The following is a 56,704-nucleotide window of genomic DNA, read 5'->3' on the forward strand; positions in this document are numbered from 1 at the left end:
GGGCCTTGCCGGCGATCGCCGTCGTGCTCTCGCCTGGCGGTCTCACCCACTTCGTCGTCGTCTGGTCGTGCTTCGCCGGCCTGGTCCAGATCATGGATCCCGCCGTCGGCCGGCGCTTCGTCCCGCGCGAGCAGCTGCGGCGCGAGCTGTTCGTCCACCGCATGCCGGTCCCCGAAGACGATCTGCGCGAGTGGCTCGGCAGCGACGAGTTCACCGGCGCCCTGCGGGTCCGCGCCCGCGAGCTGAAGCTCGCCCGCATCCGCGTCGACGCCTGGGTCGCCGCCGGCCTCGGCGACCCAGGCATCCTCGGCCTCGCCCGCCTCGACGCCGCTATCCGCCTCACCGAGTCGCTCGCCCGCGCCGGCGCCGTCGCTCGCGGCGGTGAGGCCGGGCGGTTCGTCGCCGGCCTGCTCGCCGCCAGCGAGGGCCTGGACGGCGACGCCCTGTATGCCGTCCTGCCCGAGCAGTGCTTCACCGCCGTGCCCGGGCCCGAGGAGGGCAGCGCCCTGCTGCGCGGCGCCGTGCTCGTGCGGGTCCGCGGCGTGCGGCCCGACGCCCCGGCGCTGCACCCCGGCGACCTGTCCCAAAGTACACTCTCGCCCGACCTCCTCGCCGCCCTCACCGAGCCGCAGATCTCCCCGCTGCGCCAGCTGTTCGCCCTGGTCCGCGCCGACGGCCTCGCGCTCCCGGCCGTGCTCGGGCTCGGCCTCGTCACCGCCGCCGCCGTGGTCGTCGGCGAGGCGCTGGTGCTGCGCGCCCTGCTCGACATAGGCGATCGCATCGGCGTCGGCGAGCAGCGGCTCGGCGCCGCCGCGGCCGTGCTCGCCTTCTTCGTCGCCGTGCTCGCGCTCGAGCTGCCGCTCGCCGTCGGCGTGCGCCGGGTCGGCCGCCGCCTCGGCGCCCGCCTGCGGATCGCCTTCCTGACCCAGATCCCGCGCCTCGGCGATCGTTACCTCGCCAGCCGCCCGATCTCCGACATGGCCGAGAGATGTCACAGAGGACATGTCCTTCGGCACATGCCCGACGTCGCCGCTCGCCTGGTCCGCGGCGGCTGCGAGCTGCTGTTCACCGCCCTCGCGCTGATCTGGCTCGACCCCGGCGGCGCCCCGTGGATCGTCCTCACCGCCGCCCTCGTGCTCGGCTTGCCGCTGGCCCTGCAGCCGCTCATGACCGAGCGCGACCTCAAGGTCCGCAGCCACGGCGGCGCGCTCGGCCGGTTCTACCTCGACGCCCTGCTCGGCCTCACCGCGATCCGCACCCACGCCGCCGAGCGCTCGCTGCTGCGCGAGCACGAGGCCTTGCTGGTCGAGTGGGCGCGCGCCCAGCGGGGCCTGTTCCGCGTCCAGGTCATCGCGGTCGGCCTCAGCGCCGGGCTCGGCATGATCCTCGCCGCGGTCCTGTGGAGCACCTACGTCGCCCGTCACCCCGAGCCGGCCGGCGCGCTGCTGCTGCTCTACTGGGCCCTGTCGTTGCCGGCGATCGGCGATCAGATCGCGGCCGCGGCGTTCGAGATCCCCGCCCTGCGCGCCGCCGCCCTGCGCCTGCTCGAGCCGCTGCACACCGCCGCCGACGTCCCCGAGCCGGCGGCGCGCGCCGAGCCGTGGCCCGGCAGCGGCGGCGTCACCTGTTCTTTCGAGCGGGTCACCGCGGTCGCCGGCGGTCACCCGATCTTGCACGCGCTCGACCTGCAGATCGCGGCCGGCGAGCACGTGGCGGTGGTCGGCGCCTCGGGGGCCGGCAAGTCGAGCCTGCTCGGCCTGCTGCTCGGCTGGCACAAGCCCGCGAGCGGCCGCCTCGCGATCGACGGCGTGTCCCTCGACGAGCCGGCCGTGGCCGCGCTGCGCCGCGTCACCGCGTGGGTCGACCCGGCCGTGCAGCTGTGGAACGACACCCTGCTGCACAACCTGCGCTACGGCGACGACGCCGGGCATCATCGCCTGCCGCAAGCGCTCGCGCTCGCCGACCTCGGCCCCGTGCTCGAGCGCTTGCCTGACGGCCTGCAGTCGATCCTGGGTGAGGGCGGCGGCCTCGTCTCCGGCGGCGAGGGCCAGCGCGTCCGCCTCGGCCGCGCGCTCCTGCGCGACGCGCCGCGCCTGGTCCTGCTCGACGAGCCGTTCCGCGGCCTCGACCGCCACGCCCGCGCCGCTCTGCTTACCGCCGCCCGCGCGCACTGGCGCGGCAGCACCCTGCTGTGCGTCACCCACGACATCGAAGCGGCGCTCGGCTTCGATCGGGTGCTGGTGATCGACGGCGGCCGCCTGGTCGAGGACGGCGCCCCGCGCGACCTGTCCTCCCGGACAGATTCGAAATTCGCCGCCCTGCTGCAAGCCGAGGCCGAGCTGCGCGCCGAGGGCTGGAGCGACCCCCGCTGGCGGCGGCTCCGCATGGACGCCGGCCAGCTGAACGCCGGCGCGGAGGCCCCGGTTTGACCCGCGTGCTAGACGTGCTCGCCTTCGCCTGGCCGCTGGGGCGCGCGGGCGAGGCCCTCACCGCTCTCGCCGCGCAGGCTGGCCTGCAGCCGGACCTGCGCGAGCTCGGCACACCGGCCACGGCCGTGCTCGCCGACCCTGACGACGCCGCCATCGAGCGCTGGCTCGCCGGCGCCGCCGCGGGCCTCGGGCTCGAGGCCGAGGCCGTCGACACCGACATCGCCGGCGTCGACGACCTGCTCGCCGCCTGCGCCCCCGCGCTCCTGCGGATCGGCCCTGAAGCTCGCCATCTCCTGCTCATCTTGCGCGGCAGTCGCCGCCACCTCCTCGTGATCGCCCCCGATCTCCGCCCGCGTCGTCTCGCCACCGCCGCCGTGCGCCGCCTCGTCTGCGAGCCCGTGCTCGCCCCCCTGCGCGGCCGCACCGAGGCCCTCGTCGATCGCACCGGCCTCACCCGTGGCCCGCGTCGCGACCGCGCCGTCGATGCATTGCTGCGCGAGCGCCTCGGCGGCCTGCGGGTCGGTCGCGCCTTTGTCCTCCGCCCCTCGCCCGCCGCCCCGCTGCTCCGCTTGCTGCGCGCCGAGGGCCTCGTCCGCAGCGCCCTCGCCCTCGCCGGCCTGCACGCCGCCGAGCTCGCGGTGATGATCGCCGCCTGGGCGCTGATCGGCGGCCTCGTGTTCGCCGGCCGCACCGACACCGGCTGGTCGCAGGCGTGGCTGCTGTTGCTGCTGACCGTCGTGCCATGTCGCATGGGACAGGCGGCGATCGTCGGCGACATCTTGCAGCGGGCCGGCGCCCTCCTGAAGCGGCGCCTGCTCGTCGGCGCCCTCGCCCTGCCCGGCGACCTCACCCGGCGCGAGGGCGCGGGCCTGCTGCTCGGTCGCGTGCTCGAGACCGCCGCCGTCGAGTCACTCGGCCTGCGCGGCGGCCTGGTCTCGCTGGTCGCCGCGCTCGAGTTCGCGGCCGCCGTACCGATCCTCGCGCTCGGCCCCGCGCCCGCGCTGCACCTCGCGCTGCTGGCCGCCTGGACCCTCGTCAGCGTCATCCTCGTTCGCCGCACCGGCCAGCACCTCGCCGCCTGGACCGAAGCGCGCGGCGAGCTCACCCACCACCTCGTCGAGGCCATGGTCGGCCACCGCACCCGCCTCGCTCAAGAAGCGCCCGAGCGCTGGCACGACGCCGACGACGCTCGCCTCGTGCGCGTGCTCGCCCACGAGGCCCGGCTCAACCGCAGCGAGTCGCTGCTGGTCGCCCTGCTCCCGCGCGGCTGGCTGGTGCTCGGCCTGGCCGCGCTGCTGCCCGCGTTCGTCACCGGCTCGGCCCCGCCCGCCACCATCGCCGCCGCGATCGGCGGGGTGCTGCTGGCCCAGCGCGGGCTCGCCACCTTCGTCGTCGGCGCCACCGCCCTGCTCGGCTGCGGCGTCGCCGTGCGCCAGGCCCTGCCGATGCTGCGCGCCGCCGAGTCGGCCGACGACGGCGCGCACGGCCTCATGCTCGCCGCGCCGCCCGTGCCCGCGGGCCAGCCGATCCTCGTCGCTCGCGGCCTCGGCTTCCGCTACCCCGGGCGCGAGCGGCCGGTCCTGCGCGACGTCGACCTGACGATCGCCGCCGGTGATCGCCTCCTGCTCGAGGGCGGCTCCGGCGGCGGCAAGTCGACCCTCGGCGCGGTGGTGGCCGGCCTGCGCGAACCCACCGGCGGCCTCGTCCTGCTCGCCGGCCTCGATCGCCCCACCCTCGGCCTGGTCGGCTGGCGCCGCCGCGTCGCCGCCGCCCCGCAGTTCCACGAGAACCACGTCGTCACCGCCCCGCTCGCCTTCAACCTGCTGATGGGCCGCGGCTGGCCGCCGACCCAACCTCAGCTCGCCGAGGCCGAGGCCGTCTGCCGCGAGCTCGGCCTCGGCGACCTGCTCGAGCGCATGCCCAGCGGCCTGCAGCAGATGGTCGGAGAGACAGGCTGGCAGCTGTCGCACGGCGAGCGCAGCCGCCTCTTCATCGCCCGCGCGCTGCTGCAGGACGTCGACCTCCTGGTCCTCGACGAGAGCTTCGCCGCCCTCGACCCCGCGACCCTGCAGCAGGCCCTCCGCTGCGTGCTCACCCGCGCCCGCGCGGTCCTGGTGATCGCCCACCCGTGAGGCTGTCCCTCAGGACATCCCGTCGCAACTTCACCCGGCTCGCTCCTCGAGCTCTATCTAAAAATAAAATGTCCGAAAGGACAGCCGGCACGTCCGGCGTGATCGCCCCGGCGTCACCGCGTGCGCAGCTCGCCGCAGCGCGACCTTGCCTGCGACCACCGGCTTTGTCGCAGCCGGCCGCTCAGGCCTGCTCTTCGTCGCGGTGCGGCAGCCACGACGGCCGGACCTGGGCCCACATCACCTGCGCCACCAGCCCCAGCTTGTTGCTCGCCAGCATCGCCGCCCCGGTCACCTGGCGCAGGCGGTCGCGGGCCGGCAGCGCCCGCGCGTGGCGGGGCACCAGGCTCGTCTCGAGCGCGTGGCGGGCCGTCTTGAGGTACTCCGTCAGGAACACCGAAGGCCGGCCCTCCGCGCACGAGAGCAGCGCCATCGACCGCACCCGCGACTCGTGGCTCGCCTCCCAGTAGTCGAACAGCGCCCGCTGGATCGCCCGCGCCCCGTCGTTGCCGCCGCGGAACACCTCGTAAATCGCGTCGGCCAGCGCCTGCCGCGTCGGCACGTAGCGGTCGTGGATCGCCCGGTAGCGGCGCACCGCCGCGTCGTCCAGCCACGCCTCGTGCAGCGACGCCCCGGCCCGCAGGCTCGCCTGCTCGCCGAGCACCTCCGCGTCGCGCAGGCCCATCGTCATCCCGCTGGCCGTGATCGGGTGCGAACAACCGGCCGCGTCGCCGACCAGCACCAGCCCTGGCGAGCTCGCGCGCGGGGCCGGCAGGTTGACCGTCGGCGCCATCTCGAACGGCCCCTTGTGCGTGCTGATCGCGTGGGCCAGCTGCTCGCCGAGCGCCGTCGGCAGATAGGGGATGAACGTCTCGAGCAGGAACTCCGCCAGCTTGGCGCCCTTGGCCGGCAGCTGCGCCGGCAGGTCGAGCGTCACCCGGTACGTCAGACCCTCCGCGTCGCGGTGGATCGGGTAGACCAGCACCGGCCCCCACGCGCCGAGCACGATGTTGCCCCACGTCGCCGCCGACACCGCCGCGTCGCGCAGCTCGAGCCCCGCCGTGAAGCCGATCGTCTGCCGGTCGTCGGGCACGCCGGCGAGGCGCCGGACCTGGCTCGCCTTGCCGTCGGCGCCGACCACCAGGTCGGCGCGCACCTCGACCTCTTCGCCGTCGGGCCCGCTGAGCACCGCCCCGAGCACGCGCTCGCCGAACCCGCGGACCAGCGACTTGATCGTCCAGCCCTCGTGCAGGTCGACCTGCGGCCGGCGCGTGATCACCTGCCGCATCACCTTGACCAGCGTCTTGTGGTGGACCGCGAGCCCCTGCGGCCGCTGCCCGGCCACGTCGGCGTACGGCAGCTCGACGTAGCGGCCCTCGGCCCGCTCGCGCACCGTGAAGCCATCGACGTCGACCGCGCCGGCCGCCTTGAGCGGGCCGTAGAAGCCGAGGTCCTCGAGCACCTGGGCCCCGCGCGGGTGGATGAACTCGCCGGCGAACCGCGGCGCCGAGCCCTTGTGGCGGTCGATCACCAGGATCTTGCGCCGCCGGCCCTTGTCGGCCAGCGCCAGCGCCTGGGCCACCGCGCAGCCGGCCATGCCCGCGCCGATGATCACGACGTCGTAGCGCGCCCCCGGCCTCGCTCCCGCTTCGCTCTTGTCTGGCTGCATGGTCATGTCCTTTTGCGCATGTCCTAAGGGTCAGATGATCAGAGGTTGCCGCCGAGGGCCACGAACTGGTCGAGGGCCAGCGCCGCCTCGCGCACGCCGGCGGTCGGGTCGTGGCACACCGGCGACAGCCCGAAGCCCTCCGCCCACGCCCCGCCGAGGTCCTCCTTGTCGGCCTCGATCGCCTGCACCAGCTCGCGCACCGCCCGCTGCGTCTGCACGCACGCCGCCCCCTCGAGCGCCATCAGGGCCTGGGCCGCCAGCGCCGTCAGCACCGGCGCGCCGAAGCTGCCGTCCTCGCGCTGGCGCCCGCGGAGCTGGCGCTCGACCGTCTGCCGCAGCGGGTGCGTCGGCGGGCACAGGGCCGCCGCGCACAGGCCGACCTCGGCCAGCGTCGCCACGTCGATGTAGTCGGAGGCCCGCGAGGACACGTCGGCTGTCCGCGAGGACAGGTCCATCGTCACCCGCCGCCACAGGAACTCGAGCCCGCGGGCGACCCGGTCGTCGTCGGCCTGGAACCCGAGCCGGGCCAGCTGGCGCAGCGCCGCCGCCGTCACGCGCACGCGCGTCGGCCCGTGCGGATCACCGGCCGACAGCAGCGCCACGTCGCGGATCGGGAACCGGGCCATGAACACGTCGGACTCGCCGCGCTCGAACCGGCAGAACCCGCCGTCGAGCTCCTGCATCGCCATCAGCACCTCGACCGCGCGCCGGGCCGCCGCGCGGATCCGCGTCTGCAGCGGCGACGACTTCGGCACCGCCGCCAGCGCCTCGAGCACCGCGCAGGTCGACAGCGTGTCGACGTAGCGGTCGGCCCCGGGCTCGTACGGCCAGCCGCCGGCCGGCGCGTTGACCCGCAGCTGCCACTCGCCGGGCGCCGTGATCTCCTGGTCCAAGAGCCAGGTCAGCATCGCCTCCGCGTCGGCGTCGCCGGCGGCCAGCGCCACCCGCACCAGCCGCGCCGTCGTCACCAGCGGCTCGCTCACCTGCCCCTGGGTCAGGTGGACCGTCTCCCCGCTGGCCCCGCCGGCGAAACGGGTGCGCCCCCGCGCGCGCCGGAGGTAGTCGAGGCCCTCGCGGATCCGCGGATCGTCGAAGCTGGCCCCGAGCACTCGCAGCGCCATCAGGCTCATGAGCGTCGGCTGGGCCGAGAACCACCCGCCGTGGCGCTGCTGCGCGTCGACCAGCCAGCGCTGCACCCGGGCCAGCGCCGTCGTCAGCACCGGCCCGCGCGGCAGCTTGCGGATCACCTTGACCGCCTGGTCGAAGGTCTGCAGCAGATCTCCCGCCAGCCCCGGCTGCGTCAGTCGCGGCAGGATCGGCTCGCCGTCGGGCCGCGTGAGCAGCAGCGCCCGCGGGTCCGGCAGGTGCACCCGCGCCGGCGCGCGCGAAAGCAGCAGGTACGGCGTCATCACCCCGCGGCCCCACGGGGACACCCGGCTCGGCGACAGGATCGTCCACGCCGGCAGCAGCCACAATTCGGCCGGGAACGTCGGCACCCAGCTCCACGGGATCGCGTCGGCCATCGCCAGCCACATGCGCACCGCCGCGTTGGCGCGCTGGGCCCCGCCGAGCTCGTGGACCACCCGGCGCGCCCGCACCAGGTGCTCGGCCGAGGGGTCGTCGCCCGCCTCGACCAGCGCCCACCAGCCGAACACGGTCAGCGACAGGTCGGGCCCCCCGCCCGGCAGGTGCCAGGCGCCCGAGGGCTGCTGGTCGGCGCGGATCCACCGGGCCAGGCCGGCGGCTTCCTCGGGCGAGAGGTCGTGGAACAGGCGATCGGCCAGCAACACCTCGCACGCGAGGCTGATGTCGGGCACACCCAGGGACCAGTGCAGCTCGCTCCCGGCGCGCCCGCTCACCGCCGCCCGCTGCCGCCAAACGGCTGCGCGTGCGAAGACTCGGGCTTGCGCCACTGCCAGCCGCTCGTGGAGCGTCGATTTCGCCGCCGGAGCCGTCATGAGGCGGCGCCGACGCTAGCACGCGGGCCCCAGCCACCTGGTGATGCCCGTCACAGGCAAACCGCCGCGCCGACGCCATCCACGCGCCTGCGCAGCCGGCGCCAAGCTCGTTTGCAGCCCGTCCGCGCGGCCCGCGGCGAACCTGCTTGCGACCCGGCGCTCGGGTTTGCAACACTGGCGGCGATGTCCCGCCTCTCGCTCACCGCCGTTCTCGGCCTCTGCACCACCAGCGCTCTCTTCCTGTCCGCCTGCAAGGAGGAAGCAGCGGAGGAGTTCGGCTTCACCTGCGTGGAGCTGATCCAGGCCCAGAACCAGGAGGAGAACCCCTTCCTCGGCACCGCCCAGATCAAGGTCACCCTCAAGTACGAGCAGTGCCTGATCGACTACTACACCAAGACCAACACCGACCAGGCGATGAACGGCAAGGACGGCGAGGCCGTGTTCGGCGAGTGGGCCGATCGCCTGTGCAGCGAGAGCGTGTCCGACTCGCTGGTCGCCTGCGAGGTCGAGAGCTTCGCGCAGACGCTGCAGCCGTCCGAGAACAACCCGATCTTCCAGATGACGGTGACCTACCGCGTCACCGACCCGAGCAAGGTCAACAGCCGCACGCTGCTGTGGGGCCCCGGCCCGGTCCAGGCCTACGCCGACTGCTCCGGCGCCCTCAAGCCGTTCGTCAAGCTGACCTTGCCCTCCGACGTCATCGGCATCGACAAGGACGGCAAGACCATCTGGAACGCCCAGTCGTGGAGCAACCCCCGCGGCATCATGCAGCGCAACACCGCCGGCTGCATCCAGGCCTCGATCGCCCGCCAGTGAGCCGCCGGCCATGACGCTCCGGCGCGTGGCCCTCACGGCCGCCCTGGCGTGCAACCCTCCGGCGAGCAGCGACCCGGCCCCCGTGGCCCCGGTCGAAGCCGCCCCGCCGGAGCCCACCTGCGAGGAACCCCCGCCCGGCACTCTCGCCTGGCTCGCCGAGCTCGCGGCCCCGGCCGCCGAAGCCCGGCGAGCCGTCGCGCCGCCTCGCGCCCCGACGCCCGACGATCCGCGCCCCGACGTCCCGCCGGGAAGCAGCGAGTCGACTGCGCGAAGCAGCGAGTCGACAACGCGAAGCGCCGAGTCCACTGCGCGCAGCGCCGAGTCCACTGCGCGAAGCAGCGAGCCCCGCAACGATTCCCCGACCCGCAATGATTCGCCGGCCCGCGGATCATCCCCCGGCCGCAACCCCGGTGAGCCCACGGTCGGCGAGCCGCCTGCCCGATCGGTCATGCCCGATCGGACATGTCCCTGGGTACTTTTTAAAACCGACGAGGGCCCGCTCGCCGTGCGCCCGCTCGGCCGCGGCGAGGCTGCCCCGCCGCACGTGCGCGCCCCCGTGCCCGTCGTCCCGCCGGCAGCTTGCCGCCCGTGTCGCTGGTCCGGCGTCGTCACCCCGGTCGGCCCGATCCTCCTCGCCGTGCGCCCCTCCGCCGACAGCGAGCTCGCCGCCGAGGCGTGGATCGGCGCCGGCATGCCGCCCTCGCCGCGCGTCGATGTCGAGCCCGCCCCTCTCGTGTTCGCCCCGCTGTGGTTCGGCCAACCTGGCTTTGGGGACAGCACCCTCCAGGGTCCCGCGTGGGCCCTCGCCCCGCGCCTGTGCGGCCGCGAGCTGGTCCTGCTGCCCACCCCGCGCCTCCCCGGCGCCGGCGCCGAGGAGCCCCCGCCCGCCCTCGTCCGCGCCGCTGGCGTCTACGCCGCCGCCGGCAGCGAGCTCCTGCGCCAGGACGTACCTATCCCTTCGGACATGTCCAATTGCACAGCCATCCCGCTCGAGCTGCCCTGAGCCGCGTCTGACCGGGCGAACCAGCACCCTGCGACCGCGATCTCGTTCGTGGCGCCGGACCCGACGACATCGCCGAGTCGGCCGATGAGCGAGGCCGTTCCCGCGCGGAGTTGTTTCCGCGCGGAAACAGTGCCCTCGGCGCCAATAAACACTCGGGTACGCGTTCATTCGATCGCCGCAATCGATTCGTCGCTCGCGCGAGAATCGAGCCCCGATCGGCACAGGCTGGGCTCGAATCCAGATCGCTCGTCCGATGACTCCTGGGCGGGTTTCGTTCGGGAGGCCCGCACGAGGTCCTCGACGTGCTCGACGCCGCAGTCGACACCTCCGCCCGGGTATGTCCATACGCTGCTACCCCTGCGTCCGAATTTTGACAGATGTCGGCGCCTCTCCGTAAGTTGTCATCCAATACCCTCGAGGCTCAGCCATGCTCGAAATCGTATCTTTCGATCCGCCGATGAGGGTTCAATTCACGGCGGTATCGGGCCCTCTCCAGGCGTTCGCCGCCCAGTACCTGAGCCCGCAGCACCGGCTCGCGCTTCGACGCATTGTCGAATCCAGCGAGGTCATCACCGTCACCTCCGATGACTTCTTGCGCCTGATCGAGCTCGTCACCTACCCGTCCATCCCACGCAGGATGGACTTTCCTCTCGACGAGCGCGGAAACAATCGCGCGCTGACGATCATCGAGACGAACCTGTCGCTCAACCCCTTCTTCACCGAGGCGTACGCGCTCGACGAATTGGACAAGGTCGTCGCCTACGCGCTCAAGGCCGGGATCTTGGAGCCGAGTTTTCTGTCTCTGAAGCTCACTTTCCACGACGTCCCGGGGAGATCCACGAGTGGCTGGACCAACGCGCGGAGCTTCATCGGGGACGAGCTTTATCCGCGGCTCGCCAAGAAATACTACAAGAGCGACCGATTGCTCGCCAAGGTCTATACACGCTCTGTCGAGGCCCCCCAGCACTACCTCCATTACCGCAGGAGGTTCCTCGAGCCCAGCGGTTCGAACGAGCCGACCCGCCGCGGGCGGCGGGAGATCACCCCGCTCGTCGTGCCGTCCATGAACCAGTTCGGGATCCTGTCGCCGAGCACGGAGCTGGCGCGCGGCTCTCCCGACTTCACCGTCCCCACGGGCCTCGTACGGCGCATGCCTGGCAAGCTGATGTTCCTCCCGCCGTCCGAGGACGACGAGGGGCTGCAGAACTGGGCCGAGCGGAAGCGCCGCAAGTTCGGCTTCCCCTTCGTCGCCGGGCCGTCGGGCAGCATGGCTTACGACCTTGCGGTCTATCACTACTACCTCGAGCACGCCCGGGGCCTGCGCGTGAGCGACAGCGAATTCAGCGACAAGATGCTGAGGTTCGGGGTCTCCCGCGCGATCGCGTACGTCAAATACGGGCACCATAGCTTCTACGAGTCGCTCGTCCCGCTCATGGATCTGATCGGAGGCGCCGCGTTCACGGACCCCGATGCGCTCTATCGATTCATCGTTCCCTACGTCGAGATGGGCCAGCGAAGCGGCAGGACCTACAGCCGCAGCCTCGTGCGATTGAAGGTCGCGCCGCACGTGGTGCACTGGGACTCCTATCTCTACGACTGGTACGACTGGCGCAGCTACAAGCCGGGCAACTACAAGCCGTGGACGATCACGAAGGGGCCGCTCGGGCTGAATGGAGGGGCGATCGCGCCGGGACGGTACATCTACGTCGTCCTCGCCACGGACCGCACCGTCCGCTACCTGCCGACAGAAGCCCATACCCACGAGCAGTACCGGTCGCACTCGCAGCTCGCCGGCGGGCTCAGTGTGTACGCCGCGGGCTATTTCGAGGTGGGCCTGGGCGACAAGCTCGTCGAGATCGACAACAGCTCCGGACACTACAAGCCCGATGCGGCCACGATCCCTTATGCGGTCATGCTCATGGAGAAGCTGGGCTTCGACATCGAGGGCGTCAACGTGAGGGCTCACGTGATGAACGCCGCCGATATCAAGCTCTTCGCCTGGGCGCTCCAGCAGGCGAAGACGACCTTTCGCATCTCGATCGGCTGGGTCAAGTACGTCACGAGATTGAACAAGGGCCGCACGAGAAGCTTTCCGACACCGCCGTCGAATCTCCTCCAGTACATGCCGTACTGACGCGAAAGCCGTGGCGACCGCCTGGCAAAGCGCCCGAGTTCTGGCGTCTACAGGCGACGCTCCGCGAAGCGCCCCCCCTCGAACTTCGGACCTCAAGACCCCCACGCCCCACAAACGCCGTAAACCCGATCGCACATGCCCCTGAGGACAGATCGCGCCCCGCCACTCTCGAGGAGCCCGCGTATACTCCGAGCATGAAGTATCGCTTGCACTTGTGTTTCGCGCTCTCGCTCGCCTGCAGCCCCAAGTCCGCCGAAGAATCCACCGACACCCAGAGCACCACCGGCGGCACCATCGGCACCAGCGGCGACGGCCCCGTCACCATGGGTCACAGCCAGACCTCTGCCAACCCCAGCGAGCCCGTCACCACCAGCCTCGGTCAGACCGTCACCACCTTCCCGACCACCGAGGCCACCACCGTCTCCCCGACCACCGAGGGCAGCGCCACCGACGGCGATCCCAGCGACACCTTCCCGACCTCTGCCACCACTGACGTCATCTCGACCTCCTCCACCCCCGACTTCACCACCACCGGCTCCCCCTGCATCGACCCGCTCGACCAGCCACAGAGCGCACCCTGCAACGACGCCAGCGGCTGCGGCTGTCAGACCGGCCGGTGCTTCGTCGTCCCCGCTCTCGGCGGCTTCTGCGGCGAGTGCCTCGTCGACGCCGACTGCCCCGAGGGCGGCTGCACCGTGCCCAACCCTGTCGTCGGCGTCGGCGCCCTTTGCAACACGGGCAAGGCCGGCGACGGCTGCCAGAGCGACACCGTCTGCTTCGACGCCCCCGCCAACGACTGCGGCGTCGTCCTCGAGGTCCCCGGCATCATCAAGGTCGCCACCTGCGGCGAGTGCGAGGCCGACGTCGACTGCCCGGCCCAGGCCCCTCACTGCACCCCGGACTACGACATCGCCGGCTTCACCGGCCAGAAGAAATGCAAGGCCCCCGACTCGGTCCCCCTCGACAGCGGCTGCGACCACGACGGCTCGGGCGACCTCGCCTGCGCCTCCGGCTTCTGCGGCGAGGCCACGATCATGAACCTCCTCTTCCTCGGCATCTGCGGCCAGTGCAACAGCGACGCCGACTGCCCCATCGGCCAGCAGTGCAGCGAGCCCGCCGTCGACCTCGACATGGGCCTGCTGTTCGGCTCGGTGTGCCTGTGAGCCTCGCGCGAGCGCGCCCCTCGCCGACCCGCGCTATCCTGCAGGCATGACCCGCGACGACCCCGAAACGCCGTCCTCGACCGGACCCAGCGCTCGGCGCCCGCTCGAGCCCTCGCCCGCCGGCGACGACCTCGGCGCCCTGTCCCAGCAGCGGCCGCTCGCGGCCCCGCCAGCCCGTGGCGGCCCCGCCGCCACGCTCGACGAGCAGCGGCTCGCCCCTTCGCCTCCCGGTGACGTCGGCCCCCTCGCCACCCCGCCCATCACCGACGACATCCGCGTCGCCCTCGAAGAGCAGCGCCCGCCCGACAAACAGGACCTCCTCGCCACCCCTCCCATCACCGACAACATCGCCGCCACCCTCGCCGAGCAGCGCCCTCCCGAGGAGAAGGACCTCCTCGCCACCCCGCCCATCCGCGACGACATCGCCGCCGTGCTCGAAGAGCAGCGCCCGCTCGACGCCTCGCCCGGCGGCGACCTCGGCGCCCCGCCCGTCGCCGAGACATGGCGTCCGCTCACCACCCCGCCTCCCAGCGAGCGGGACAACGAGCTCATGCGCGACCCGCCGCCTGGCGAGCACCACCTCGGCCGCTTCGCCGGCTACGGCGCCGCCAACCGCGTCCGCCGCATCCTGATCGCCTGCCTCTCCGTCCTCGTCGTCGCCACCGTGTTCGTCTGGTACGGCTGGGCTCGCCAGCGCCCCGAGCCCACGACGACCCTGCGCCAGTTCGAGCTCCCGGCCGGCACCGACACCTCCGACCGCCCGCGCGTGCTCGCCTGGTCGCAGGGCAAGGCGCGCCTCGGCCTCACCCGCGCGCCCCCCGGCGTCGACACCATCGAGCTGCCCGACCGCACCCTCAAGCTCAAGGACGGCTCCGACATGGCCCAGTTCAAGGTCGTCGTCGAGGACGGCAAGACCACCGCGCTGGATCTGGTCTCCGGCGAGATCGTGGAGATCCTTCACCCCGGCGCGACCCCGCTGCTGCAGCCATGACCTCGAGGACATGTCCCTCGAGGCGTGTCCCTGAGAACATCCTCAAGGCGCCAGGATCGCCGCCAGCTCCGCCGGCCAGGGCGCCGTGAACTGCACCATCTCGCGGGACTGCGGGTGCGGCAGCGTCAGCCCGGCGGCGTGCAGCGCGTGGCGTTGCAGCCCGAGCTCCGCCCCCAGCTCCGCCAGCTTCTTCCCGCCCTCGACCACCTTTAAAAACTCTTCCTCCGGCAGCCCGTACAGCTTGTCGCCGACCACCGCGTGCCCGATCTCCGCCAGGTGCACCCGGATCTGGTGCTGCCGCCCCGTCTCCGGCAGCGCCTCCACCAGCGTCACCGGCTTCTCTCTAAAGACTCCGTGGCGCAGCGGGCGGACCGTCGTCGCTGCTGGCAGCCCCCCGTCCGCCACCGGCACCGGCCCGATCTTGATCCGGATCTTCGACCCGATCGCGAACCCCAGTGACATGTCGATACGGACATGTTCTTCGAGACAGCCGTGAACCAGCGCCAGGTACGACTTGCGGACCTCGCGGCCGAGGAACGCCTTCTTGAGCGCCGTCGCCGAGCCGCCGCGGCGGCCGAACACCATCACCCCTGACGTCTCGCGGTCGAGGCGGTGGGCCATGTCCCAGCCGTGGCCCGGGCCCAGGCGGTCGCGCAGCACCTGCGTCAGCGTGTGGCGGTGATAGCTCGCCGACGGGTGCACTGGCAGACCGGCCGGCTTGTCGATCACCAGCAGCGCCTCGTCGCGGTAGATCTCCCGGAAGTCGAGCACCACCTCCGGCTCACGCGGCGCCGGCCGTCGGATCACCAGCGCCTCGCCCGCGCGCACTCGCTGCGACGCGCGCAGCAGCACCTCGCCGGTGTCGGCGCGGCGGACCTGGCCGTTGTCGACGATCGTCTGCACCCGCGTGCGCGACAGTCGGGCGATCCGGCTCGACAGGAAGCGATCGAGGCGAAAGCCGTCGCGGCCCGGGTCGACGACCAGCGGGATCTCGATGAACTCCTCCGGCGGCTCGCTCACCGCGGACATGCTATTCTCGCCCGCATATGACCGAACCTGGTCCCAAGCCGACGACCGCGAGTTCGCCCGAGTCCGCCCAGGGTGGCGCGCTGTGGGCGCTGATCGTGGGCGGTGCGATCCTCGTGGTCGCGGCGCTCCTCATCTTCTGGCCCGGCGGTGATACGACGGGCGGCGCGGCCGGGTCCGGCGGCAAGGGTCGGGGTGGCGGCGCCGGCCAGCAGGCCAGCCTCGCCCAGAGCGGCGGCGGCCCCGAGGCGCACGCGCTGGGCGTCGGCGCCCGCGAGTTCGACCCGCACCGCGGCAACGGCAAGGCCCGCGTCAACCCGGCCTTGCTCCCGGTCGGGCCCAAGTCCGACTCGCTCGCCCCGCCGAAGAAGCCCAAGCCCGAGCCGACCAGCTTCCCCAGCGCCGCCGCCGAGATCGGCTACTGGGAGAAGAAACTCGACATCGCCCGCAAGGACCTGACCCAGCGCGGGGTCTTCCTCGAGCGGCTGAAGAAGGTCAAGGAGAACGCCCGCACCTCCGACCAGATCGAGCTCGCCGAGAAGCGCGGCGTGGTCGTCGAGAAGAACTACGCCGACCAGCAGAAGCTCGTCGAGGACCTCGAGAAGAAGGTCACCGGCCTCAAAGAGAAGCAGCGCCAGTCCGGCCTGTGACCCGCCGCGGTCGCCTGTCCTTCGTGACAGGTCCCAAGGGGCATGCTCCTCCGAGCATGCCCCTTCGCGCATGTCCGAACAGCCAGTCATCGCGCTACTCGGGCAGCAGCAGCCCCAGCGCGGCCGCCCGCTCGATCCGCAGGTCGGCGTAGGGTCGGTCCCAGCGCGGCGACGCGGCCGGGTCCCACGCCTCGACCGGCAGCAGCCCGCCGGCGGCCAGGTCGGCCAGCAGCAGCGCCTCGGCCTCGGGCTCGCGCGAGAACGGGAACGGGTTGCGCACCTGTCCTTCGGGCAAGCTGGGGTACACCGCGTCGTCGTCGGCGATCAGCTGCTCGAGCTCGCGGGCGCGGCGCTCCTGATGATCGATGAAGGCCGGCGCGAACGGCCCGACCCCGGCCCGCTCCTCCGGCTCGCGCCCGATCCACTTGGCCCAGTCGTAACCGTAGAGGAAATCGTGCACGTAGCGGAACCGGATCACCGTCGCCTGGCCGTAGAGCGCCTGCAGCCCGGCGATCTGGCGCCCCAGGGCCGCCCGCTCGCCCGGCCCCGCGCGCAGCAGCTCGGCCGCCAGCAGCTCCGTGTCCCAGAAGATATTGGCGGGGAACGCCGCCGCCGACGCCGCCTCGATCTCGCGCAGCGTCGCCAGCAGCTCGGGGGCCGCCGGCGCGCCCGCGGCCACCAGGGCGACGACCTCCTCCGGGCTGCGGCTGCGCGCGCGCGACGGGTCGAGCGAGCGCCCCGGCCAGCTCACGCCCACCCCGCCAGGCGCAGCAGCACCAGCGCCAGCGCCAGCGCCAGCGACGCGCCCCAGATCAGCCGGTGCAGCGCGGTCTTGTAGCGGCCCTGGGCCTTGAAGCAGCCGGTCAGCGCGTGCGGGCTCTCGCGGGTCAGCGCCCGCCACGGCAGCGCCGCCGCCAGCACCGCGATCTGCACCGGGATCAGCGGGAACTCGCCGCCGCTGGCTCGCACCGCGAACATCCAGGCGATAAGGCCGGCGAACGCCGCCGACTCGGCCGCCCGGCGCGCGACCCGGTTGCCGTACATCGTCGTCAGCGTCGCTTTGCCACCGCGGCGGTCGCTCTCCTCGTCGGACAGCCCGCTCGCCGCCGCCGACGCGAACGCCAGCAGCGCCAGCCCCGGCAGCGCCCAGCCGTACCACGGCGACACCAGCTCGCCGCTCTGGGCGTACGCGCTCCACCACGGCACCAGCACCCCGACCCCGAGCGCCTCGACGAACTCGCCGGCCCCGCGGTCGTTGAGCCGCAGCGGCGGCGCCGAGTAGGCCAGCAGCAGCCCGAGCCCGGTCACCGCCCCGAGCATCAGCCCTGGCCGCCCCGGCAGGAACAGCTCGCCGCCCAGCGCCACCGCCAGCGCCATGACCCCGAAGCCCGCGCCCGCCAGCAGCACGCTCTCGGCCGGCAGGATCGCGTCGGGGATCGTCTTCGGCGAGCCCGCCTCGGGGAACATGCGCCGCTTCAGCGCGTCGACGTCGGCGTCGAACCAGTCGTTGAGCAGCACCACGTAGATCGTGGCGAACACCGCGAACGTCAGGCCGACGACCGCGGCGGCGAAATCAAATGTCCCCGAGGACATGGCCCCGAGGACCTGTCCCAAGATCGCAGGAGCCAGCACCTTGGGCCAGCTCGCCGGTTTGACCGCGTGGAGCCACCGGCGCAGCGGCGAGGCGAAGGCCGGGTGCATGCGTCAGCCCTGGGCGCGGGCCAGCTCGGCGTCGATCGCCTCCGACAGGCCGGCGACCGAGGGGTTGCCGTCGAAGTTCTGGCCGTTGATGTAGAAGCTCGGCGTGCCGCCGACCCCTGCCTCGCTGGCGATCTTCATGTCGGCCTCGACCAGCGGACCGACGCGGGTCAGGCACTCGTCGAGCTTGGCCTGGTCGAGCCCGACCTTGCCGGCCAGCTCCTTGAGCTTCTCGGTCGACAGCTCGCGCTGGGCCGCGAAGATCTCGTCGTGCAGCGGCCAGAACTTCTCCTGCTCGTGCGCGCACTGGGCGTACTCGGCGGCCGGGCGGGCGTTCGCGTGGAAGCTCAGCGGGAAGTGGCGGAACACGAACTGGACCGGCTTGCCCTCGTACTTGGTCTTCAGCTCCTTGAGCGTGTCGGCCGCGCGCGAGCAGTACGGGCACTCGAAGTCGGAGAACTCGACCACCTGGACCTTGGCCTCGGCGCTGCCGAGCCACGGCGAGTGGGTCGCGGCCAGCTCGAGCGCCGGCGGGCGCACGTCGGGCAGCCGCTTGTCGATCGAGGCCGTCGCGCGCAGCTCGCCGAGCATCGTGGTGAACACCTGCTCCGACTTCTCGGCGTTGATCGCCTGGATCACCTGGTCGCGGACCTGGTCGAGCGGCGGCGCGTCGGGCGACTTGCGGGCGCTGTAGAACGCCTCGATCTCGGCGTCGCTCGGGGTCGGCACCGCCGACTCCATGCGCCCTTGCACGTACTCGTTGATCGGCTTGCCCGCCTTTTCGGCCGCGGCGGTCAGCACCTTCTGCTGCACGAAGTTCTCGAGCGCGGCGTCGCGCACCCGCGAGACCTCGCTGCAGTACTGCCGCAGCGCCTTGTTCTCGGCCTGGGCCAGCTGATCGCCGAGGTCTTCGAGCTTGACGTCGACGCCGTCGATGTGCGCGACCACCGAGCCGGGCGCCAGCTTGAGCGAGGCCTGCTCGCACAGCGACGAGCCCGGGGCGGTCGCGGCGCGCATCGCCGGCGGGCCCGAAGGCGCCTTCGTCGTGGAGGCCGTGGCGCCCGCCGCGGCGACCTGCGGCTTGTTGGCGGGCGGCTTGCCGCGCTCGGACAGACAACCAGCCGCGAACACGAGCGCCGCGGCACCGATCAGGGTGCGAACATGCATGAGCGGCGCGAAGGATATCCGCGGCCGTCGTCCGCCGCCACCGCCGCGGACCGGGGTCAAACACACGTCCCGGCCGCCGCGCGGCGATTGCCGGGTCCGCTGCCTCCGGCGTAGGTTCGGCGCGTGAGCTCGCGTCGCCTTCGCTGGCCTGTTACCTCGGGCCTCGTCCTGTTTCTCGCGTGCACGCGGGGCGCTCCGCCGCAGCCGCCGAGCGACCCCACCGCGTCCGCACCCGACGTCGCAAATCGCCCCGCCGCGCCCGCCGTCGTCAGCGACGGCCCGCCGCGCCTCTTCCGCAACGCGCGGGTCATGACCGCCGCCGGCGACATCTTCGAGCGCGCCGACCTCCTCGTCGTCGGCGGCCGGATCTCCGCTGTCGGCCCTGGACTTCAGGCCCCCGACGGCGCCGTCGTCGTCGACGCCGCCGGCAAGACCATCACCCCCGGCGTCATCGACACCCACTCGCACCTCGGCGTCTACGCGGCCCCCGGCCTCAACGGCCACAGCGACGGCAACGAGGCCAGCGCGCCGACCACCGCCCACGTGCGCGCGGAGGACGGCTACTGGCCGCAGGACCCGCAGATCGATCGGGCCCGCGCGGGCGGGGTGACGACGGCGCAGATCCTGCCCGGCTCGGCCAACCTGATCGGCGGGCGCAGCGTGACCGTGCGGTTTTTGCCCGACGCGCGCAGCGTCGACGACGTCAAGTTCCCAGGCGCGCCTTACGGCCTCAAGATGGCCTGCGGCGAGAACCCCAAGCGCGTCTACGGCGACAAGTCCGGCCCCAAGACGCGCATGGGCAACCTCGCCGGCTTCCGCGACGCCTTCCAGAAGGCCAAGGAGTACGAGCGGACCTGGTCCAAGTACCGCAAGGACCACGGCGAGTGGGACAAGAACAAGGACAAGCCTGCGCCGGCCGGCAAGGACGGCCAGCCTGGCAAGCCGCCTGACGAGCCGCAGCCGCCGACCCGCGACTTCGGGCTCGAGACGCTCGGCCTGGTGATGAAGGGCGAGATCCTGGTCCACAACCACTGCTACCGCGCCGACGAGATGACGCAGATGCTCGACCTCGCGGCCACCTACGGCTTCAAGATCCGCAGCTTCCATCACGCCGTCGAGGCCTACAAGATCGCCGACCGCCTGGCCGCCGCCGGCACCGCCGCCTCGGTCTGGGCCGACTGGTGGGGCTTCAAGGCCGAGGCCTTCGACGGCATCCTCGAGAACGCCGCCCTGCTGCACGCCGCCGGCGGCCGCTCGATCATCCACTCCGACAGCCCGAGCGGCATCCAGCGCCTCAATCAAGAGGCCGCCAAGGCCATGCACGCCGGCCGCCGGATGGGCGTCGACATCAGCGAGGACGACGCCCTGCGGTGGTTCACCGCCAACGCCGCCTGGGCCCTCGGCATCGACCACGAGGTCGGCACCCTCACCCCCGGCAAGCGCGCCGACCTCGTCGTCTGGTCCGGCAGCCCGTTCAGCGTCTACACCCGCGCCGAGCAGGTCTACATCGACGGCGAGCCGGTCTACCTGCGCGGTGAGCTCGAGCCCGGCACCGACTTCGAGCTCGGCTACAACCCCGGCGCCGCCCCGCCGGCCCCGGTCTCACCTGTCCCTTCCAACATGTCCGCTGCGAACTGACCGAGAGGACCTGTCCCATGAGCCATATCCTCTTCGTCGCGGTCCTCGCCCTCAAGTCGCCGGCCGCCCCGGCCGCGGTCACGCTCGTCAAGGGCGGCGACCTCCACGTCGGCGACGGCACCGTCGTCGAGGACGCCACCATCATCATCCGCGACGGTAAGTTCGCCGCCGTCGGCGGCCCCGAGCTCACGGCCCCGAGCAACTCTGGGGTCACGCTCGTCGACGCCCGTGGCAAGATCATCACCCCCGGCCTGGTCGCCAGCGACAACCAGCTCGGCCTCGTCGAGATCGACCTCGAGGGCAGCACCCACGACGACGCCCGCGGCGGCGACCACCCGGTGCGCGCCGCTTACGACGCCAGCCGGGCCTTCAACGCCGAGTCGAGCCTGATCCAGGTCCAGGCGATCGGCGGCGTCACCACGGCCGCGGTCGCGCCCGCGGGCGGCTTGCTCTCGGGACAGGTCGCGTGGGTCGACCTCGTGCACGGCGACCACCGCGGCGCGCTGAGCAAGGCCGGCGTGGCGATCGACGGCAACCTCGGCCACAGCTACGGGGGCTCGCGCGCGGCCGCGCTGGCCAAGCTGCACGAGGTCCTCACCGACGCGCAGGTGTTCCGCGGCCGCAAGGACGCCTACGAGCGGGCCCAGACCCGGCCGTTCGCCGCCCACGCGCTCGACCTGCAGGCGCTGCAGCCGGCGCTCGCCGGACAGATCCCGCTGACGCTGTCCGCCGACCGCGCCAGCGACATCCTCGCCGCGCTCGACCTCGCCAAGGAGTACAAGCTGCGGCTCGTGATCGTCGGCGGCTCCGAGGCGTGGAAGGTCGCGCCCGAGCTGGCCGCCGCCAAGGTGCCCGTGGTGCTGCAGCCGACGCGCAACCTCCCGGGCAGCTTCGACACCCTCGGCGCCCGCCTCGACACCGCCGCCCTGCTCGCCGCCGCCGGCGTGCCCGTCGTCATCGCCTGGCTCGACGACTCGCACAACCTCCGCAACATCACCCAGGAGGCCGGCATCGCCGTCGCCAACGGCCTGCCCTGGGCCGCCGCCCTGCGCGCGATCACCCTCGAGCCGGCCCTCGCCTACGGCCAGGGCACCACGCACGGCAGCGTCGCCGTCGGCAAGGTCGCCAACCTCGTCGTCTGGAGCGGCGACCCACTCGAGCTCAGCAGTCGGCCCACCGACGTGCTCGTCCGCGGCCGCGCGATCCCGATGGTCTCGCGCCAGACCCTCTTGCGCGACCGCTACCGCAGCCTCGACAAGTTCGGCGCCGCCGCGCCATCGACGAACTCGAACGCGCGCCCTCGCCCCGACACCGGCGCCGCCGCGACCACCGCGACCACCGCGGCACCACCGCAAAAGTGACGCCCCCGCCCGCCTCGCGGTATAGATCGAGGGTCCCCATGACGAGTCATCATAGAAGCCCCCACCAGCTCGAGCACGGCCCGATCTTCTCGTGGCACCGCGACCACAACGGCTTCATCTTCACCTCGGGGCACGCCGCCGTCGACGTCGAGTCCCTCGGCATCACCCCCGGGGACCTCGTCGCCGAGACCCACGCGACCCTCAACAACCTCCGCCGCACCCTCGAGAAGGCCGGCTCGAGCCTCGAGAAGGTGCTGAAGATCACCGCCTACATCACCGACATGGGCCAGTTCGCCGCCTTTAATAAGGCCTACGCCCATTTCTTCCCCGGCCCGAAGATCCCCGCCCGCACCTGCATCGAGGTGTCGCGCCTGCCCTTCAACTTCAAGGTCGAGATCGAAGCCGTCGCGCACCTGTGAGCCCTAATCCGACGCCTCGTCCTCGAAAGCAAATCGACCTTGTTTGTCGAGGAAATCCTTCGGGTGCCGAACGGCGACCGCGAGATCACGTAGTAAGGCTACGTGATCGCCATCGATCGCCACCATCGTGCTCGCGTTGCAGCGGAGCGCGCAGGCGGCGATCATCGCGTCATACTTGAGGTAAGTATGACTGAGGCCCGTGCTCGTCTTGACGGCGTGCAATTTTGCCATCGGCATGCGTAAGCCGAGAATCGTCGCTGCCCGCTCGTCGAACGCAACGACGGTGATCCCCTTCACATGAGGAATCGGTTGCCCCCTCTGGCGCATCAACTCGGCGATCGTCGGTGCAGCCACAAAGAGCTCACGACCCGTACTGCACATCGCCTGACAAAACTTGACACATTCGCGAGAGACGGGTTCCTCGGGTCGTTCACCGAGGAATCGCATAAAGACTCCGGTATCGACCATGGCAGTCGAAGGCAGTGCCAAATCACCCATCGAGCCGTCCCTTCTCGGGGTCGTTCACAGCGCGGTACCAGTCGCGCCATACGCGTTGCGGATCCACGTCTTCGTCGAGCGGTTCAAAGTTCATGAGTCTACCCGTTGCGATCGTACCGTCGAGGTCACGTGAGACCTTCGCTTCGATTTCGATCTCGCGGTACAGGTAAGGCCCTAATTTGCGGGCGGTCGTCTGATCCGTCTGCAGAGAAAAGTCTTCCTCTAACCGACTTTCAAACCGGATAATAGGTTGCTTGCCACCTATCCGTATCGGCCGCGCGCGGATGGAGAGCAAGGAATCGAGGGGAGGAGCTACATCTTGTTCGATCGCCTTGAGGGGTCTGCTCCATGTCGCGATCTGGACTCGCGCAACTTCCCCTGGAGCGAGACGTCGCATGGCGTTCCGCGCCCGGTCCACGCGCTCCTTTGTCCCGCGCGGTAGCTCTTCTGAACCACCGATCTGCCGACGCGAAAGCTCAGCCATCTCGCGCGCGAACCGGAGGTCGCTCGGTTTGGCTGCAATCGCCACGCACTTGTTGAACACTTCAAGCCCGACGAGATCGAGAGACTTCTCCTGCATCTCCGCATTGGCTTCGACGAGTGCGAAGAACGCAGCCGCGAGTTCGAGAAGCGTCGCGGTCTTCACGGTACTGGGCTCGAGACCAGGCCCATCCAGCTCAAGCAGCAACCGGTCGGGTGGGACGACGCTCGGCGCGTCCTCTCGGCTGCGGCGCGACATAAATCCATCCTATCACTTGCGATCCATCACGCCAAGTCGCCGTCCGTGATCCTGCGCATGGATCTTGTTCGGTCTGGAATCTTCCTTCGCATTCGAAGGCGCGCCTGCCCTCAAGGTCGAGCTCGAAGCTGTGGTTCATCTCTGAACAGCTTCGAGGCGAAGGCTGCCGTCTCGAAGCTACGGCTTGTCGCGCGCCCGACATCGTCACCCCATCCTGTCGACTGCCTCACTTTCGGTGACCTCGTCCCGCGCGTCCTCGACAGCGAGCTCGAAAACATCAAGGGCCAGTTCTCTGATGACACGGAGGCCGACCGACTCGGCCTCGAGGACCGCCACGAACTCTATTTCAAGACCGTCTCGGGCAGGAGACGCGCTCCTGGTCCTTGTGGACCTATGAGCCCGAGCCGGAACGATTGTCACTCGATTCGAGTTCAGCTCTCTCGACGACCCCTCGAAGCCGTCGGGCTCACGATAGCGTCGAGCCTGCCGGCATCCGGCTTTGGGCGCTCCAACCCGGATTTGCGACATCAGCGTCATTGCCTCGATTTTCGGTCGTGATAGCTTGCCTCCGCATGCGGACATTTTGCGCGTATTCGTTCTCAGTCTTCGCTTTTTTGTCGGTCGCCTGTAGCGACTCCGAGAGCCCGCTGACCGCCGGACCGATGGCGGGTCAAAACACAGGCCCCTGTATTCAGGGCCAGTGCCTCCCGGGGCTCATGTGCTTCGCCGGCGCCTGCGAGCCCGCCGGCGGCAACAGCCAGGGCCACAGCAGTCAGCCGCCCGGCGACGACACCTCGAGCAGCGGCGGCACCGACCCCACCGAGGGCGCCACCGGCAGCGCCACGAAAGCGACCGCGGACAGCATCGACCCCGGCACCACCGGCGACGAGCCCTCGAGCACGACCAGCGTCACCACCACCGGCGTCGACGAGACCACCGACCGGCCCTCCACCTCCGACTGGCCGAGCAGCGACTCCGACACCGAGAGCGACTCGGGCAGCTTCATCACCTCGGACACCAGCGACGACAGCGGCAGCTTCATCGAGCCGCCCGAGGACGCCTGCGACGGATGCGGCGCCAACCAGGTGTGCATCGTCGTCGACGACATCCCGCAATGCACCGCCAAGTGCGACCCGCTGATCAAGGCCTTCTGCGGCGCCGACAACGTGTGCGTGCCGGTGGAGGACCAGTTCGCCTGCGCCCCGGACGCCTCCGGCAACACCGGCAAGGTCGGCGACGGCTGCATCTACGGCAACGGCTGCGACCCGGGCAACATCTGCCTCTCCGGCCCGTACGTGGCCGGCTGCAACGGTCAGGCCTGCTGCTCGCCCTTCTGCGACACCGACCTCGCCGACCCGTGCGTGCAGTACCAGATGCAGTGCGTCGCCTGGTACGAGATGGGCCTGGCCCCGGCGGGCCTCGAGGACGTCGGGGTCTGCATCATCCCGTAGCGACGCGCTTCGCGGCAGGCCGTCCGATGGACGCCCGCCGCCCTTGAAAGCATCGACGCGCACTTCGAGAACAAGGGCAGCCTGCCAGCGCAGCCGCGATCGCCGGATCGCAGCTGCACTTCGCCCTCTTCGCCCTGCACTTATGCGAATGTCCCGAGGGACATGTTACGAGGGACATGCCCTTTCAGGCATGTCCCTCGGGACTCATGCGTGCGCGAACTTCGGCTCGTCGACCAGCGGGATGAACTCGAGCTCGTCGCCGGGCACCCGGGCGAAGCGCTGCTCCTTCCATTCCTGGGCCGCCTGCTTGATGCGGTCCTGCGAGCTCGACACGAAGTTCCACCAGATGTAGCGCGGCTCCTCGAGCGGCTCGCCGCCGATCAGCGCCACCCGCGTCGGCACCGTCGCTGTCAGCGGCTCCACCGCCCCGCGCCTCAGCACCGCCATCGTCCGCGGCGGCACGATCCTGTCGCCGCTGCGCAGCTCGCCCTCGACCACGTACACCGCCCGCTCGGTCGCCGGCGGCAGCTCGAACTTCGCCCCCGGCTCGAGCAGCGCCTCGACGTAGACCAGCGGCGACGCGATCGGCGTCGGCGCGGTGACTCCGTAGGCCGAGCCAGCCAGCACGCGCAGGCGCACGCCGGGGCTCGAGAGCTCGGGGATCGTCTCGGCCGGGTGGTGCGAGAACGCCGGCTCCGACTCCTCGGCCGCGCGCGGCAGCGCGACCCACAGCTGCAGCCCGTGCAGCCTCGGCCCCTGCGCGCGCGACTCCGCGGGCGTGCGCTCCGAATGCACGATCCCCCGACCGGCTGTCATCCAGTTGACCGCGCCAGGCCGGATCGCCTGCAGCGAGCCCACGCTGTCGCGGTGGAGGATCTCGCCGTCGAACAGGTAGGTCACCGTCGCCAGGCCGATGTGCGGGTGCGGCCGCACGTCCATCCCCAGGCCCGCCTCGAGGTGCGCCGGTCCCATGTGATCGAAGAACGCGAACGGGCCGACCATGCGCCGCGCCGGCGCCGGCAGCACGCGACCGACCTCGAACGCGTCGAGCTGCCGGGTGCGCGCCGCGATCTCGAGCTCGATCGCCGTGTCCGTGGATTCGTCTGCTTGCATGGTCACACTCCCGTGGCCCGAAGGTCAGGCCAGCGATTGACGGATCTCCACCGTCGCCGTCGTCATCAACTTGTGGATCGGGCACCGCAGCACGGTCTCGTGCAGCTTGTGCTTGTCGGCGTCGCTGAGCGCGCCCTCGAAGCCGAGCTTGACGTTCAGCACGTAGGTGCCCTGGCGCTCCTGCGAGTCGTCACGCTCGACCTCGACCGTGACGCGCTCGAGCGCGATGCCCCGCGACTTGGCGTAGACGCAGGCGGTCAGGGCCTTGCAAGTCGCCAGCGAGGCGTCGAAAAGGTCGTGCGGGCCAGGGGCCGAGGCCGCGCCGCCGAGCGCGCCGCTCACGTCGGCGTGCAGCGTGTGCGCGTCGATCGACACGACCTGGCGGAATTGCGGGGGGCTCTCGTTCGTCGAGCGGATCGTCATGGGTCTCACTTCTGTTTTACCAGAGAGACCTCGATGTTGATCGTGACCTCGTCGCCGACCATCGCCCCGCCGAGCTCGAGCAGGGCGTTCCATGTGATGCCGAACTCGGAGCGGCGAATCTTGGTCTTGGCCGACGCGCCGATGCGGGTGTTGCCCCACGGGTCGGCGGTCTCGCCGGTGACGTCCTCGACCTTGAGCACGACCTCACGCGTCTGGTCGCGGATCGTCAGGTCGCCGACCAAATCGTAGCCGTCGTCCGTGCGGGTCACGCGCTTGGAGGCGAAGGTCATGGTGGGGAACTTGTCGGCGTCGAAGAAATCGGCGCTGCGCAGGTGGGCGTCGCGCTGCTCCTCGCGGGTGTGGATCGAGCCGATCTCGACGGTGGCGGTGACGCGAGCAGCAGACGGATCCTGCGAGTCGAGCACCACTTCGCCGGCGAACTTCTTGAACTCACCGCGGACGTTGGTAATCATCATGTGGCGGACGCTGAAGCCGACGCTCGAGTGCGAGGGGTCGATGTTCCAGCGGGTGGCGGTGTTCGAGGCAGTCGTCATGGATCCCAGGGTGAGCCCCGCCCGCGCCGACCACTAGCCCTCGCGCGGCGAACCGATTGTTGCTCTCGGGCGAACAATCGCGCGGCGCTGTCCTGACGCGGCGGTCGCTTCGCTAGCGCCCGCGATCGTGCTTCGCGTCGTGGTGAGGCTGCCGGGCCATCGGCGCAGTGCTTACTTTCGTGCTCCGGGCGGTGAGCCTGCGGGGCGACCGGACCGCGACGGGCCTGCTGTCCTGCTTCGCGAATTGCCGACTGCGCCTCGCGGGGGGCCCGGGGAAGGGTCGGTCGCGAGTTCAGCGTCTGCATGCGCGCTCGTGCCTCGCGCTCATGCTGCCTCGTATTCGCGACCGACCCTTCCCCGGACCCCTGGCACGGCTGCAGCCGTGAGGGGCCGACCCGCCGTCGTGGGCTCCGCTGGCGGATGTCCTCCGGGACAGGTTCATGAGCGGGCGTCGGACGGCCAGGGCTGGCCGCCCGACACCCGCCGTCTCGCGTCATTCACGGCGTGTCCTTCTGGCGGCTCGTCGTCACGCTCGAGCGCCCCGTAACGCCGGCAGGATCCCGACACCTGCCGCCTCGCTTCCTCGGGCGACGTCTCACGACGAACGACAGCACGGCCGCGATGCGCATCATCGCGGGAGTCCAGGGACCGCAGGCTCGCACATCAGGTCGTGGCTTTTATTGGGATGTTCACGACGGGGGCGGCGGGCAAGTCGGTGCTGCATCGCCGCAACGCGCCTCGAGCATCCCCGCGTCGACGATGTCGAGGACCTCGCACGGCGGCGACGGCGGCCGGTCTTTCCTCTCACAATGCACCCACTGCCCCATCCGGACGCGTCCCGTCTCGGCGGGCGTGATGTACACGATGGTCTGCCCCTCCTCCTGCCGCGAGGCGATCGCCCGCACGCAATCGATCGGCAACGAGTCGCACGCGTCGCGCCCCATCGCCGTCACCACCGACGCCGCGGCTACAGGGACCACCGGCGCCGCGACCTCATGCACCGCCGGGACCGCGCTAGCGGGCTCTGCCTCGTGCCCCGCGGCAGCTCTCTCGACCGGAGCCCCTGTACACGCAGCCACCATGATGATGATCACCGCAGCCCACATCCCTCGCATCGACCGGTCGTGATTCATCGCGGCTCCCCTCGCGAGCGGGACGGTAGCATCGGCATCGCTCCTGGGCAGACCCAACGCCGGTGCACCTGCGGCTTCATCCCGCGTCTTTCGAATTCAGTGCTCGCGCTCGCCATCCGCCAGCGCGTGCTTACAACCTTCGTCCGCTCACCATCGCCAGCGCGGGGCCTCGACCATCGTCTGCTCGGCGTCCAACCAGCGCAGGACCACGACCTCCGTCCGCTCGTCGTCCCGCCCATGGGGATCACGACCTCCGTCCGCTCGTCGTCTCCCGCCCTTGGGGATCACGACCATCGCCCGCTCGTCATCCCGCCCGTGGCGACCACGACCATCGCCCGCGCGTCATCCCACCAGAGCGGGGCCACCACGCTCTCCGCAGGCGGACGGGAGGCGGCGCAGTGGGACGCAGCCGGGGGCCCCATGCCTCGCGCGGAGACGCCGCGCCGATCTTCGGACTCGCCGATGTTCCCCTCGGCGTCGAGCACGTGGCATGGCAGGTCCGGCGTCGCGACGGGACCCGCTGCGCCGCCTCCCGTCCGCCCCACGACGATCGCCGAGGCCCCGCCCCTCGAAGACAAGACGATCGCCTCGAAGAGCCCGAGACGATCGCCAGAGAAAATCGCCTCGAGGAGCAGCCCCCTCGAGGCAATCGCCCGCTCAGCGCGACAGATACGGGTAGCTCTGCAGCACCCCGAGCAGCCACGACTCGCCGAGCGTCGTCTCGACCGCCAGGTGGCGGTCGCGCAGCCAGCGGATCATCCGCTCCACATCGAAGTCCATCGACGACAGCACGTCTTCGCAGGTCGCGCCCATCTTGATCTCGAACGTGAGGTTCTCGCCGAGCTCCACGCGTTCGCTGCCTGGAAGGACCATGTCGTCGTCCGGGTTGCGGAGGATCACCTCGTGGCAGCGGGCGAACAGGTTGTGCACGTTGCCCAGGCTGTCCTGGTACGCCCCCGTCATGAAGAACCCCAGGTAGTACTTCTCGTCCGAACCGCGGCGCTGCTCGTGCAGCGGCAGGTACGGCATGTTCTCGTCGGGGTGGGCGAACGTCTCCACGCAGCCGTCGCTGTCGCACGTGATGTCGACGATCTGCGCGTTGATGGTCGGCTTCTCGCCGTGGCGGGACAGCGGCGCCGCGGGGAACACCTGGTCGATGCTCCACGCGTCGGGGATGCTCTGGAAGATCGAGAAGTTGACCAGGTACTTCTGGTGGGCCTTGCCGAGGAAATCGACGATCTCCTCCGGCGGGTGCTGCATCGCCTCGACGATCTGCTTGACCTTGTTGCGGATCCGTCCGAACAGGCCCTCGGCGCTGGCGCGGTCCTGCAGGCTCAGGTAGCCGCGCGAGAACAGCTGCAGGCACTCGTCGCGGTAGTCGATCGCGTCGTGGAAGTACTCCTCGACGTTCTTGATGTTGAGGCTCTCGAGCGTGTTGCGCAGCTCGTGGACCAGGCGGTGCTCGTCTTCGGCGGGCTCGGGCACCGGCATCAGCTCGCCCTGGACCTCGCGCAGGTCGGCGATCGTCACCGCGTGGTTGGCCACCACCACGCGGCCTGACTCCGTCAGCAGCGTCGGCTGGCGGGCCCCCACCTCGCGGCAGGCCTCGATCACCTCGAACACCACCTGCGACGCGTACTCCTCGAGCGAGTAGTTGGCCGACGACGGGTACGACGTGCGCGAGCCGTCGTAGTCGACGCCGATGCCGCCGCCGAGGTCGAGGTAGCGCAGCCGCGGCGCCAGCTGCTGCATCTCGGCGTAGATGCGCGCGCCCTCGCGGACCGCCGTCTTGATGCGCTTGATCTGGGTGATCTGCGAGCCGATGTGGAAGTGCAGCAGCGACAGCTGCTCGACCATGCCGGCGGCCGTCAGCTCGCGCACCACGCCAAGCAGCTCATTGGTCGTCAGGCCGAACTTGCTGCTCTCGCCGCCCGAGCTCTGCCAGCGGCCGCTGCCGCGGCTGTACAGCTTGGCGCGCATGCCGACCTCGGGCTTCGCCGTCCAGTCCTGCTCCTGATAGACGTCGAGGTAGCGCCGGACCTCGCGCGTCGACTCGAGCACGATGATCACGTGGTGCCCGAGCTCGGCCGCGTGGAACGCCATGCGCATGAACTCGCGGTCCTTGTAGCCGTTGCAGACCAGCAGCGAGCCCTTGAGCGGCGGCTGGGCCATCGCCAGCAGCAGCTCCGGCTTCGAGCCGGCCTCGAGCCCGTAGTTGAACTTCTCGCGGGCCTTGACCACCGTGTCGACCACGCTGCGGCGCTGGTTGACCTTGAGCGGGTACACGCCGATGTGCTTGCCCTCGTAGCTGTTGTCGGCGATCGCCTTGGCGAACCCGTCCTTCAGCGTCCCCATCTGGTTCTCGATCATCGTCGGGAAGCGGACCACGTAGGGCGTGCGGATGCCGCGGCGCGCCAGCTCCTGCGACAGCGCGTACAGGTCGACCGCCGGCGAGTTCGGGGCCGCGAACACCAGGTGGCCCTCGCCGTTGGAGCGGATGAACGCGCTGCCCCAGCGGTTGATGCCGTAGCGTTTGAACGACGTCTCGACCGCGAGCGCGAGCGCCTGCGCCGAGCGCTTGCTCGCGTCGGGCTCGAGACCCGCCGGCACCTCGACCGCCACCGGCGCCGCCGGCTTGACCACATCTGCTTCCGTCGTCTGGCTCATCTCGCCGGGGATGATGGGTGCGCATCGGCCCCGGCCGCAAGGCCCTCCCGGCGATCTCCCGCGGCCGGCGCCGGTGTCGGCCGTGCGGAGCCCGGAATTACGGGCGAGCGGGCCCCACGGACCCCGCCGGCCCGAGCCGCGAGGGCCACCGTTCGCGCCGGTCGCGGCGGGCGGGCCTCGCACCGCCCGCCGCTCGTCGCCCCGGTTGCTCGCCCGCGCCTCTGCTATCCTCCCGCCCCGCGCCCGCAGGGCGCCCCAGGAGTCGTCACGGCATGGCCTCGTATCAGTACATCTACACCATGAAGGACCTGCGCAAGGTCTACCCCGGCGGCAAGGAAGTGCTCAAGAGCATCTGGCTCAGCTTCCTTCCCGGCGCGAAGATCGGCGTGCTCGGCCTCAACGGCTCCGGCAAGTCGACCCTCCTCAAGATCATGGCCGGCGTCGACAAGGAGTTCATCGGCGAGGCCTGGAGCGCCGAGGGCGTCTCGGTCGGCTACCTGCCGCAGGAGCCCGCGCTCGACCCCAAGAAGGACGTCAAGGGCAACATCGAGGAGGCCGTCGCCGGCATGATGCAGACGCTGGCCCGCTTCGAGGAGGTCAGCAACAAGCTCGGCGAGCCGATGAGCGACGACGAGATGACCCGCCTGCTCGCCGAGCAGGCCGATCTGCAGGACAAGATCGACGCCGGCAACGGCTGGGAGCTCGACCGCACGCTCGAGATCGCCATGGACGCGCTGCGCTGCCCGCCGGGCGACTCGGACGTCACCACCCTGTCGGGCGGCGAGAAGCGCCGGGTGGCCCTGTGCCGCCTGCTGCTGCAGCGCCCCGACCTGCTGCTGCTCGACGAGCCGACCAACCATCTCGACGCCGAGAGCGTCGCCTGGCTCGAGCGATACCTCCAGGACTACCCCGGCACCGTCGTCGCCGTCACCCACGACCGCTACTTCCTCGACAACGTCGCCGGGTGGATCTTGGAGCTCGACCGCGGCTCCGGCATCCCGTGGAAGGGCAACTACTCGTCCTGGCTCGACCAGAAGAAGAAGCGCCTGGCCCAGGAGGAGAAGACCGAGTCCAACCGCCAGCGCACGCTGCAGCGCGAGCTCGATTGGGTGCAGATGAGCCCGCGCGCCCGCCAGGCCAAGAGCAAGGCCCGCGTCAAGGCCTACGAGGAGCTGCTGGCGCAGGCGAGCGACAAGAAGGTCGACACCACCGACCTCGTGATCCCCTTCACCAAGCGCCTCGGCAGCACCGTGGTCGAGTGCAAGGGCATCAGCAAGGCCTACGGCGACCACCTGCTGTTCGAGGACCTGACCTTCACCCTCCCGCGCGGCGGCATCGTCGGCATCATCGGCCCCAACGGCGCCGGCAAGACGACCCTCTTCAAGATGATCACCGGCCAGGAGAAGCCGGACGGCGGCGCCATCAAGGTCGGCGAGACCGTCGACATCGCCTACGTCGACCAGTCGCGCGACGCGCTCGACCCCAACAAGTCGGTGTGGCAGGAGATCTCCGGCGGCCAGGAGATCCTCAGCATCGCCGGTCGCGACGTCAACTCGCGCGCCTACGTCAGCAAGTTCAACTTCAACGGCGCCGACCAGCAGAAGAAGGTCGGCGTGCTGTCGGGCGGCGAGCGCAACCGCGTCCACCTGGCCAAGCTGCTCAAGCGCGGCGGCAACCTGCTGCTGCTCGACGAGCCGACCAACGACCTCGACGTCGACACCCTGCGCCACCTCGAGGAGGCCCTGCTCAGCTTCCCCGGCTGCGCGGTGGTCATCAGCCACGACCGCTGGTTCCTCGACCGCATCGCCACCAACATCCTCACCTTCGAGGGCGACTCGAAGGTCTCCTGGTTCGAGGGCAACTTCGCCGACTACGAGGCCGACAAGAAGAAGCGCCTCGGCGACGACGCCCTCCAGCCGCACCGGATCCGCTACAAGAAGCTGACCCACTGAGCATGCTCTGAAGACCATGCCCGCGAGGACATGTCTTCGCGGGCATGTCCTTTGGGTCACACGGACCCCTCGCTCAGTAGTTCCAGGCCACGCAGTCGGTCGTCGTGCGCACGACGAACTCGGCCAGCGTGCGCAGGTTCCTGGTGAACGTCGCGGTGTCGAGGTAGTCGCCCGGGGTGGCGCCGCTGCGCGGGCCGCCCGGGCCGTAGCTGGTGATCCACCGCTCGTTGTTCACGGCGGCGTCGACGGCCTGCGCCGTGTCGGCGCGCAGCTTCTGGCACGAACGCTTCATCACGGTCGTGTCGCTCGCCAATCGGTCGTACTCGGCGCGCAGCGCCGCCAGCTGCGACGGGCCCTCCCACCCGTAGTTCTGGTAGGTCGGCGGCGCCTGCGAGAAGCGGACCGGATACCCGCCCGGGTTGACGGTGAAGAAGCCGACGTTCGCCGGCGAGGTGTCGTCGAGCTCGATGTAGCGGTGGATCGACGTGTCGTTCGCGTGGTCGACGGTCTCGAGGTACGCGAGCGCGGTCCCCACCGCGGCGCGGTTGGCCGGCACGCCCGGGTCGAGCTGGTAGAGGCGGAGCAGCGCCCACATGACGTCCTGGCTCTCCTGCCCGGCGATCGCCGGCACTTCCCAGCTGCGCGCCCACCGTGGCTGCATCTGGATGTCGTACTGCTGGGCCCAGGCCGGCTGCGGCTGAGGCATCTGCGCGCGGCGCAGGAAATCGCCGTAGGCGGTGAGCATGGCCTGGTAGGTCGTGGCCTGCGCCGGATAGACCTGCCTGGCCCAGTACAGCATCTCGACGAAGGCCGACGCCAGGTTGTCGTTCAACGTCGGGTCGTCCCAGTACTCGTTGCCGTAGGCGTTGGCGTAGCAGTTGGCGAGGCCGCACGCGGTCCCGATCGAGGGCGGATAGCTGGCCTGCAGCGCCGGCCGGGCGGCGACGGGACCGGCGAACCCCTGCGGAAAGCCGCCGTGGGTCGGGTACTGCGAGGTCTCCACGCGCGCGCGGGCGTAGGCCGAGGAGCCGGAGAGCGCCGTATCGGCGAAGCCGAACAGTTGGTCGGTGCGCATCATCGCAACCAGCGCCAGCTGGGTGACCTGGTCGTCGTAGACCGAGAACTTGCAGCCGCCGCAGCTACAGCTCGCCGTGGTGTTGAGGTAGCAGGCCTTGAGCGTCGGCGTCGGCTTGAAGTCCGCGTAGAGGCGCCAGCCGCCCGATTTGACCTGCCCGTGGCGCAACGCCATGGCCGCGTCCTTCGCGTAGGTCTTGAGCGCCGGCGTCGCCGGGTCGGCGAGGGCGGCCTCGACGAACGCGATCGTCACGTCCGCCGTGCCGGGTGACTGGATCATGATCTGATCGTCGTCGAGCTGGATGTCGCCCCAGCGCTCGCTCAGGTTGGTGGCGTTGTGGTGCCACGCGTAGCCGCCGTGCCGGGCGACGTTGTCGTGGAAGAACTTCGCCGCGTTCCGCATGCGCCCGAGCGCCTTGGCCCGCAGCGGCGTCGCGGCGGCCGGCTCCGCCTCACCGATCGCCAGGTTCGGTCGTGAGCCGTCGCGCGCCGGCTCGGCGCCGGTCGAGTCGCTCTCCACTTCGGTGTCCGTCGTTTCGCTCTCCGATTCGGTGCCTGGCGCGTCGCAGGCGAACTGCGAGAGGAGCGGGAAGAGAGCGAGCGTAAGCAGTCTTTTCATGAACGAGATTCTCCTGTTTCAGCGGTCGTGATCGATGGTCCACGCGTGCGGCCTCGCCGAGAACGTCCTGCCGCGCGCGGCCCGGCCCGCCCATCGGAGCGCGCCGGAGCGCGCCGGAGTCGTAACGAAAGACCCACGCCGGGCACGGTCCCCGATCGGCCGGCAACGTTACAAACCACGGCACCGAAGTCGCGACCTCGGTCGACGACGAGCGCGAGCGCGCTCGAGTCCGTCTCTGCATGAGGACGACTCGAGGCTCGCGTCACCGGCTCATGTCACCCGCTTCGCGCGTCGCCGCTCCCTTGCGCGACGCGAATCATTGCTGTCCCTTGGGACATGACCTTCAGACCAGCCGCGGCATCCGCTCCAGCGCCGCCTGGCGCTCGAGCAGCACCGCCGTCAGCACCGCCCGCACCGCCGGCGCGTCGAGCCCGCGCAGGTGGCCGAGCAGGTGGTCCATGTGGATCTGGAACCCGCAGCGCGTCACCTCGACCGGCGTCAGCGGGCACTGCATCTCGCCGCGGTGGAGCAGCGCCAAAAACCGCTTGAGGTCCTCGGTGGGCACACGGACGAGCGCGTTCTGCAGCATCGCCGGGGGCATAGCCCCTCGCCCGCCTGCGGGCAAGCGCGGGCGCCTCGCGCGTCGCGCTCGCCCGGGCCCGCCGACGCCCTCGCGCGCCGCACGGGCCGCGCTCGCTCACGAAGCCGGCGACGTGCTCACCGGCATCCGACCTCGCCACGACGGTCCGTCGCGCCCGGCCGCCTCAGCCTTCCGGCGGCGGGTCCGGCAGGCGGAACGACCTTATGAAATCTTCGCCCGCGCTGTGACAGCCGACGCACACGTCGGGTCGGCCGGAGAAGCGCGGCTGGTCGCTCGAGCCGTCGTACTGCTCCCACGCCCACACGCCGGCCTGCTTCTGCATCACCGCGACCTGGACCAGCGACCCGCCCTCGGCCGCGTCGTAGCCGGCCAGGACCACCATCGCGTCCTCGGACCAGGCCAGCAGCCCCTCGGGCAGCACCATCGCCAGGTCGGCGACCACCACGTCGTTGATGTAGATGTCGACGAACCCGCCGTGCGGCGCGACCACCGGCTGGCGCTTCTCACGGTTCTTCGGCCGGGCCCACATCGTGTAATCGCCGGCCTCGGCCAGCAGCGTCGGCGCCTCGGACACCGGCTGCAGCGGCTCCTCGCAGCCCGCGGGCAGGGCCCCGAGGGCGACGGCGGCGATCGCGGCGCGGCGGCGCATCGACATCGTCGACACCATAACACCCTTTGCGGCTACGATCCGCGCCCCCGTGCCGAGAAACCCCATCACCGCCCGCGCCCTGGCCGTTCAGACCCTCCGGCAGATCGATCAACGCCGCGGCTTCAGCAACCGGATCCTGGCCGAGCAGTTCGAGCGTCACCCGGACCTCGAGCGGCGCGAGCGCGGCCTCACCACCAACCTCGTGTACGGCGTGCTGCGCCACCGCGGCCGCCTCGACGCGCTGATCGACGCCGTCGCCGTGCGCCCGAAGAACCTCAGCGCCCGCGCGCGAGAGATCGCCCGCGTCGCCGTGTTCGAGCTGCGCGAGCTGCAGCACCCGCCGCACGCCGCGATCTCGCAGGCCCTCGGCCTCGCCACCGCGCTCGACCCGAGCGGCGGCCTGGCCCGCCCGCTGCACGCCATCCTCTCCGCCATCGACCGCGAAGGCGCCGCCGCCGACGCCCGCCTCGCCGCCGGCAAGCCGCTCGACGTGCTCGCCGATCGCTGGTCGATCCCCCGCTGGCTCGCGGGCCGCTGGATCGCCAACCTCGGCCCCGACCTCGCCCTCGCCCGCGCCCGCGCCCTCGCCGAGCCGCCCGCCGTCGAGCTGCGCGTCGACCTGTCCCGAACGACAGCCGACGACGTCGCCGCGGCCCTGCGCGAGGCCGAGCCGAAGGCCCTCGTCGAGCCGATCGCCGACCAGCCGCAGGCCCTGCGGGTGCGCAGCGGCGGCGAGCTGGTCCGCCACCCGCTGCACGAGCGCGGCCTGTTCTCGGTCCAGGCCCTCGGGGCGCAGCGCGCCGCCCTGACTCTTGCGCCATGTCCTGAAGAACATGTCCTGGACGCCTGCGCCGGCATGGGCACCAAGTCGCTGCAGCTGGCCGAGCTGATGGGCCGCCGCGGCCGTCTGGTCGCCGCCGACGCCAGCGAGCTCCGGCTCGGCGAGCACGCCGCCCTGCGCCGCCGCGGCGGGCTCGACGTCGAGGGCCTCGAATTCACCTCGGTGATCGCCGACCTCGCCGCCGATGAGCCGCAGCCCGGCGTCGACGACTCGACCTACGACGCCGTCCTGCTCGACGCCCCCTGCACCGGCCTCGGCAACCTGGCCCGCCACCCCGAGCTGCGCGGCACCGTGCAGTTCGCGGACATCGCCGTCTGCGCCGCCCTCCAGCGCCGCCTGCTCGACCGCAGCCGCGCCCGCGTGCGCCCCGGCGGCCGCCTGGTCTACGCCGTCTGCAGCCTCGAGCCCGAGGAGGGCCCGCGCCTGGTCCGCGCCGCGTGCGACGCCGGCAGCTTCACGCTCGAGCACGAGGAGACCTGGACGCCCGAGGCCCACCAGACCGACGGCTTCTACCTGGCCCGCCTGCGCCCGAGCTGAGCCTTATCCTCAGGACATGTTCTAAAAGGCATGTCCTGAAGGTCAGACGGCGCGTACCCTCACGCCTCCAGCAGTGCATCGATCGGCGCCGCGGCTCGGAGGGCAACTCCGGGCCTCGCAGCCGTTGGAGCGCATCGATCTTTGCCGGGCTCCTGGAGGGCAACTCCGGGCCCCGCAGCCGTTCAGTGTATCGATTGGCGCCGCGCTCCTGGAGGCCCACTCCAGGCCCCGCAGCCGTTCCGTGCATCCATCTGTGCCGCGCGACTCCGGGCCGGTGCGCCGGGGCCCGCTCGCACGTTCGCGCCAGTGGCGCGCTTCTGTGCCGGACATGGCCCCGAGAGCATGCCCTTCGAGACATGCCCTTCGGAACATGTTCGAACGAACACTCAAGTTTCGCTCACGGCTGCGCTCCGGCTCGCTCCGCCGCGCCTGCGTCGAGGTCATCCTTCGCCTCGACGCGCATCGAGTTTTTTCAAGAGCGGCTCGCTGTCAGGGCTGCGCCCCGGGCGACGCCGGGGCGGGTGGGACCCCGCCCATCAGCTGCTGCAGCTTGGCCGCGTTCGGGTCGTCCGCGGGCACCGCGTCGATGAACTTGCGGGCGTGGTGCTGGGCCTCGTCCTTCACCCCCGCTTCCCACGTCAGCACCGCCAGGTTGAAGCGGGCCGGGTTGTAGCTCGGATCGGCCTTGAGCGCCGCCAGGTAGCGGCTGCGGGCGTCGTTGTACTTGCCGCGCTTTTGGGCCACGAGGCCCAGGTTGTAAAGCACCAGCGCATCGCCGGCGTCGCTGGCGAGCGGCTCCAGCAGGCGGGTCGCCTCGTCGAGATCGTCGCGGAGGATCGCCAGCTTGGCCGCGAGCAGCTTGGCGTCGCGGCCGGCACCGGCGGCGATCGCCTGCTCGGCGGCGAGCCGCGCCTCCTCGTGGCGCCCGGCGGCCTCGAGCTCGAGCGCCTCGAGGTACTTCTTCTCGGCCTCCGGCGACGCGGCCGGGGCCTCGGCGCTCGGGCGGTCAGGCGGGGCAGCCGGCGAAGAGCCGTCGCAGGCCACGGGTAGCGCGAGCAGGAGCGGGAGCAAGGCACGGCGCAGGCACGAAATCATCAAGGACCTCGGTCGACCTCGCAGTCGTAGCATAGTTCCGCCGCCGACGTCCTCTGCGCGTCGCGGCGCCCCCTCCGCCGCGCCACCGTATCCCGCCGGTCCGCCGCGCGCCGCCGCTCTCACATGTCCCGAAGGACATACGCCTGCACGCGCGCATGTCTCTCGGGACATCCGCGCCGCAGGCCCGTGCAGCGGCCGACGCACCCGCCTCGCGCGAACCTGGCGCTTGTGGTCTCGCTGCCAATCGTGATAGCTTGGGCTCCGATCGACGTGGGTCGATCACCGCGTCCCTCGCTGTGGACGTCGCTCTTCGGAACTGGGGGTGATCATGCGCCGAACCGCGCCTATGCGCCGGTATGGGGCTGTCTTGGGGCTATTGTCGATCGTTGGATTCGCGGGCGGGTGTGCCGACGACACCACCGCCGGCACCCTCTCCATTAGTGGTACCGACGGCACCGCCACGACTGGCGACCCGCCGACGTCCACCGATTCGCCGACGTCTCCGGCCACCACCGACACCCCCACGACCACCGTTTCGACGACCACCACCGATTCGACGACCACCGAAGGCCCCACCACCACCGAGGGGCCCACGACCACCGATTCGGCGACCACGACCACCACCGACACGACGACGAGCACGACGACCACGACGACCACGACGACCACCGATACCGACACGACCACAGGCGATCCCGTCGTCGGCCGCTCCATCACCCAGACCGTCAACAGCGGCACCGTCGCCTCCAGCCCCAACTTCCGCATGGTCTTCACGCTGGGTCAGCCGACCCAGAACCAGGGCATCTACTCTTCCGCCAACTTTCGCCTCCAGGGCGGCCTCATCGGCGCCAACGGGAACCCGCCATGATCTCGACACGACGCAACCGGAAGAAGCAGTGGTGGCTCGGCGCGGCGCTCGCCTCCGCGTGGCTGCTCCCCCTCGACGCCAGCGCCCTCGCCGTCCCCGCCCTCGTCACTCACCAGGGTCGCCTCTTCGACGCCAATGGTGGCCCCGTCGACGGCACCCAGGACATCACCTTCGCCATCTACGACGCCGAGCTCGCCGGCAACGAGATCTGGGCCGAGACCATCAGCGTCACCTTCGAAGAGGGCTTCTTCTCCGTCCGCCTCGGCGAGCAGCTCGTACTCGACGAGCTCGTCTTCGACGGCAGCACTCGCTGGCTCGGCATCACCGTCGGCGCCGACCCGGAGATGACCCCTCGCGCCGCCGTCGTCAGCGTCCCCTATGCCATGTTCGCCGGGGACGTCCGCGGCGAGATCAACCCCCTCAGTGTCAACATTCAGGGCTTCGGTCAGGTCATCAACGAGAACGGCCAATGGGTCGGCGATCCTTCAGGATTGATCGGTCCCGCCGGCCCGCCCGGACCTGCCGGTCCCGCTGGCGCCGAGGGTCCCGCCGGACCTGCGGGCGCTGAAGGCCCTGCCGGCCCCGCCGGTGCGGCCGGTCCTGCCGGCGCCGAGGGCCCTGCCGGTCCTGCTGGCGCCGAAGGCCCTGCCGGTCCCGCCGGTCCTGCGGGCCCTGCCGGCCCCGAAGGCCCCGCCGGCCCCGCTGGCGGCGACGGTCAGGTCGGCCCTGCCGGCCCCGCCGGTCCGGCAGGTCCTGCTGGCGCCGAGGGTCCGCAGGGTGCCCAGGGTGCCCAAGGCCCGCAAGGCGACATCGGCCCGGTCGGTCCCCAGGGCCCGCAGGGCGACCTCGGTCCCGTCGGTCCCGCCGGTCCGCAAGGTGACATCGGCCCTGCAGGCCCCGCTGGCCCCGCCGGTCCGCAGGGCGACCTCGGCCCCGCCGGCCCCGCCGGTCCGCAGGGCGACCTCGGCCCGGCCGGCCCCGCCGGTCCCCAGGGCGACCTCGGCCCCGCCGGCCCCGCCGGTCCGCAAGGCGACCTCGGTCCCGCTGGCCCCGCCGGCCCCGCCGGTCCCGCCGGTCCCGCGGGCCCGTCGGGTTCGCCGGGCGAGCCGGGTCCTGCGGGTCCCGCCGGCCCCGCTGGTCCCGCCGGTCCCGCTGGCCAGCAGGGCACCCAGGGCGATCCAGGCCCGGCTGGCCCCGCCGGTCAGGTCGGTCCCGCCGGCCCCGCCGGCCCCGCTGGCCCCGCCGGTCAGGTCGGCCCCGCCGGCCCCGCTGGCCCCGCCGGTCAGGTCGGCCCGATCGGCCCCGCCGGCCCCGCCGGCCCCTCCGGCCCGCAAGGCGGCGTCGGTCCGATGGGCCCCGCCGGTCCTGCCGGCGCGATCGGACCCCAGGGCCCCGCGGGTCCTGCCGGCGCTGCCGGTCCCGCTGGCCCCGCCGGCGCGGTCGGTCCCCAGGGCCCGCAAGGTCCGCAGGGTCCGCAGGGCGTGCCCGGTCCGACCAGCGTGCCCGCGTGCCCCGGGAGCCCCTACGCCGATCAGATCACCTCGGTGAACACGGTCCGCTCGCTGCTCTGCGTGTACCACGAGAACTTCGGCAAGAACTGGAACGGCTCGGCGAGCGATTGTTACACCTTCTATGATGGGGCGCATCTGTGCCGCCACGAGGAGATCCGCCGCGCCTGCATCGCCGGCAACGGGTTCGCGCCGATCAACAATTCGTGGCTGGCCGACCGGATCGACGACGACGACGCGCTGCACACCAACAGCACCGACTGCAACAACTTCGACGGCCAGGACGGTTACAACGCCGGCAAGACCGGCAAGTACTGCTGCTCCGAATGGCCCAAGTACTGAGCCTCGCGCTGCTCCGGCCGATGGATCGACCATGACCTCGAGAGCAGACATCGTCGCCCGCAGCGGTCGCAAGATCGCCGCCGCCCTGGCCGGCAGCCTCGTCCTCCTGCTCGGCAGCGGGTATCTGCTGTCCCGCGGTGAACCACCGCCGCAGCAGCTCCCCGCCGCCGGACCCGAGCTCGCGGTCGCGCTCGGCGTGCCGGCGGCCGACGCCGATTCGGCGCGCCGGCATTTCGACGATTTCGACCCGCGCCCCGACCACGTCGCCCTCGCGCCGCCGCCGATCGAACCTGTCCCCCGGGACAGTTTGACTGAGGACCGTCAGGCCTGGCTCGCCAACCCGGGCCCGCAGGTCGTGATCGACGGCAGCGGGCAAGCCAAGCTCGAGGCCGCCCGTGCGGCCGCGACCGCCGAGCTGCAAAAAGCCCTCGACGGGCGGGCGCGGGGCCTCCTGCGCGCCTGTGGCGGCAAGAACCCCAATAACTTGTTCGTCCAGGCCACCTTCGGCGCCGACGGCAAGCTGCTCTCGCACGAGTTCGCCGGCCACGGCGACGACGCTGCCGTCCGCGATTGCCTCGCCGCCCAGCCGTTCGCCATGACGATCGCGCCCCCCGGCGCCGAGATGCAGCTCCGCGGCGTGCTCGCCCCGCCCTGACGCCGCGAGCTCGAGTTCAGCGGCTGACCGCTCGCAGCGAGATCGTCAACATGTCCCAAAAGCCAGACCATGCATCCGGCTCGCCGCCGGGGCGGCCGAATGCGCGCTGACCTGCGGGCCCCGACTCTGCACATCGCACCCGCGCGCCTGTGAAGCCGGCGACGCACCTCTGGCGCGAATCTGCGTCTTGTTGGCCTGCGTTCATTCATGATAGCGTCGGTCCGAATCGCCGCGTCGCCCGATGCGGCGTCTGCCTGAACGGGGGTGAGCATGCGCCGAACCGCGCCTACGCGCCGGTGTGGGGCTGTCTTGGGACTATTGTCGATCGTTGGATTCGCGGGCGGCTGTGCCGACGACACCACCGCCGGCACCCTCTCTATTAGTGGTACCGACGGCACCGCCACGACTGGCGACCCGCCGACGTCCACCGATTCGCCGACGTCTCCGGCCACCACCGACACCCCCACCACCACCGTTTCGACGACCACCACCGATTCGACGACCACCGAGGGACCCACCACTACCGAGGGGCCGACGACCACCGATTCGACGACGACGACCACCACCACCGACACGACGACGACCTCGACGACGGACACGACGGACACCGACACGACCACCGGCGATCCGATCGTCGGCCGCTCCATCACCCAGACCGTCAACAGCGGCACCGTCGCCTCCAGCCCCAACTTCCGCATGGTCTTCACTCTGGGTCAGCCGACCCAGAACCAGGGCATCTACTCTTCCGCCAACTTTCGCCTCCAGGGCGGCCTCATCGGCGCCAACGGGAACCCGCCATGATCTCGACGAAGCGTGACCGCATCTTTGGTAAGAAGTGGTGGCTCGGGGCCGTGCTCGCCTCCGCGTGGCTGCTCCCCCTCGACGCCAGCGCCCTCGCCGTCCCCGCCCTCGTCACCCACCAGGGCCGCCTCTTCGACGCCAACGGCGTTCCTGTCGACGGCACCCAGGACATCACCTTCGCCATCTACGACGACGAGCTCGCCGGCAACGAGATCTGGGCCGAGACCATCAGCGTCACCTTCGAAGAGGGCTTCTTCTCCGTCCGCCTCGGCGAGCAGCTCGTCCTCGATGAATTGGTGTTCGACGGCAGCACCCGCTGGCTCGGCATCACCGTCGGCGCCGACCCGGAGATGACCCCTCGCGCCGCCGTCGTCAGCGTCCCCTATGCCATGTTCGCCGGGGACGTCCGCGGCGAGATCAACCCCCTCAGTGTCAACATTCAGGGCTTCGGTCAGGTCATCAACGAGAACGGCCAATGGGTCGGCGATCCTTCAGGATTGATCGGTCCCGCCGGCCCGCCCGGACCCGCCGGTCCCGCTGGCGCCGAGGGTCCCGCCGGACCTGCGGGCGCTGAAGGCCCTGCCGGTCCCGCCGGCGCGGCCGGTCCTGCAGGCGCCGAGGGCCCCGCGGGTCCTGCCGGCGCCGAAGGCCCTGCCGGTCCCGCCGGTCCTGCGGGCCCTGCCGGCCCCGAAGGCCCCGCCGGCCCCGCTGGCGGCGACGGTCAGGTCGGTCCTGCCGGTCCCGCCGGTCCTGCGGGTCCGCAAGGTCCGATGGGTGACTCGGGCCCGGCCGGCCCTGCCGGTCCCCAGGGCCCGATGGGTGCGCTCGGTCCCATGGGCCCGATGGGCCCGCAGGGACCCGCCGGCCCCGTCGGTCCCGCCGGCCCCATCGGTCCCCAGGGCATCAAGGGCGACACCGGCGCTCAGGGTCCGCAAGGCCCGCAGGGCCTGCAAGGTGTCCAGGGTCCGCAGGGCCTCCCTGGCCCGACCAGCGTCGCCGCCTGTCCCAACTACCCGGCCTTCTCGACCTACCAGGTCAACACCGCCACCTCGCTGCTGTGCCTCTACTACGACACCGCCGGCGGCAACCAGAACTGGTACCAGAGCGCCGATCGCTGCCGCACGGCCTACGGCGGCGCCTACCTCTGCACCTACGAACAGGTCCGCCGCGCCTGCGCCACCGGCATGACCCTGCAGCTCAACACCTGGATGGGCGACCGCGTCGACGACGACCGGGGCATCCGCGTCAACGAGAACAACTGCGCCAACTTCGACGAGGACGAGAACTTCGGCACGGCCTTCGGCGCCCGCTACTGCTGCCTGCAGTGGATGAAGTACTGAGAGTCACGCGCGCGACACCGACACCCACGAGCCCCGGCTCACGCCGCCGGCTCGTCGCGGCCCCGGCGAGCTGTCCGAAGCGACAGGTCGCCGCTCCCCGCCGGGCCTCACCCATCGAGGCCGCCGATGAGCGGCCCCGACATGCTCGCCGCCCTCCGCGCGGTCGCGCCTTGCGATCTGCGCACCACGCCTGCGATCGGCATCGACGCCTTCCGGACCCATGGCGCCGACCGCGAGCCCGCGGCCAGGCAGGACGCGCTGTCCTTCGTCGCCGGTTCGGTCTATAGCGGCGTCATCTTCACCCTCGACACCCAGCGCGGAAACATCACCGAGCTCTGCCTCGGCGCCGCCGCCGAGTGAATGCGTGCCGTCATGAACGAACTGCTCCCTTGCGTCGAGGTCGACGCCCAGGTCCCTGCCACCGCCAGCGTCATCTTCCTCCACGGCCTCGGCGCTGACGGCCACGACTTCGAGCCGGCCGTCCCGGTGTTCGGCCTGCCGTGGGCGCGCTTCATCCTCCCGCACGCGCCCGCGCTGCCGGTCACGATCAACGGCGGCTTCGTCATGCCCGCCTGGTACGACATCCGCAGCCTCGGCTTCGACCCGCACGCCGGCCCGCGCGAGGACGAGGCCCACATCCGGGCCAGCGCCGCCGCCATCACCCGCCTCATCGCCCGCGAGAACGCCCGCGGGATCGCCAGCGACCGCATCGTCCTCGGCGGCTTCAGCCAGGGCGGCGCCATGGCCCTCTACACCGGCACCCGCCACCCCGAGACCCTCGCCGGCCTGCTCGTCCTCAGCGCCTACGAGGTCCTGGCCGACCAGCGCGCCGAGCAGCACCGCGCCAACTTCGACACCCCGGCGCTGTTCTGCCACGGCCGCAACGACCCGCTGGTCCCCGTCTTCGCCGGCCGCGCCGCCCACGACGCCGCCATCCGCCCCGGCCGCGACGTCCGCTGGCACGACTACCCCATCCAGCACGAGGTCTCGACCGCCGAGCTCCAGCTGGTCTCCTCCTGGCTGCACGAACGCCTGCCGCAATGACACGACCGAAGGGACATGTCCTTAATTTCAGAACATGTCCCTTCAGACACCCGCCGGCGCTCTCGATAACATGTCCCTTCGGACAGACAGAAGCGCGCCCTCTCTGACAAGAGAGAGCTTGGCAGGGCCCCTCGGGGCGGACGATCGCGCCGGCGCTTTCGAAAACATGTCCCTTCGGACATCTCGAAAGGGACCTCTTCTTCTCTCGCGAGAGAAGAAGACTAGAACCGCAGCAGCAGCGTCGCCCCGCCGATCGTCGGGGCCACCTTCGCGCGGCCTTCCTGCCAGCGGAGGAACGCCTTGCGACGCAGCACCCCGTGCGTGAACAGGCCCCAGCCGATCGCGGTCGCCACCAGCCCGCCGCCGATCAGCGGCACCCCGGCGCGGCGCTCCTCGCCGAACACGTCGGTCGTGCGCGCCGCGATCCCGAGGCCGAACACCACCAGCCCGATCGTCCCGAGCGCCGCGCCGACGATCATGCGCGGGGTCCCGTTGGGCGGCACCCTGTCCGGATCGATCGGCGCCTCGGACACCTCCACGAAGGTCGGCATCTGCCCGTTCGGCGGCCCCCAGCTGTGCTCCGCGCCCGGTAGCGGGCGCTGATAAATCTGCCACGTCCGCGGCTTCGTCCGTCCGGGCTCCCGCGGCGCCTCCACAGCCACCGACCCGCCCGGCGCCGTCGTCGGCGGCACGGTCTCTGCCGCGCGCGTCGGCGACGGCATGGTCTCCGCCGCGCTCGTCGGCGGCCCACCCGGGCCTGTCCCCGCAGCACCCGGCGAGCTCGTCGCAGCACTCGCGCCCGACGTCGGCTCGGGCCCTGCTATCGGAGCCGGCGTCTCCGGAGCGGGCGCCGGGCTCGAATTCGTCGGCGCCGAAGCAGCTCCGCTCGTCGGCTCGGCCGTCGCCGCGCCCGAAGTCGGCGCAGTCGCGACAATCATCGCAGCCGAACCCGACCACGCATGCATCGCCGCCCGCGTCCGCGAATTCGCCCGCCCCTTCGCGCTCTGCTCCGACGATTCTGCTGGCGAACCGAGTTCACGTGCGGTCGTTGCAGATCCCACGTTCATCGGCGCCGCCTGAACCAGCGACGGCATCGCCGTCAGCAACACCGTCAAGCAGATCGCCCGCGAGCGCATGGACCTCATGGAGGGCGCATCCTCGCACATTCGCCCCGCGAAGTCGCCGCGTGCGAGCCTCGCGCCGACTGGCTATGCTCCAGCCTGCATGGTGCTGCGCATCCAAGGAAACCTCGCCCCGCCCGGTTCCCCCTGGTACGAGCGTCTGTTCGCCGACCAGCTCTGCACCATCATGCTCGCCTGCGGCTTCGACGAGTACGGCGCCAACCGCTCGCAGGACGACCTGCTCGAGGCCGGCCTCCTCGCACGCGGCTTCTCGCGCGACGACGCCGGCGCGGTCGCGCGGCTCGCCGCCGGCAAGCGCGTCGCGCCGCAGAGGCCCGCCCAGCACTGGCTCGGTCGCGGCGTCGCGTCCGATGCCAGCGGCCGCCCGGTCGACGTCGTCGTTACCCTCGTGCGCGCGGGCGACGGCAGCGCCGGCGGCGACGCGGCCTCCGCGTTCCTCGAGGGCCTCGGCCGCTGCGACGTCGCCATGTACGGCGGCCACGGCCGCTACGGCACCGGCCCCGACTTCGACTACAACTTCACCGCCGACCTCGTCGACGACAAGGGCGCGGTCGAGGCCAGCTTCAGCGAGTACAAGGACCTCGAGGAGTTCCTGGCCGAGCGCGGGCGAGTCAGCAAGCGCTCGCCGCTGGCGGAGTACCGGACCCTGGTCGCCCGCGGCCGCCTGCAGATCCGCCGCATCAACTCGGGCAACCTCGTGATCAACCTGCGCAACTATCATACGGCCGAGTTCGGCGCGCACGTGATGGTCGACCAGCTCAAGACCGACCCCAACATCCGCCGCATGTCGAAGCAGGCGTTCGACAAGCGCTACCGGCTGTGGCTGTTCCACGGCTGCCGCACCAACGATTATTTTTACAACTTGCGCAAGCTGAACCCGAAGGCCAACGCCGGCGGCCTCGACCTGCTCGGCACCCGCCGGGTGACGTATTGGAGCATGATCGGCGACACGCTGCTGCAGCTGCTCGACGCGCTGTCGCAGCGCCGCACCTTCTCGCAGATCTTGCAAACACTCCACGCGGCCAACCCCGACAACCCGGGCGACGGCGCGAAGGGCCCGAGCCACGTCGCCGACCTCGGCCGCCGCGCCTGACATCACGGAGCCGACCATGTCCACCCCCGACTTCGCCAGCCGCGTCCAGGCGTTCGCCGACAACCCCTCGCCCGCCGCCGCCAGAGCCCTCGCCGCGGAGCACGACGACCGCGCCTTCGCGGCCCTCGTCGAAGCGATGAACGACTTCATGGAGGGCCCCGACGCGCTCGCCTACCGCGAGGCCGTGCGCACCGTCGCCACCCCCGCCGTGCTCGCCACGTGGATGAGCGGCGACCTCGAGGCCCGCCGCACCGCCGCCCACGCGCTCAGCGCCCGCTTCCCCGAGCACGTCCCCTTCATCGCCCAGGGCCTGCGCGACCCCGACGACCAGGTCCGGGCGATCTGCCGCCGGTCCCTTCGTTCATGGTCTTCGAGCCCTGTCCTTCACGACCTGTTCCTCGAGGCAGTCGCGCACGACGACCCGCGCGTGCGCCTGCTCGCGGCCGAGGGCCTCGGCAAGCTCGGCGTCGCGGCCGACCTGCCGGCGCTGCACACGGCCCTCGACGTCGAGCAGGACGACCGGACGCGCGACCGGCTGGCCTGGGCGATCGAGCGCATCGAAGATCAGGGCCCCGACGGACAGGGCTGAGTCTGCGGACGGTCGCGCAACCGGAGGTCGGGTCCGGTGGTCCGCGAGGTCGACCCATGACGTGAGCCTCGCGAGCGTGACGACGGAGCCTCCGCACGCACCGCCGAAGCGGCCCGCGTCACCGACGCCTCGCTCGGGCCTGGCGGCGGCGTAGCGGTTCGGCCCGCGGGTGTGCTAGCTTCCCGCGCTCTTCAAAGCCTCCTCATGGCCAGCCGCTCCACCGCCCGCAAGCACACCCTCGCCGAACAGGCCGACCGCTTCGCCCTCTACCAAGAGGCCGTCAACGCCCCGATCGACAACATCGAATTCGTCGAGCGCGTCTACTCCGAGATGCGCGGGGTCAAGCCCAAGGTGCTCAAGGAGGACTTCTGCGGCACCGCGCTGCTGGCCGCCGAGTGGGCCAAGCGCGGCCCCCAGCGCCGGTCGATCGGCGTCGACCTCGACGCCGAAGCCCTCGCCTGGGCCCGCCGCCACAACCTCGCCCCCGCCGGCCCCACCATCGCCGGCCGCGTCGAGCTCGTGCACGCCGACGTCCTCACCCCGCTCGACCACCGCGCCGACGTCGTCTGCGCCCTCAACTTCAGCTACTTCCTGCTGTCCTCGCGCCAGCAGCTGCTCGCCTACTTCCGCAACGTCCGCCGCTCGCTGCGCCCGCGCGGCCTGTTCGTGCTCGACTGCATCGGCGGCACCGAGGCCGTGGCCGACTACCACGAGCGCCGCGAGTACGACGGCTTCTCGTACCTGTGGGACCACAGCGAGTTCAACCCGCTCGACCACACCGCCCGCTGCTCGATCAGCTTCGCCTTCCCCGACGGCTCGCGCATCGAGCCGGCGTTCGCCTACCGCTGGCGCGTGTGGACCTTGCCCGAGCTGCGCGACCTCCTCGACGAGGCCGGCTTCGCGGCGCCGCGGGTGTTCTGGGAGTACACCGACGAGAAGGACGGCTCCACCGAGTACCGCGAGATCGCCCACGAGCAGAACCAGGAGATCTGGCTGACCTACCTGGTCGCTTCGACCTGACCCAAGGGACAGCATGACGAACTTCCGCTCGGACAACAACGCTGGCCTCATCCCCGAGGCGCTGGCGGCGTTGGTCGAGGCGGCCCAGGGCGAGGCGCTGGCCTACGGCGGCGACGAGGTCACGCAGCGGGCGGCCACGCGGGTGGCCGCGCTGTTCGGCGCCGAGTCCAAGGCCGCGGTGTTCTTCGTCGCCACCGGCACGGCCGCCAACACGCTGGCCGTCGCCGCCCTGACCGAGCCGTGGCAACGCGTGCTGTGTCACCGCCACAGCCACTACAACGAGGACGAGTCGACGGCGCCCGAGCGGATCACCCAGTGCCGCACGACCCCGATCGATCCGGGCCCCGACCCGACCCGGCTCACCCCTGAAGTCCTGCTGCCGCACCTCGTCGGTCGCCGCGGCGACGTCCACGAGCCCGCGCCCGGGGTGCTGACGCTGTCCAACCCGACCGAATTCGGCACCGTCTACACACCCGCCGAGCTGGCCGCGCTGAGCCGCGTCGCCCACGAGCACGGCTACCGCGTCCACGTCGACGGCGCCCGCTTCAGCCAGGCGGTGGCCCACGTGATGCGCACGCTCGACCTGTCCGAAGAGGCAGCTTGTCGCGCGCTCACCGTCGACGCCGGCGTCGACGCCCTGTCGTTCGGCGGCACCAAGGGCGGCCTGGCGATCGGCGAGGCGGTGGTGCTGTTCGCCGGCCGCTCACCCGCGGCCGCGCGGGCCGCCGAACGCCTGCCGTTCCTGCGCAAATCGACGGGCCACCTGCTGAGCAAGCACCGCTACGTGTCGGGCCAGTTCAACCGCGCACTCGCCCACGGCGCGTGGGTCCGCCACGCGGCCGCCGCCGCGACGATGGCCGAGCGCCTCGCCGCCGGCCTGCGCATCCGCGGCCTCACGCCCACGTTCCCGCGCGAGTCCAACGCCGTGTTCGTCGACCTGCCCGCGCCCGTCGACCGCCGCCTGCGCAACCGCGGCCACAGCTACTACCCGTTCGCCACCCCGCTCGGCCCGCGCGCCCGCCTGATGTGCAGCTTCGCCACCACGCAAGCCGACATCGACGCCTTCCTCGCCGACATCCCGCCGCCCTGAGCACGCCGTCGAATGGCCGAGGCCCGCGACTCCGCGAGCACGTGCCGCTCGAATGGGATGACCCAAGAGCCAGGTTTATTTCGCGTGGATGCGACGCATCCATCGTCGTCTTTCTCGCCGACATCCCGCCGCCCTGAGCGCGCCGTCGAATGGGCTGACCCAAGAGCCAGGTTTATTTCGCGTGGGCACGAGCCTCGATCGTCGCCGTCTTCGCGACGTCGGTGCTCGCCGCCCGAATCAACGCCGCATGAGCGACCCGCTCCGCGCCGCGGCGATCATCGATCGTGTCTCGCTACCGGCTCCGATCTGCACCGCCTCACGCCGGCGCCCGAGCCCGCGGATCATGTCCTCCCCTGGGGGCCCCCCCCATTATTAAAGTGGTTCGGAACTGCGCATGTGCGGCTCTTGGGCCTCGACCGTCGCCTGGAGACAACCGCGTCGGGCGGCTCGACGACTAGAGCCGGAATTCTCACCCAGCCCCGATCTGCTGCCAAATGGCTGCGGAGAGGCTGCGCGCTTGCACGCCTCGGCACGCTTCTTCACGCTGGGGGGCGATGGCCATCGTTTTCGCCTTCACCGTCGCCGCCCTCGTGTTCGCAGCGCCTGCCGCGCCCGGACCTACGCGCACTGCGACGACGGTCGCGCCCGCCTCCCCGGGTGCGCCGCCGGCCGCGAAGAACCTGTCCTCAGGGACAGCCAACACCACCGCCGAGCTGCGCGTCGACTGGCGCGACCGCGTCGCCATCGGCGTCGCTTCCATGCAGAGCGCCGACCCGGCGCGGCTCGCCCGACTCGAGCAGCTCCAGCCCGACCGCAAGGTCGAGGACGCCGTGTTCTTCTCCCCGGGAGAGCTGCAGGACCCGCGCGTCGCACCTGTCCTTTTGCGCAGGTTGCTTCAGAGCACCGACCCCGTGAAGGTCCGCTGCGCCATCGTCGAGGCCCTGCCGCTGACCGGCGGGGATTGGCAGGAGGGCGCCGCCGCGTTGGTCGCTCTCGACGCCTCGCCGCAGGTGCGCAAGCAGTTGGTCCAGGTCATGCGCTACGCCGGCGCGCCCTTCAACCTCGACGGCCTGCGCCGCGGCTTCAAGGACGAGGACGGCGAGGTCAACATCGCCGCCGCCCGCACCGCCGGGTTCGCGCGCAACGGCGAGGAGCTGTTCCCCGAGCTCTACTCGAGCACCTTCGACAGCGACTGGGACCTGCGCGCCGCCGCCGTGCAGGCGCTCGGCATGTTGCGCTTGCCCAAGTCGCGCGACGTCCTGATCAAGGCGCTCGGCGACGACGAGCGCGAGGTCCGGCTGCAGGCCTTCCTCGCCCTCGAGCAGATCGATCCCGAGGGCATCATCTGGCTGCCCGAGCTCGAGTCCCTGGCCAAGGATCGCAAGAGCCACCGGATCGCCCGCAAGGCCGAGCTCATGCTGCGCAAGCGCAAGGCCGCCGAAAAGGCCGCCAAAAAGGCCGGGCGCCCGATCACCGGCGCGCGGCCGACCGCGCCCGAGCCGAGCCCGCCCGCCCGGGGTGGTGGTGGCTCGGCGAGCGGCGCGATCAAGCTCGACCCCTCCGCGACCCAGCCATGAGAGCGATCGCCCAGACCCTCCACGGCGGCCCCGAGGTCCTGCAGGTCTTCGTCGACGTCCCCGAGCCCGAGCCGGGCCCGCGCGACCTCGTCGTCCGCGTCCACGCCACCGCGACCAATCCGGTCGACACCAAGGTCCGGCGCGGCGGTGCGGCGGGCAGCCCCGTCGCCGCGCCGCCGCTCGTGCTCGGCTGGGACGCCAGCGGCGTCGTCACCGCGACAGGTCCCGAGGTCACCCGGTTTCGCGTCGGCGACGAGGTCTACTTCGCCGGCGACGTCAGCCGCCCCGGTTCGTACGCCGAGTCCGTCGCGGTCGACGAGCGCATCGTCGCCCATCGCCCCAGGACGCTCTCGCACCTCGACGCCGCCGCGATCCCGCTGACCGCCCTGACCGCCTGGGAGGCGCTGGTCGAGAACATGGGGGTGATCCCCACCGATCACAGCCCCGAGCACGCGCGCACCTTGTTGGTCGTCGGCGGCGCCGGAGGTGTCGGCTCGATGGCGATCCAGATCGCGCAGCAGGTGTGCGGCCTCCGCGTGATCGCCACCGCCTCGCGGCCGGAGAGCGCCGCGTGGTGCACCCGGCTCGGCGCCGACGCGGTGATCGACCACACGAAGCCGCTCCTGGACCAGCTCCGGCAGCACGGCGACGACGGCGTCGACCTCGTGCTCAACACCGTCCAGCCGACCCAGAACCTGGCGCAGCTGCTCGAGGCCGTGCGGCCGTTCGCCCACGTCTGCGGGATCGTCGCCCCGAACGGCCCGCTCGACCTCGGTCCGCTGTTCCGCAAGCGCGGTCACATCTCCTTCGAATACATGTTCACCCGCCCCCTCTTCGCCGCCGACCCGTCGCGCCAGGGGGAGATCCTCGCGCGGGTCGCCGACCTCCTCGACCAGGGGGTGTTGCTGCCCACGCGCACCACCACCATGCCCTGGGACCAGGTTCAGGCCGCGCACCGCCTGCTCGAGACGGGGCGCTCGGTCGGCAAGACCGTGCTGGAAGTCGTCCCGTAGCGCCGCGCGAGTGCGCCGCGCGCCGGCGGGCGTGATCTGGGCCAGATCAGAAGCCCACCCCCCGCCGCCGGAACTTCCGGGTATAACCCCACGCGTCGCCATGCTCAGTCCACGCATGCCCATCCCGACGGTAGAACAGCTCGGTCCGCGCTTCGCCGAGTTTCTCCGCGGACTCAAGCGGCCGCTCATCTTCTTCGACACCGAGACCACGGGCACCGACCCGGCGCTCGATCGCGTCGTCGAGATCTCGATGATCCGCATCAGCGCCGAGCGCGGGGTCGAGCCGCCGCGCACCTGGCGGATCAACCCCGGTGTGCGGATCCCGATCGAGGCCAGCGAGATCCACGGCATCACCAACGAAGACGTCGCCGACAAGCCGACTTTCGGCCAGATCGCCGACGAGCTGCAGAGCTACCTCCGCGGCTGCGACCTCGCCGGCTTCAACATCGGCCGCTTCGACGTCCGCGTGATGCACACCGAGTTCGCCCGCGTCGGCAAGGCCTTCGACATGTCGGGCGTGCGCGTCATCGACGCCCAGGTCATCTATCACCAGAAGGAGCCCCGCAACCTCACCGCGGCGATGCGCTTCTACTGCGAGAAAGAGTTCGTCGACGCCCACGGCGCCGAGGCCGACACGATCGCCACGCTCGAGGTGTTCGCCGGCCAGCTCGAGCGCTACGGCGAGCTCGGGCTCGAGATCGAGGCGCTGCACGAGGTCTCCAACATCACCAGCGCCGGCTTCGTCGACAGCGCGCGCCGCTTCATCTGGCGCGACAACGAGCCCGTGTTCAACTTCGGCCGCCTCAAGGGCAAGTCGCTGCGCTGGGCCGCCAGCGAGCCGAACGAGCGCGCCTACATGCGCTCGATCGTCACCGGCAACTTCGACGAGGACACCAAGGGCATCGTCCGCGACGCCCTGACCGGCCGGATCCGCGTGCGCCCGCGCGAGACCGAGGGCTAGCCGCAAGGACATGTTCCGGGGGGCATGTCGCTTCGGACATGTCCCTCGAAACATCCACGTTCACGGCGTCGGCGGCTTCTCGCCGGGCTTGTCGAGCCCGTTGCCCGGCTTGTCGAGCCCGTTCTTGTCGAGCAGGCTCTTCTCGAGCCCGTTCTTGTCGCCGTTGAGCGCGAAGAAGCGGAGCGTCGGCGTATCGAGGACCACCGTCGTGCCTGGGGGCACGCTGCGGGTGAGCCACACGTTGCCGCCGATCGTCGAGCCGCGGCCGATGACCGTATCGCCGCCGAGGATCGTCGCGCCGGCGTAGACCGTCACTTCGTCTTCGATCGTCGGGTGGCGCTGGACCTTGCGACCGGCCTCGCGCGACTTGACCGACAGCGCGCCGAGGGTGACGCCCTGATACAGCTTCACGCGGTTGCCGATGACCGACGTCTCGCCGATCACCACGCCTGTGCCGTGGTCGATGAAGAAGCTGCGGCCGATGGTCGCCCCCGGGTGGATGTCGATGCCCGTGCGGGAGTGCAAGATCTCCGCGATCATGCGCGGGAGCAGCGGGACGCGGCGGCGGTACATGTGATGGGCGATCCGGTGGCCTGCGATCGCGGTCACCCCCGGGTAGCTCATGATGATCTCGGCGTCGCTGCAGGCGGCCGGGTCGCCGGCGAGCGCGGCCTGGACGTCGGCGGCGAGGGCGGCCCGGATCGAGGGGATCGCCTGCAGCAGGTCGAGCGCGTGCTCATGGGCGGCCTGACCGATCTCCTCGGCGGGCCGGCGGCCGTGGCTGCAATCGACCGCGAGCGAGCGGGTCACGACCTGCTCGAGGCGGCGCAGGATCCGGGCGCAGCGGGCTCCCACGAAGTAGCGGACCGTCAGGTCGTCGAGCGGCTCGTAATTGAAGTAGCCCGGGAACACGATCGACAGCACGTCGTCGAGCAGCTCCGAGACCTCGCTGCGGGCGGGCAGGTTGTTGCCGTCGATGTGGTTGATGTTCCCGTGGTCGCGGTACGACTCGAGGACCCCCTCGACGACGCTCGCGAGCCGGCGTTCGTGGTCATTCACGGCGAGAACCATAGTCGAACCGGGGGCCGTCTCCACGGGGCATGTGGTTTTTTGGCGTCGCACGCGGACCGGGTTTAAGCTGGTGCAGGTTTGCCCGCGTTACCGCTCCACATGCTCGTCCAACAGTTGCTCCTCGGTCGCACGGAGGGGCTGAGCGGGCCGCAGCTCGCGGCCTTCTTGTCCGGTTGGACGAGTGTCCTCGAGTTGTTGCGACGCCCTGAGCTTTGCGTGCCCGACGCCGCGCCGGAGGTGCAGGACGCGTTGCGTTCGCTCGCCGAGCAGATCGAGCACGCGCAGGCGGAGATCTTGAACGACGACGACGACGCCGACCTCTGAACTCGCGTGCGAGCTGGTGAATCCGCCAGCGCGTGTCTGCGCAGTGGTTCGGGGGGTTCGGGTGGCGGGATGCGCGATTCGGCCCCCTGCAACGGCGGCTTGAGGGGCATCAAGAGCGAGCCGGACTGTTGTTCGAGGTCACTGGTTTTGCAGTGAAGTAAAACTTCTTTTCCTTCACCAAGCTGATCCGCGCATGCGCGTCCACGCGCAGTGCAGCGCTCCGCACAAACCTGGCAAACATCGCGCATACCGAGCCTGTTCTCGCCCATTCCGACGAATGTGCCGCTCTCGCTGGCGGCACGCCAGGCTGGGCAGGATCGCGGGTCGCGATCTGCCTCTTGGGGTCCGGAAAAAACTTGGCGAGATCCCCCTGAGATCTCAAGCTGCGCTTTTCGGGCCTCTTGACGGCCCTCTGACTGCCGATCGCGCCACCCTCCGATCGTGCGCGGGACGCGGTATTCGGGCGTTCGGCGCCGAACAGCTCGCTGTTTAAAAGCAAACAGCGCGTGACCCGGGGGTCACGCGCTGGCAGGGGGCTCCGGAGGTGAGGAGGCTCCGAGGCCCGGGAGTTCAGCCGGCCGAAGCGCTCAGCGAGGCGGAATCGCTCGCCACGGTGTTGTTCGGGCGGGGCCACTCGATGCGGTGCTTGATAATGCGACGCTTGAGGGCGTGGCGAGTGATTCCAAGCAGTTGAGCGGCTTCGACGATGCTGCCGGCGGCGTTGAGCGCTTCCACGCACAGCATACGTTCGGCGGCATTCAGGTTCAGATCTTCGAGGATGAGGCGCATGGCGGCAGGATAGGCCAAGGCATGGGGACAGGGAAGGACGTTTTTGTAAGCCCGCATCCCAAAAGAACAGTCGCAGAATCTAAACACCGTTTTGTATTATGCAGAAGATTACAGCGTTTGCGCGCGTTCACGCCCTCGCTGGCCCGCTTCGCTGCCCACCTCGTGGGGCGCTTCACAGCCGAAATCGCCGGGCCGCGTTACACTCCTCGGCCTGGCCGGGCGGCCGTAAAAAGCTCAAAACCGATCCAGTTTGCCGGATTCGAGCCGCGAGAACATGGTGGATTCACCATGGCCCGAGCGCACAGGGCCCGAGGCCGGTCCTAGGTTGCATAAAAGCCCTGTCGCAAGGGCGCGCAGAGTAAGATAGGGAGCCGCGTGCCGCAGAACGCCCGATCGAAGTCGTCCGCCGTGATCCACACCCTCATCGTGGTCGACGACATGCTCTTGCAGGCGGCGATCGAGCGTCGTCTCAAGCACGAGGGCCACATCGCCGCGTCGGCCAACGGCTCGCGCGAGGCGATAGAGCGTCTGCGCCGCGAGCTGTTCGACGTCGTGCTGTGCGACCTGCACACGACCTCGGGCGACGGCGCCGAGCTGCTGCAGTGGCTCGGCAGCTACTTCCCGTCGGTCCCGGTCGTGCTGATCGTCGAGGCTCTGAGCCCCGAGTTCCGCGGCCAGTACGAGGGCGGCGGCTCGGTGCGGATCGTCGAGAAGCCGATCGACCTCGACAAGCTCGTCAACGCGATCGAGGCGTGCGGCGTCCGCAAGGGCTTCTACGGCAACCAGATCGAGGTCGAGTTCTTCGACTACGTGCAGATGGTCGCCGGCTCGGGCCGCGACAAGGCGGTGGTGCTGACGACGCACGCGGGCACCGGCTACCTGTGGATCGAGCACGGCGACATCGTGCACGCGCAGTGGGGCGAGATCCGCGGCGAGCAGGCGTTCTACAAGATGCTGTCGGTCGGTCGCGGCAGCTTCCGCGAGAACCTGTTCCGCTCGCCGCCGGTCCGCACGATCGTCCGCTCGAGCATGCACTTGCTGATGGAGGCCGCGCGCCAGGCCGACGAGGGCATCCTCGGTCAGTCCGACGAGACGGTCGAGGAGCGCGAGGACGAGAAGCCGCGCGCCGCTCCGCCGCCGCCTGAGCCCGAGCTGACGCCGCCGCCGCGACCGGTGGCCGAGGTGCGGACTTCGACGCGAGCGCCGATGCCGAAGCCGGCGACGTCGCCGCCGCGCTCGGCCCCGCCGTCGCCGCCCTCCTCGCCGTCGTACGGCGGCAG

General features: G+C 71.1%; 52 protein-coding genes (2 of these 52 only partly in view). 31 read left to right on the top strand and 21 right to left on the bottom strand.

Annotated elements, in window-relative coordinates:
* Nucleotides 1-2,429, top strand: partial view of a cysteine peptidase family C39 domain-containing protein gene (locus POL25_RS36920; protein WP_272091060.1) — the 3' portion only. It extends 262 nt beyond the left edge of the window; the window shows 2,429 of its 2,691 coding nt (coding positions 263-2,691); its start codon lies beyond the left edge, outside the window; its stop codon occupies nt 2,427-2,429.
* 5 nt (nt 2,430-2,434) lie between these two features.
* The gene (locus POL25_RS36925) at nt 2,435-4,561 is read left to right on the top strand and encodes an ABC transporter ATP-binding protein (RefSeq protein WP_272091158.1); all 2,127 of its coding nucleotides are present in this window, start codon (nt 2,435-2,437) and stop codon (nt 4,559-4,561) included.
* Nucleotides 4,562-4,742: 181 nt separating this feature from the next.
* On the opposite strand, the gene POL25_RS36930 is transcribed toward POL25_RS36925, so the two are convergent.
* Both POL25_RS36930 and POL25_RS36935 read right to left on the bottom strand, forming a co-directional pair.
* Nucleotides 4,743-6,227, bottom strand: a complete 1,485-nt coding sequence (locus POL25_RS36930) for an FAD-dependent monooxygenase (RefSeq protein ID WP_272091061.1) — start codon at nt 6,225-6,227, stop codon at nt 4,743-4,745.
* Between the two features lie 38 nt (nt 6,228-6,265).
* Complete coding sequence (locus POL25_RS36935; RefSeq protein WP_272091062.1) at nt 6,266-8,044, bottom strand: prenyltransferase/squalene oxidase repeat-containing protein; 1,779 nt, start codon at nt 8,042-8,044, stop codon at nt 6,266-6,268.
* A gap of 324 nt (nt 8,045-8,368) precedes the next feature.
* On the opposite strand from POL25_RS36935, the gene POL25_RS36940 reads away from it, so the two are divergent.
* From POL25_RS36940 to POL25_RS36960, 5 genes are all read left to right on the top strand, one after another.
* On the top strand, nt 8,369-9,001 hold the full coding sequence (locus POL25_RS36940; protein WP_272091063.1) for a hypothetical protein: 633 nt from the start codon (nt 8,369-8,371) through the stop codon (nt 8,999-9,001).
* A 448-nt stretch (nt 9,002-9,449) separates the two neighbouring features.
* A complete protein-coding gene (locus tag POL25_RS36945; RefSeq protein ID WP_272091064.1) occupies nt 9,450-10,004 on the top strand; it encodes a hypothetical protein in 555 nt (184 codons plus the stop codon).
* Between the two features lie 427 nt (nt 10,005-10,431).
* On the top strand, nt 10,432-12,138 hold the full coding sequence (locus POL25_RS36950; protein WP_272091065.1) for a hypothetical protein: 1,707 nt from the start codon (nt 10,432-10,434) through the stop codon (nt 12,136-12,138).
* 194 nt (nt 12,139-12,332) lie between these two features.
* The gene (locus POL25_RS36955) at nt 12,333-13,301 is read left to right on the top strand and encodes a hypothetical protein (RefSeq protein ID WP_272091066.1); all 969 of its coding nucleotides are present in this window, start codon (nt 12,333-12,335) and stop codon (nt 13,299-13,301) included.
* Between the two features lie 46 nt (nt 13,302-13,347).
* Nucleotides 13,348-14,292, top strand: a complete 945-nt coding sequence (locus POL25_RS36960; RefSeq protein WP_272091067.1) for a hypothetical protein — start codon at nt 13,348-13,350, stop codon at nt 14,290-14,292.
* A gap of 42 nt (nt 14,293-14,334) precedes the next feature.
* On the opposite strand, the gene POL25_RS36965 is transcribed toward POL25_RS36960, so the two are convergent.
* Nucleotides 14,335-15,312 carry an RluA family pseudouridine synthase gene (locus POL25_RS36965; protein WP_272091068.1) on the bottom strand — a complete coding sequence of 326 codons (978 nt, stop codon included), beginning with the start codon at nt 15,310-15,312 and terminating at the stop codon, nt 14,335-14,337.
* Nucleotides 15,313-15,338: 26 nt separating this feature from the next.
* On the opposite strand from POL25_RS36965, the gene POL25_RS36970 reads away from it, so the two are divergent.
* Nucleotides 15,339-15,968, top strand: coding sequence for a hypothetical protein (locus POL25_RS36970; RefSeq protein ID WP_272091069.1), 630 nt, complete (start codon nt 15,339-15,341; stop codon nt 15,966-15,968).
* A 94-nt stretch (nt 15,969-16,062) separates the two neighbouring features.
* Here the strand turns inward: POL25_RS36970 and POL25_RS36975 are convergent, their stop codons facing one another.
* From POL25_RS36975 to POL25_RS36985, 3 genes are read right to left on the bottom strand one after another with little or no spacing between them, the layout of a single operon-like run.
* Nucleotides 16,063-16,719, bottom strand: a complete 657-nt coding sequence (locus POL25_RS36975) for a ferrochelatase (protein WP_272091070.1) — start codon at nt 16,717-16,719, stop codon at nt 16,063-16,065.
* Nucleotides 16,716-17,669, bottom strand: coding sequence for a prenyltransferase (locus POL25_RS36980; protein WP_272091071.1), 954 nt, complete (start codon nt 17,667-17,669; stop codon nt 16,716-16,718). The genes POL25_RS36975 and POL25_RS36980 overlap by 4 nt, the downstream gene beginning before the upstream one ends.
* A 3-nt stretch (nt 17,670-17,672) precedes the next feature.
* On the bottom strand, nt 17,673-18,833 hold the full coding sequence (locus POL25_RS36985) for a thioredoxin domain-containing protein (RefSeq protein ID WP_272091072.1): 1,161 nt from the start codon (nt 18,831-18,833) through the stop codon (nt 17,673-17,675).
* Nucleotides 18,834-19,142: 309 nt separating this feature from the next.
* Here POL25_RS36985 and POL25_RS36990 point away from each other — a divergent pair, with 309 nt between their 5' ends.
* From POL25_RS36990 to POL25_RS37000, 3 genes are read left to right on the top strand one after another with little or no spacing between them, the layout of a single operon-like run.
* Complete coding sequence (locus tag POL25_RS36990) at nt 19,143-20,471, top strand: amidohydrolase (protein WP_272091073.1); 1,329 nt, start codon at nt 19,143-19,145, stop codon at nt 20,469-20,471.
* Between the two features lie 17 nt (nt 20,472-20,488).
* Nucleotides 20,489-21,832 (top strand): amidohydrolase family protein, encoded by a 1,344-nt coding sequence (locus tag POL25_RS36995; protein ID WP_272091074.1) that lies wholly within the window; start codon nt 20,489-20,491, stop codon nt 21,830-21,832.
* A gap of 38 nt (nt 21,833-21,870) precedes the next feature.
* Nucleotides 21,871-22,251 (top strand): RidA family protein, encoded by a 381-nt coding sequence (locus POL25_RS37000; protein ID WP_272091075.1) that lies wholly within the window; start codon nt 21,871-21,873, stop codon nt 22,249-22,251.
* 3 nt (nt 22,252-22,254) lie between these two features.
* On the opposite strand, the gene POL25_RS37005 is transcribed toward POL25_RS37000, so the two are convergent.
* From POL25_RS37005 to POL25_RS37015, 3 genes are all read right to left on the bottom strand, one after another.
* Complete coding sequence (locus tag POL25_RS37005) at nt 22,255-22,719, bottom strand: hypothetical protein (RefSeq protein WP_272091076.1); 465 nt, start codon at nt 22,717-22,719, stop codon at nt 22,255-22,257.
* 22 nt (nt 22,720-22,741) lie between these two features.
* Nucleotides 22,742-23,488, bottom strand: a complete 747-nt coding sequence (locus POL25_RS37010; RefSeq protein WP_272091077.1) for a hypothetical protein — start codon at nt 23,486-23,488, stop codon at nt 22,742-22,744.
* 204 nt (nt 23,489-23,692) lie between these two features.
* Nucleotides 23,693-23,824 (bottom strand): hypothetical protein, encoded by a 132-nt coding sequence (locus POL25_RS37015; protein ID WP_272091078.1) that lies wholly within the window; start codon nt 23,822-23,824, stop codon nt 23,693-23,695.
* A gap of 380 nt (nt 23,825-24,204) precedes the next feature.
* On the opposite strand from POL25_RS37015, the gene POL25_RS37020 reads away from it, so the two are divergent.
* The gene (locus tag POL25_RS37020) at nt 24,205-24,939 is read left to right on the top strand and encodes a hypothetical protein (RefSeq protein WP_272091079.1); all 735 of its coding nucleotides are present in this window, start codon (nt 24,205-24,207) and stop codon (nt 24,937-24,939) included.
* A gap of 204 nt (nt 24,940-25,143) precedes the next feature.
* Here POL25_RS37020 and POL25_RS37025 read toward each other — a convergent pair whose 3' ends face one another.
* The 5 genes from POL25_RS37025 to speA all read right to left on the bottom strand — a co-directional run bounded on the left by POL25_RS37025 (nt 25,144) and on the right by speA (nt 30,829).
* A complete protein-coding gene (locus tag POL25_RS37025) occupies nt 25,144-26,052 on the bottom strand; it encodes a pirin family protein (RefSeq protein WP_272091080.1) in 909 nt (302 codons plus the stop codon).
* Between the two features lie 24 nt (nt 26,053-26,076).
* Nucleotides 26,077-26,475 (bottom strand): OsmC family protein, encoded by a 399-nt coding sequence (locus POL25_RS37030; protein WP_272091081.1) that lies wholly within the window; start codon nt 26,473-26,475, stop codon nt 26,077-26,079.
* A gap of 5 nt (nt 26,476-26,480) precedes the next feature.
* Complete coding sequence (locus POL25_RS37035; RefSeq protein WP_272091082.1) at nt 26,481-27,029, bottom strand: YceI family protein; 549 nt, start codon at nt 27,027-27,029, stop codon at nt 26,481-26,483.
* 689 nt (nt 27,030-27,718) lie between these two features.
* Nucleotides 27,719-28,123, bottom strand: coding sequence for a hypothetical protein (locus POL25_RS37040; RefSeq protein WP_272091083.1), 405 nt, complete (start codon nt 28,121-28,123; stop codon nt 27,719-27,721).
* Between the two features lie 696 nt (nt 28,124-28,819).
* Entirely contained in the window at nt 28,820-30,829 is a 2,010-nt protein-coding gene (gene speA / locus POL25_RS37045) for a biosynthetic arginine decarboxylase (RefSeq protein WP_272091084.1), read from the bottom strand.
* 272 nt (nt 30,830-31,101) lie between these two features.
* Between speA and ettA the strand changes: the two genes are divergently transcribed.
* Nucleotides 31,102-32,781 (top strand): energy-dependent translational throttle protein EttA, encoded by a 1,680-nt coding sequence (gene ettA, locus POL25_RS37050; RefSeq protein WP_272091085.1) that lies wholly within the window; start codon nt 31,102-31,104, stop codon nt 32,779-32,781.
* 73 nt (nt 32,782-32,854) lie between these two features.
* On the opposite strand, the gene POL25_RS37055 is transcribed toward ettA, so the two are convergent.
* The 3 genes from POL25_RS37055 to POL25_RS37065 form a co-directional block, all read right to left on the bottom strand.
* Entirely contained in the window at nt 32,855-34,474 is a 1,620-nt protein-coding gene (locus tag POL25_RS37055) for a pectate lyase (protein WP_272091086.1), read from the bottom strand.
* A gap of 343 nt (nt 34,475-34,817) precedes the next feature.
* Nucleotides 34,818-35,063, bottom strand: coding sequence for a hypothetical protein (locus POL25_RS37060; protein ID WP_272091087.1), 246 nt, complete (start codon nt 35,061-35,063; stop codon nt 34,818-34,820).
* A gap of 175 nt (nt 35,064-35,238) precedes the next feature.
* Nucleotides 35,239-35,730: a hypothetical protein gene (locus POL25_RS37065; protein WP_272091088.1), complete on the bottom strand. Its 492-nt coding sequence runs from the start codon at nt 35,728-35,730 to the stop codon at nt 35,239-35,241.
* Between the two features lie 43 nt (nt 35,731-35,773).
* Between POL25_RS37065 and POL25_RS37070 the strand changes: the two genes are divergently transcribed.
* The gene (locus POL25_RS37070) at nt 35,774-37,102 is read left to right on the top strand and encodes a transcription antitermination factor NusB (protein WP_272091089.1); all 1,329 of its coding nucleotides are present in this window, start codon (nt 35,774-35,776) and stop codon (nt 37,100-37,102) included.
* 489 nt (nt 37,103-37,591) lie between these two features.
* Here POL25_RS37070 and POL25_RS37075 read toward each other — a convergent pair whose 3' ends face one another.
* Complete coding sequence (locus POL25_RS37075; protein WP_272091090.1) at nt 37,592-38,173, bottom strand: tetratricopeptide repeat protein; 582 nt, start codon at nt 38,171-38,173, stop codon at nt 37,592-37,594.
* A 352-nt stretch (nt 38,174-38,525) separates the two neighbouring features.
* On the opposite strand from POL25_RS37075, the gene POL25_RS37080 reads away from it, so the two are divergent.
* The 7 genes from POL25_RS37080 (at nt 38,526) to POL25_RS37110 (ending at nt 44,755) form a co-directional block, all read left to right on the top strand.
* The gene (locus tag POL25_RS37080) at nt 38,526-39,065 is read left to right on the top strand and encodes a COA_001 N-terminal-type choice-of-anchor domain-containing protein (RefSeq protein WP_506417454.1); all 540 of its coding nucleotides are present in this window, start codon (nt 38,526-38,528) and stop codon (nt 39,063-39,065) included.
* Complete coding sequence (locus POL25_RS37085; RefSeq protein WP_272091092.1) at nt 39,062-40,915, top strand: DUF8740 domain-containing protein; 1,854 nt, start codon at nt 39,062-39,064, stop codon at nt 40,913-40,915. Before POL25_RS37080 ends, POL25_RS37085 begins: the two co-directional genes overlap by 4 nt.
* Nucleotides 40,916-40,946: 31 nt before the next feature.
* A complete protein-coding gene (locus tag POL25_RS37090; protein ID WP_272091093.1) occupies nt 40,947-41,570 on the top strand; it encodes a hypothetical protein in 624 nt (207 codons plus the stop codon).
* 270 nt (nt 41,571-41,840) lie between these two features.
* Entirely contained in the window at nt 41,841-42,371 is a 531-nt protein-coding gene (locus POL25_RS37095) for a COA_001 N-terminal-type choice-of-anchor domain-containing protein (RefSeq protein WP_506417455.1), read from the top strand.
* A complete protein-coding gene (locus POL25_RS37100; RefSeq protein ID WP_272091095.1) occupies nt 42,368-43,711 on the top strand; it encodes a DUF8740 domain-containing protein in 1,344 nt (447 codons plus the stop codon). The genes POL25_RS37095 and POL25_RS37100 overlap by 4 nt, the downstream gene beginning before the upstream one ends.
* A 141-nt stretch (nt 43,712-43,852) precedes the next feature.
* Nucleotides 43,853-44,071: a hypothetical protein gene (locus POL25_RS37105; RefSeq protein ID WP_272091096.1), complete on the top strand. Its 219-nt coding sequence runs from the start codon at nt 43,853-43,855 to the stop codon at nt 44,069-44,071.
* A gap of 12 nt (nt 44,072-44,083) precedes the next feature.
* Complete coding sequence (locus POL25_RS37110; protein ID WP_272091097.1) at nt 44,084-44,755, top strand: alpha/beta hydrolase; 672 nt, start codon at nt 44,084-44,086, stop codon at nt 44,753-44,755.
* A 221-nt stretch (nt 44,756-44,976) separates the two neighbouring features.
* Here the strand turns inward: POL25_RS37110 and POL25_RS37115 are convergent, their stop codons facing one another.
* Complete coding sequence (locus POL25_RS37115) at nt 44,977-45,477, bottom strand: hypothetical protein (RefSeq protein WP_272091098.1); 501 nt, start codon at nt 45,475-45,477, stop codon at nt 44,977-44,979.
* Here POL25_RS37115 and POL25_RS37120 point away from each other — a divergent pair.
* The 8 genes from POL25_RS37120 (at nt 45,476) to POL25_RS37155 (ending at nt 53,240) form a co-directional block, all read left to right on the top strand.
* Entirely contained in the window at nt 45,476-45,835 is a 360-nt protein-coding gene (locus tag POL25_RS37120) for a hypothetical protein (RefSeq protein WP_272091099.1), read from the top strand. The two genes, POL25_RS37115 and POL25_RS37120, sit on opposite strands and share 2 nt — an antisense overlap.
* 144 nt (nt 45,836-45,979) lie before the next feature.
* Nucleotides 45,980-46,990, top strand: a complete 1,011-nt coding sequence (locus POL25_RS37125; protein WP_272091100.1) for a hypothetical protein — start codon at nt 45,980-45,982, stop codon at nt 46,988-46,990.
* A 16-nt stretch (nt 46,991-47,006) separates the two neighbouring features.
* Nucleotides 47,007-47,579, top strand: a complete 573-nt coding sequence (locus POL25_RS37130; RefSeq protein WP_272091101.1) for a HEAT repeat domain-containing protein — start codon at nt 47,007-47,009, stop codon at nt 47,577-47,579.
* Between the two features lie 204 nt (nt 47,580-47,783).
* A complete protein-coding gene (locus POL25_RS37135; protein ID WP_272091102.1) occupies nt 47,784-48,599 on the top strand; it encodes a class I SAM-dependent methyltransferase in 816 nt (271 codons plus the stop codon).
* Nucleotides 48,600-48,612: 13 nt separating this feature from the next.
* The gene (locus POL25_RS37140) at nt 48,613-49,689 is read left to right on the top strand and encodes a threonine aldolase family protein (protein WP_272091103.1); all 1,077 of its coding nucleotides are present in this window, start codon (nt 48,613-48,615) and stop codon (nt 49,687-49,689) included.
* Between the two features lie 554 nt (nt 49,690-50,243).
* The gene (locus POL25_RS37145) at nt 50,244-51,266 is read left to right on the top strand and encodes a HEAT repeat domain-containing protein (RefSeq protein WP_272091104.1); all 1,023 of its coding nucleotides are present in this window, start codon (nt 50,244-50,246) and stop codon (nt 51,264-51,266) included.
* Nucleotides 51,263-52,279, top strand: coding sequence for a zinc-binding alcohol dehydrogenase family protein (locus tag POL25_RS37150; RefSeq protein WP_272091105.1), 1,017 nt, complete (start codon nt 51,263-51,265; stop codon nt 52,277-52,279). The genes POL25_RS37145 and POL25_RS37150 overlap by 4 nt, the downstream gene beginning before the upstream one ends.
* Before the next feature lie 115 nt (nt 52,280-52,394).
* Nucleotides 52,395-53,240 carry a 3'-5' exonuclease gene (locus POL25_RS37155; RefSeq protein WP_272091106.1) on the top strand — a complete coding sequence of 282 codons (846 nt, stop codon included), beginning with the start codon at nt 52,395-52,397 and terminating at the stop codon, nt 53,238-53,240.
* 60 nt (nt 53,241-53,300) lie between these two features.
* Here POL25_RS37155 and epsC read toward each other — a convergent pair whose 3' ends face one another.
* Entirely contained in the window at nt 53,301-54,299 is a 999-nt protein-coding gene (gene epsC / locus POL25_RS44710) for a serine O-acetyltransferase EpsC (protein WP_272091107.1), read from the bottom strand.
* A 207-nt stretch (nt 54,300-54,506) separates the two neighbouring features.
* Here epsC and POL25_RS37165 point away from each other — a divergent pair, with 207 nt between their 5' ends.
* Nucleotides 54,507-54,635 (top strand): hypothetical protein, encoded by a 129-nt coding sequence (locus POL25_RS37165; RefSeq protein WP_272091108.1) that lies wholly within the window; start codon nt 54,507-54,509, stop codon nt 54,633-54,635.
* Between the two features lie 570 nt (nt 54,636-55,205).
* Here POL25_RS37165 and POL25_RS37170 read toward each other — a convergent pair.
* On the bottom strand, nt 55,206-55,424 hold the full coding sequence (locus POL25_RS37170) for a helix-turn-helix domain-containing protein (RefSeq protein ID WP_272091109.1): 219 nt from the start codon (nt 55,422-55,424) through the stop codon (nt 55,206-55,208).
* A gap of 375 nt (nt 55,425-55,799) precedes the next feature.
* On the opposite strand from POL25_RS37170, the gene POL25_RS37175 reads away from it, so the two are divergent.
* Nucleotides 55,800-56,704 carry the 5' portion of a response regulator gene (locus tag POL25_RS37175; RefSeq protein WP_272091110.1) on the top strand. Its footprint extends 904 nt past the window's final position, so 905 of the gene's 1,809 nt are visible here — the first part of the coding sequence; it begins with the start codon at nt 55,800-55,802; the stop codon falls past the right edge of the window.

Origin of the sequence: Nannocystis bainbridge, assembly GCF_028368995.1 — a bacterium.
Lineage (GTDB): Bacteria > Myxococcota_A > Polyangia > Nannocystales > Nannocystaceae > Nannocystis > Nannocystis bainbridge.

Coding starts and splice junctions, on each gene's coding strand:
- POL25_RS36980 (WP_272091071.1), bottom strand. CDS start 17,669: ATGCACCCGGCCTTCGCCTCGCCGCTGCGCCGGTGGCTCCACGCGGTC.
- POL25_RS37000 (WP_272091075.1), top strand. CDS start 21,871: ATGACGAGTCATCATAGAAGCCCCCACCAGCTCGAGCACGGCCCGATC.
- POL25_RS36990 (WP_272091073.1), top strand. CDS start 19,143: ATGACCGCCGCCGGCGACATCTTCGAGCGCGCCGACCTCCTCGTCGTC.
- POL25_RS37095 (WP_506417455.1), top strand. CDS start 41,841: ATGCGCCGAACCGCGCCTACGCGCCGGTGTGGGGCTGTCTTGGGACTA.
- POL25_RS37060 (WP_272091087.1), bottom strand. CDS start 35,063: ATGCTGCAGAACGCGCTCGTCCGTGTGCCCACCGAGGACCTCAAGCGG.
- POL25_RS37125 (WP_272091100.1), top strand. CDS start 45,980: ATGGTGCTGCGCATCCAAGGAAACCTCGCCCCGCCCGGTTCCCCCTGG.
- POL25_RS36945 (WP_272091064.1), top strand. CDS start 9,450: ATGCCCGATCGGACATGTCCCTGGGTACTTTTTAAAACCGACGAGGGC.
- POL25_RS37170 (WP_272091109.1), bottom strand. CDS start 55,424: ATGCGCCTCATCCTCGAAGATCTGAACCTGAATGCCGCCGAACGTATG.
- POL25_RS36970 (WP_272091069.1), top strand. CDS start 15,339: ATGACCGAACCTGGTCCCAAGCCGACGACCGCGAGTTCGCCCGAGTCC.
- POL25_RS37110 (WP_272091097.1), top strand. CDS start 44,084: ATGAACGAACTGCTCCCTTGCGTCGAGGTCGACGCCCAGGTCCCTGCC.
- POL25_RS37085 (WP_272091092.1), top strand. CDS start 39,062: ATGATCTCGACACGACGCAACCGGAAGAAGCAGTGGTGGCTCGGCGCG.
- POL25_RS37145 (WP_272091104.1), top strand. CDS start 50,244: ATGGCCATCGTTTTCGCCTTCACCGTCGCCGCCCTCGTGTTCGCAGCG.
- POL25_RS37020 (WP_272091079.1), top strand. CDS start 24,205: ATGTGCTTCGCCGGCGCCTGCGAGCCCGCCGGCGGCAACAGCCAGGGC.
- POL25_RS37140 (WP_272091103.1), top strand. CDS start 48,613: ATGACGAACTTCCGCTCGGACAACAACGCTGGCCTCATCCCCGAGGCG.
- POL25_RS37135 (WP_272091102.1), top strand. CDS start 47,784: ATGGCCAGCCGCTCCACCGCCCGCAAGCACACCCTCGCCGAACAGGCC.
- POL25_RS37025 (WP_272091080.1), bottom strand. CDS start 26,052: ATGCAAGCAGACGAATCCACGGACACGGCGATCGAGCTCGAGATCGCG.
- POL25_RS36940 (WP_272091063.1), top strand. CDS start 8,369: ATGTCCCGCCTCTCGCTCACCGCCGTTCTCGGCCTCTGCACCACCAGC.
- POL25_RS37090 (WP_272091093.1), top strand. CDS start 40,947: ATGACCTCGAGAGCAGACATCGTCGCCCGCAGCGGTCGCAAGATCGCC.
- POL25_RS37080 (WP_506417454.1), top strand. CDS start 38,526: ATGCGCCGAACCGCGCCTATGCGCCGGTATGGGGCTGTCTTGGGGCTA.
- POL25_RS37150 (WP_272091105.1), top strand. CDS start 51,263: ATGAGAGCGATCGCCCAGACCCTCCACGGCGGCCCCGAGGTCCTGCAG.
- POL25_RS37030 (WP_272091081.1), bottom strand. CDS start 26,475: ATGACGATCCGCTCGACGAACGAGAGCCCCCCGCAATTCCGCCAGGTC.
- POL25_RS37120 (WP_272091099.1), top strand. CDS start 45,476: ATGGTCTCCGCCGCGCTCGTCGGCGGCCCACCCGGGCCTGTCCCCGCA.
- POL25_RS37130 (WP_272091101.1), top strand. CDS start 47,007: ATGTCCACCCCCGACTTCGCCAGCCGCGTCCAGGCGTTCGCCGACAAC.
- POL25_RS36985 (WP_272091072.1), bottom strand. CDS start 18,833: ATGCATGTTCGCACCCTGATCGGTGCCGCGGCGCTCGTGTTCGCGGCT.
- POL25_RS37035 (WP_272091082.1), bottom strand. CDS start 27,029: ATGACGACTGCCTCGAACACCGCCACCCGCTGGAACATCGACCCCTCG.
- POL25_RS37055 (WP_272091086.1), bottom strand. CDS start 34,474: ATGAAAAGACTGCTTACGCTCGCTCTCTTCCCGCTCCTCTCGCAGTTC.
- POL25_RS37005 (WP_272091076.1), bottom strand. CDS start 22,719: ATGGTCGATACCGGAGTCTTTATGCGATTCCTCGGTGAACGACCCGAG.
- POL25_RS37155 (WP_272091106.1), top strand. CDS start 52,395: ATGCCCATCCCGACGGTAGAACAGCTCGGTCCGCGCTTCGCCGAGTTT.
- POL25_RS36950 (WP_272091065.1), top strand. CDS start 10,432: ATGCTCGAAATCGTATCTTTCGATCCGCCGATGAGGGTTCAATTCACG.
- POL25_RS37100 (WP_272091095.1), top strand. CDS start 42,368: ATGATCTCGACGAAGCGTGACCGCATCTTTGGTAAGAAGTGGTGGCTC.
- POL25_RS36930 (WP_272091061.1), bottom strand. CDS start 6,227: ATGCAGCCAGACAAGAGCGAAGCGGGAGCGAGGCCGGGGGCGCGCTAC.
- ettA (WP_272091085.1), top strand. CDS start 31,102: ATGGCCTCGTATCAGTACATCTACACCATGAAGGACCTGCGCAAGGTC.
- POL25_RS37065 (WP_272091088.1), bottom strand. CDS start 35,730: ATGTCGATGCGCCGCCGCGCCGCGATCGCCGCCGTCGCCCTCGGGGCC.
- speA (WP_272091084.1), bottom strand. CDS start 30,829: ATGAGCCAGACGACGGAAGCAGATGTGGTCAAGCCGGCGGCGCCGGTG.
- POL25_RS36960 (WP_272091067.1), top strand. CDS start 13,348: ATGACCCGCGACGACCCCGAAACGCCGTCCTCGACCGGACCCAGCGCT.
- POL25_RS37010 (WP_272091077.1), bottom strand. CDS start 23,488: ATGTCGCGCCGCAGCCGAGAGGACGCGCCGAGCGTCGTCCCACCCGAC.
- POL25_RS36955 (WP_272091066.1), top strand. CDS start 12,333: ATGAAGTATCGCTTGCACTTGTGTTTCGCGCTCTCGCTCGCCTGCAGC.
- POL25_RS36995 (WP_272091074.1), top strand. CDS start 20,489: ATGAGCCATATCCTCTTCGTCGCGGTCCTCGCCCTCAAGTCGCCGGCC.
- POL25_RS37115 (WP_272091098.1), bottom strand. CDS start 45,477: ATGCCGTCGCCGACGCGCGCGGCAGAGACCGTGCCGCCGACGACGGCG.
- POL25_RS37105 (WP_272091096.1), top strand. CDS start 43,853: ATGCTCGCCGCCCTCCGCGCGGTCGCGCCTTGCGATCTGCGCACCACG.